Source organism: Pseudomonas sp. TREG-RG-20F-10-E-6-01 (assembly GCF_022662455.1).
Taxonomy (GTDB): domain Bacteria; phylum Pseudomonadota; class Gammaproteobacteria; order Pseudomonadales; family Pseudomonadaceae; genus Aquipseudomonas.
The window spans coordinates 1,200,314-1,256,602 of the sequence record NZ_JAKNQP010000001.1; the positions used below are offsets into that span (position 1 = coordinate 1,200,314).

The 56,289-nt window shown below is 60.5% G+C and carries 60 protein-coding genes and 1 tRNA gene (2 of these 61 only partly in view); 36 read left to right on the forward strand and 25 right to left on the reverse strand.

Going from position 1 to position 56,289, the window contains the following annotated elements; all coding sequences use genetic code 11:
• The 3 genes from ileS to murJ all read right to left on the reverse strand — a co-directional run.
• Positions 1–1,678 carry the 5' portion of an isoleucine--tRNA ligase gene (ileS, locus tag L8K08_RS05680; protein WP_242194809.1) on the reverse strand. It extends 1,154 nt beyond the left edge of the window, so 1,678 of the gene's 2,832 nt are visible here — the first part of the coding sequence; the start codon lies at positions 1,676–1,678; its stop codon lies beyond the left edge, outside the window.
• A gap of 14 nt (positions 1,679–1,692) precedes the next feature.
• The gene (gene ribF, locus L8K08_RS05685) at positions 1,693–2,631 is read right to left on the reverse strand and encodes a bifunctional riboflavin kinase/FAD synthetase (protein ID WP_064450635.1); all 939 of its coding nucleotides are present in this window, start codon (positions 2,629–2,631) and stop codon (positions 1,693–1,695) included.
• Positions 2,632–2,750: 119 nt separating this feature from the next.
• Positions 2,751–4,289, reverse strand: coding sequence for a murein biosynthesis integral membrane protein MurJ (gene murJ, locus L8K08_RS05690; protein WP_242194813.1), 1,539 nt, complete (start codon positions 4,287–4,289; stop codon positions 2,751–2,753).
• 253 nt (positions 4,290–4,542) lie between these two features.
• Between murJ and rpsT the strand changes: the two genes are divergently transcribed.
• Positions 4,543–4,821, forward strand: coding sequence for a 30S ribosomal protein S20 (rpsT, locus tag L8K08_RS05695; protein ID WP_003171647.1), 279 nt, complete (start codon positions 4,543–4,545; stop codon positions 4,819–4,821).
• A 281-nt stretch (positions 4,822–5,102) separates the two neighbouring features.
• Here rpsT and L8K08_RS05700 read toward each other — a convergent pair whose 3' ends face one another.
• Complete coding sequence (locus tag L8K08_RS05700; protein WP_003188398.1) at positions 5,103–5,588, reverse strand: peptidylprolyl isomerase; 486 nt, start codon at positions 5,586–5,588, stop codon at positions 5,103–5,105.
• Between L8K08_RS05700 and L8K08_RS05705 the strand changes: the two genes are divergently transcribed.
• The 3 genes from L8K08_RS05705 to L8K08_RS05715 all read left to right on the forward strand — a co-directional run bounded on the left by L8K08_RS05705 (position 5,587) and on the right by L8K08_RS05715 (position 8,956).
• On the forward strand, positions 5,587–5,877 hold the full coding sequence (locus tag L8K08_RS05705; RefSeq protein WP_242195076.1) for a DUF3565 domain-containing protein: 291 nt from the start codon (positions 5,587–5,589) through the stop codon (positions 5,875–5,877). The two genes, L8K08_RS05700 and L8K08_RS05705, sit on opposite strands and share 2 nt — an antisense overlap.
• A gap of 79 nt (positions 5,878–5,956) precedes the next feature.
• Positions 5,957–8,056, forward strand: coding sequence for a phosphate acetyltransferase (gene pta / locus L8K08_RS05710; protein ID WP_106578583.1), 2,100 nt, complete (start codon positions 5,957–5,959; stop codon positions 8,054–8,056).
• On the forward strand, positions 8,057–8,956 hold the full coding sequence (locus L8K08_RS05715) for an acyltransferase (RefSeq protein WP_145165591.1): 900 nt from the start codon (positions 8,057–8,059) through the stop codon (positions 8,954–8,956). It abuts the gene before it with no gap.
• 114 nt (positions 8,957–9,070) lie between these two features.
• On the opposite strand, the gene cysN is transcribed toward L8K08_RS05715, so the two are convergent.
• From cysN to L8K08_RS05730, 3 genes are all read right to left on the reverse strand, one after another.
• Complete coding sequence (gene cysN / locus L8K08_RS05720) at positions 9,071–10,969, reverse strand: sulfate adenylyltransferase subunit CysN (protein WP_242194817.1); 1,899 nt, start codon at positions 10,967–10,969, stop codon at positions 9,071–9,073.
• A gap of 13 nt (positions 10,970–10,982) precedes the next feature.
• Positions 10,983–11,900, reverse strand: a complete 918-nt coding sequence (cysD, locus tag L8K08_RS05725; protein WP_017137614.1) for a sulfate adenylyltransferase subunit CysD — start codon at positions 11,898–11,900, stop codon at positions 10,983–10,985.
• A gap of 256 nt (positions 11,901–12,156) precedes the next feature.
• On the reverse strand, positions 12,157–12,915 hold the full coding sequence (locus tag L8K08_RS05730) for a Nif3-like dinuclear metal center hexameric protein (RefSeq protein WP_242194820.1): 759 nt from the start codon (positions 12,913–12,915) through the stop codon (positions 12,157–12,159).
• A gap of 102 nt (positions 12,916–13,017) precedes the next feature.
• On the opposite strand from L8K08_RS05730, the gene algW reads away from it, so the two are divergent.
• From algW to L8K08_RS05745, 3 genes are all read left to right on the forward strand, one after another.
• Positions 13,018–14,172, forward strand: a complete 1,155-nt coding sequence (gene algW / locus L8K08_RS05735) for a Do family serine endopeptidase AlgW (RefSeq protein ID WP_106578579.1) — start codon at positions 13,018–13,020, stop codon at positions 14,170–14,172.
• A 107-nt stretch (positions 14,173–14,279) separates the two neighbouring features.
• The gene (locus L8K08_RS05740) at positions 14,280–16,391 is read left to right on the forward strand and encodes a TonB-dependent receptor (protein WP_242194823.1); all 2,112 of its coding nucleotides are present in this window, start codon (positions 14,280–14,282) and stop codon (positions 16,389–16,391) included.
• A gap of 12 nt (positions 16,392–16,403) precedes the next feature.
• Positions 16,404–17,123: a DUF4198 domain-containing protein gene (locus tag L8K08_RS05745; RefSeq protein WP_145165587.1), complete on the forward strand. Its 720-nt coding sequence runs from the start codon at positions 16,404–16,406 to the stop codon at positions 17,121–17,123.
• Between the two features lie 132 nt (positions 17,124–17,255).
• Here the strand turns inward: L8K08_RS05745 and hemH are convergent, their stop codons facing one another.
• Positions 17,256–18,281, reverse strand: a complete 1,026-nt coding sequence (gene hemH, locus L8K08_RS05750; protein ID WP_106578576.1) for a ferrochelatase — start codon at positions 18,279–18,281, stop codon at positions 17,256–17,258.
• Between the two features lie 14 nt (positions 18,282–18,295).
• Complete coding sequence (locus L8K08_RS05755; RefSeq protein WP_242194826.1) at positions 18,296–19,195, reverse strand: TIGR01777 family oxidoreductase; 900 nt, start codon at positions 19,193–19,195, stop codon at positions 18,296–18,298.
• A gap of 211 nt (positions 19,196–19,406) precedes the next feature.
• On the opposite strand from L8K08_RS05755, the gene L8K08_RS05760 reads away from it, so the two are divergent.
• From L8K08_RS05760 to L8K08_RS05815, 12 genes are all read left to right on the forward strand, one after another.
• On the forward strand, positions 19,407–20,393 hold the full coding sequence (locus tag L8K08_RS05760; RefSeq protein WP_106578574.1) for an NAD(P)/FAD-dependent oxidoreductase: 987 nt from the start codon (positions 19,407–19,409) through the stop codon (positions 20,391–20,393).
• A complete protein-coding gene (locus L8K08_RS05765) occupies positions 20,390–20,605 on the forward strand; it encodes a TIGR02450 family Trp-rich protein (RefSeq protein WP_094948912.1) in 216 nt (71 codons plus the stop codon). Before L8K08_RS05760 ends, L8K08_RS05765 begins: the two co-directional genes overlap by 4 nt.
• Positions 20,606–20,717: 112 nt before the next feature.
• Positions 20,718–21,677, forward strand: a complete 960-nt coding sequence (locus L8K08_RS05770; protein WP_242194828.1) for a DUF523 and DUF1722 domain-containing protein — start codon at positions 20,718–20,720, stop codon at positions 21,675–21,677.
• A gap of 17 nt (positions 21,678–21,694) precedes the next feature.
• Positions 21,695–22,624, forward strand: a complete 930-nt coding sequence (locus L8K08_RS05775) for a MerR family transcriptional regulator (protein ID WP_242194830.1) — start codon at positions 21,695–21,697, stop codon at positions 22,622–22,624.
• A complete protein-coding gene (phrB, locus tag L8K08_RS05780; RefSeq protein ID WP_242194832.1) occupies positions 22,625–24,067 on the forward strand; it encodes a deoxyribodipyrimidine photo-lyase in 1,443 nt (480 codons plus the stop codon).
• Positions 24,060–24,482, forward strand: coding sequence for a nuclear transport factor 2 family protein (locus L8K08_RS05785; RefSeq protein ID WP_145165582.1), 423 nt, complete (start codon positions 24,060–24,062; stop codon positions 24,480–24,482). Before phrB ends, L8K08_RS05785 begins: the two co-directional genes overlap by 8 nt.
• Positions 24,479–25,261 carry an SDR family NAD(P)-dependent oxidoreductase gene (locus L8K08_RS05790; protein WP_242194835.1) on the forward strand — a complete coding sequence of 261 codons (783 nt, stop codon included), beginning with the start codon at positions 24,479–24,481 and terminating at the stop codon, positions 25,259–25,261. The genes L8K08_RS05785 and L8K08_RS05790 overlap by 4 nt, the downstream gene beginning before the upstream one ends.
• Entirely contained in the window at positions 25,258–26,505 is a 1,248-nt protein-coding gene (locus L8K08_RS05795; protein WP_242194837.1) for an FAD-dependent oxidoreductase, read from the forward strand. Before L8K08_RS05790 ends, L8K08_RS05795 begins: the two co-directional genes overlap by 4 nt.
• Positions 26,502–27,311, forward strand: a complete 810-nt coding sequence (locus tag L8K08_RS05800; RefSeq protein WP_124416390.1) for a DUF1365 domain-containing protein — start codon at positions 26,502–26,504, stop codon at positions 27,309–27,311. Before L8K08_RS05795 ends, L8K08_RS05800 begins: the two co-directional genes overlap by 4 nt.
• Positions 27,298–28,569, forward strand: coding sequence for a cyclopropane-fatty-acyl-phospholipid synthase family protein (locus L8K08_RS05805; protein ID WP_145165579.1), 1,272 nt, complete (start codon positions 27,298–27,300; stop codon positions 28,567–28,569). Before L8K08_RS05800 ends, L8K08_RS05805 begins: the two co-directional genes overlap by 14 nt.
• Entirely contained in the window at positions 28,562–29,053 is a 492-nt protein-coding gene (locus L8K08_RS05810) for a DUF2878 domain-containing protein (RefSeq protein WP_242194840.1), read from the forward strand. The genes L8K08_RS05805 and L8K08_RS05810 overlap by 8 nt, the downstream gene beginning before the upstream one ends.
• A 54-nt stretch (positions 29,054–29,107) precedes the next feature.
• Positions 29,108–29,413 carry a YkgJ family cysteine cluster protein gene (locus tag L8K08_RS05815; RefSeq protein WP_016977069.1) on the forward strand — a complete coding sequence of 102 codons (306 nt, stop codon included), beginning with the start codon at positions 29,108–29,110 and terminating at the stop codon, positions 29,411–29,413.
• A gap of 134 nt (positions 29,414–29,547) precedes the next feature.
• On the opposite strand, the gene L8K08_RS05820 is transcribed toward L8K08_RS05815, so the two are convergent.
• The 6 genes from L8K08_RS05820 to hemA form a co-directional block, all read right to left on the reverse strand.
• The gene (locus L8K08_RS05820; RefSeq protein ID WP_145165577.1) at positions 29,548–30,066 is read right to left on the reverse strand and encodes an acyloxyacyl hydrolase; all 519 of its coding nucleotides are present in this window, start codon (positions 30,064–30,066) and stop codon (positions 29,548–29,550) included.
• A 111-nt stretch (positions 30,067–30,177) separates the two neighbouring features.
• Positions 30,178–30,972 carry a glutamate racemase gene (gene murI / locus L8K08_RS05825; protein WP_242194843.1) on the reverse strand — a complete coding sequence of 265 codons (795 nt, stop codon included), beginning with the start codon at positions 30,970–30,972 and terminating at the stop codon, positions 30,178–30,180.
• Positions 30,965–31,720 carry a molybdopterin-synthase adenylyltransferase MoeB gene (locus L8K08_RS05830; RefSeq protein ID WP_242194845.1) on the reverse strand — a complete coding sequence of 252 codons (756 nt, stop codon included), beginning with the start codon at positions 31,718–31,720 and terminating at the stop codon, positions 30,965–30,967. Before L8K08_RS05830 ends, murI begins: the two co-directional genes overlap by 8 nt.
• On the reverse strand, positions 31,714–32,544 hold the full coding sequence (gene prmC / locus L8K08_RS05835) for a peptide chain release factor N(5)-glutamine methyltransferase (protein ID WP_242194847.1): 831 nt from the start codon (positions 32,542–32,544) through the stop codon (positions 31,714–31,716). The genes L8K08_RS05830 and prmC overlap by 7 nt, the downstream gene beginning before the upstream one ends.
• Positions 32,545–33,627, reverse strand: a complete 1,083-nt coding sequence (gene prfA, locus L8K08_RS05840) for a peptide chain release factor 1 (protein ID WP_242194849.1) — start codon at positions 33,625–33,627, stop codon at positions 32,545–32,547.
• Positions 33,624–34,913: a glutamyl-tRNA reductase gene (gene hemA, locus L8K08_RS05845; RefSeq protein ID WP_106578558.1), complete on the reverse strand. Its 1,290-nt coding sequence runs from the start codon at positions 34,911–34,913 to the stop codon at positions 33,624–33,626. Before hemA ends, prfA begins: the two co-directional genes overlap by 4 nt.
• 182 nt (positions 34,914–35,095) lie before the next feature.
• Between hemA and L8K08_RS05850 the strand changes: the two genes are divergently transcribed.
• The 17 genes from L8K08_RS05850 (at position 35,096) to hrpT (ending at position 48,972) form a co-directional block, all read left to right on the forward strand.
• Positions 35,096–36,820, forward strand: a complete 1,725-nt coding sequence (locus tag L8K08_RS05850; protein ID WP_242194851.1) for a tetratricopeptide repeat protein — start codon at positions 35,096–35,098, stop codon at positions 36,818–36,820.
• Between the two features lie 4 nt (positions 36,821–36,824).
• Positions 36,825–37,442: a lipoprotein insertase outer membrane protein LolB gene (gene lolB / locus L8K08_RS05855; RefSeq protein ID WP_242194853.1), complete on the forward strand. Its 618-nt coding sequence runs from the start codon at positions 36,825–36,827 to the stop codon at positions 37,440–37,442.
• A 50-nt stretch (positions 37,443–37,492) separates the two neighbouring features.
• Positions 37,493–38,296, forward strand: coding sequence for a 4-(cytidine 5'-diphospho)-2-C-methyl-D-erythritol kinase (gene ispE / locus L8K08_RS05860; protein WP_242195080.1), 804 nt, complete (start codon positions 37,493–37,495; stop codon positions 38,294–38,296).
• 36 nt (positions 38,297–38,332) lie between these two features.
• Positions 38,333–38,407 (forward strand) — tRNA-Gln (locus L8K08_RS05865).
• Positions 38,408–38,453: 46 nt separating this feature from the next.
• Positions 38,454–39,395, forward strand: coding sequence for a ribose-phosphate pyrophosphokinase (locus L8K08_RS05870; RefSeq protein WP_003208392.1), 942 nt, complete (start codon positions 38,454–38,456; stop codon positions 39,393–39,395).
• 138 nt (positions 39,396–39,533) lie between these two features.
• On the forward strand, positions 39,534–40,136 hold the full coding sequence (locus tag L8K08_RS05875) for a 50S ribosomal protein L25/general stress protein Ctc (protein ID WP_106578554.1): 603 nt from the start codon (positions 39,534–39,536) through the stop codon (positions 40,134–40,136).
• 168 nt (positions 40,137–40,304) lie between these two features.
• Complete coding sequence (gene pth, locus L8K08_RS05880; RefSeq protein WP_010213318.1) at positions 40,305–40,889, forward strand: aminoacyl-tRNA hydrolase; 585 nt, start codon at positions 40,305–40,307, stop codon at positions 40,887–40,889.
• Positions 40,890–40,910: 21 nt separating this feature from the next.
• Positions 40,911–42,011: a redox-regulated ATPase YchF gene (ychF, locus tag L8K08_RS05885; RefSeq protein WP_101266309.1), complete on the forward strand. Its 1,101-nt coding sequence runs from the start codon at positions 40,911–40,913 to the stop codon at positions 42,009–42,011.
• A 304-nt stretch (positions 42,012–42,315) separates the two neighbouring features.
• Complete coding sequence (locus L8K08_RS05890; RefSeq protein ID WP_242194855.1) at positions 42,316–43,230, forward strand: sigma 54-interacting transcriptional regulator; 915 nt, start codon at positions 42,316–42,318, stop codon at positions 43,228–43,230.
• Positions 43,231–43,485: 255 nt separating this feature from the next.
• On the forward strand, positions 43,486–43,653 hold the full coding sequence (locus L8K08_RS05895) for a hypothetical protein (RefSeq protein WP_157986803.1): 168 nt from the start codon (positions 43,486–43,488) through the stop codon (positions 43,651–43,653).
• Positions 43,654–43,739: 86 nt separating this feature from the next.
• Positions 43,740–44,105 carry a hypothetical protein gene (locus tag L8K08_RS05900; RefSeq protein ID WP_242194858.1) on the forward strand — a complete coding sequence of 122 codons (366 nt, stop codon included), beginning with the start codon at positions 43,740–43,742 and terminating at the stop codon, positions 44,103–44,105.
• A 4-nt stretch (positions 44,106–44,109) separates the two neighbouring features.
• Positions 44,110–44,895 carry a type III secretion inner membrane ring lipoprotein SctJ gene (sctJ, locus tag L8K08_RS05905; protein ID WP_242194860.1) on the forward strand — a complete coding sequence of 262 codons (786 nt, stop codon included), beginning with the start codon at positions 44,110–44,112 and terminating at the stop codon, positions 44,893–44,895.
• Positions 44,888–45,469, forward strand: coding sequence for a type III secretion protein (locus L8K08_RS05910; protein WP_242194890.1), 582 nt, complete (start codon positions 44,888–44,890; stop codon positions 45,467–45,469). The genes sctJ and L8K08_RS05910 overlap by 8 nt, the downstream gene beginning before the upstream one ends.
• Positions 45,447–46,052, forward strand: a complete 606-nt coding sequence (gene sctL / locus L8K08_RS05915) for a type III secretion system stator protein SctL (protein ID WP_145165554.1) — start codon at positions 45,447–45,449, stop codon at positions 46,050–46,052. Before L8K08_RS05910 ends, sctL begins: the two co-directional genes overlap by 23 nt.
• Positions 46,053–46,142: 90 nt before the next feature.
• A complete protein-coding gene (locus L8K08_RS05920) occupies positions 46,143–46,376 on the forward strand; it encodes a hypothetical protein (protein WP_145165552.1) in 234 nt (77 codons plus the stop codon).
• 263 nt (positions 46,377–46,639) lie between these two features.
• Positions 46,640–48,772 (forward strand): type III secretion system outer membrane ring subunit SctC, encoded by a 2,133-nt coding sequence (gene sctC, locus L8K08_RS05925; RefSeq protein ID WP_242194893.1) that lies wholly within the window; start codon positions 46,640–46,642, stop codon positions 48,770–48,772.
• The gene (gene hrpT / locus L8K08_RS05930) at positions 48,769–48,972 is read left to right on the forward strand and encodes an HrpT family type III secretion system protein (protein ID WP_119736448.1); all 204 of its coding nucleotides are present in this window, start codon (positions 48,769–48,771) and stop codon (positions 48,970–48,972) included. The genes sctC and hrpT overlap by 4 nt, the downstream gene beginning before the upstream one ends.
• 92 nt (positions 48,973–49,064) lie before the next feature.
• On the opposite strand, the gene sctU is transcribed toward hrpT, so the two are convergent.
• The 10 genes in view from sctU to sctV are tightly spaced (at most 37 nt apart) and all read right to left on the reverse strand, a layout consistent with a single transcriptional unit that may run on beyond the window.
• Positions 49,065–50,162: a type III secretion system export apparatus subunit SctU gene (gene sctU / locus L8K08_RS05935; RefSeq protein ID WP_242194896.1), complete on the reverse strand. Its 1,098-nt coding sequence runs from the start codon at positions 50,160–50,162 to the stop codon at positions 49,065–49,067.
• Positions 50,159–50,947 (reverse strand): type III secretion system export apparatus subunit SctT, encoded by a 789-nt coding sequence (gene sctT, locus L8K08_RS05940; protein WP_145165604.1) that lies wholly within the window; start codon positions 50,945–50,947, stop codon positions 50,159–50,161. Before sctT ends, sctU begins: the two co-directional genes overlap by 4 nt.
• A gap of 10 nt (positions 50,948–50,957) precedes the next feature.
• Complete coding sequence (gene sctS, locus L8K08_RS05945) at positions 50,958–51,221, reverse strand: type III secretion system export apparatus subunit SctS (protein ID WP_058411467.1); 264 nt, start codon at positions 51,219–51,221, stop codon at positions 50,958–50,960.
• A 7-nt stretch (positions 51,222–51,228) separates the two neighbouring features.
• Positions 51,229–51,882, reverse strand: a complete 654-nt coding sequence (sctR, locus tag L8K08_RS05950; RefSeq protein ID WP_145165544.1) for a type III secretion system export apparatus subunit SctR — start codon at positions 51,880–51,882, stop codon at positions 51,229–51,231.
• On the reverse strand, positions 51,879–52,892 hold the full coding sequence (locus L8K08_RS05955; protein ID WP_242194899.1) for a FliM/FliN family flagellar motor switch protein: 1,014 nt from the start codon (positions 52,890–52,892) through the stop codon (positions 51,879–51,881). Before L8K08_RS05955 ends, sctR begins: the two co-directional genes overlap by 4 nt.
• A complete protein-coding gene (locus L8K08_RS05960) occupies positions 52,889–53,347 on the reverse strand; it encodes a type III secretion system HrpP C-terminal domain-containing protein (RefSeq protein ID WP_242194902.1) in 459 nt (152 codons plus the stop codon). Before L8K08_RS05960 ends, L8K08_RS05955 begins: the two co-directional genes overlap by 4 nt.
• Positions 53,319–53,756 carry a YscO family type III secretion system apparatus protein gene (locus L8K08_RS05965; RefSeq protein ID WP_106578541.1) on the reverse strand — a complete coding sequence of 146 codons (438 nt, stop codon included), beginning with the start codon at positions 53,754–53,756 and terminating at the stop codon, positions 53,319–53,321. Before L8K08_RS05965 ends, L8K08_RS05960 begins: the two co-directional genes overlap by 29 nt.
• Positions 53,743–55,101 (reverse strand): FliI/YscN family ATPase, encoded by a 1,359-nt coding sequence (locus tag L8K08_RS05970; RefSeq protein ID WP_315975618.1) that lies wholly within the window; start codon positions 55,099–55,101, stop codon positions 53,743–53,745. Before L8K08_RS05970 ends, L8K08_RS05965 begins: the two co-directional genes overlap by 14 nt.
• Positions 55,098–55,985, reverse strand: a complete 888-nt coding sequence (locus L8K08_RS05975; RefSeq protein ID WP_242194906.1) for an FHA domain-containing protein — start codon at positions 55,983–55,985, stop codon at positions 55,098–55,100. The genes L8K08_RS05970 and L8K08_RS05975 overlap by 4 nt, the downstream gene beginning before the upstream one ends.
• A gap of 37 nt (positions 55,986–56,022) precedes the next feature.
• On the reverse strand, positions 56,023–56,289 hold the final stretch of the coding sequence (gene sctV / locus L8K08_RS05980) for a type III secretion system export apparatus subunit SctV (RefSeq protein ID WP_242194909.1). 1,827 nt of this gene lie beyond the right edge of the window; 267 of the gene's 2,094 nt are visible here — the last part of the coding sequence; its start codon lies off the right edge, out of view — the gene reads right to left on this strand; the stop codon is at positions 56,023–56,025.

The window sequence follows — 56,289 nt, forward strand, 5'->3', positions numbered from 1 at the left end:
GGCCGGTCTCGTGGCCCATCGGGTGCGAACCGCGCAGCACGTGCCAGTGAGTGGTGCCGGAGTCGAACCACACGTCGAGGGTGTCGCTGATCTTGTCGTACAGCGGCGCTTCGTCGCCCAGCAGCTCGGCGGCGTCCAGCTTGAACCAGGCTTCGATGCCTTCCTGCTCAACACGCAGGGCGACTTCTTCCATCAGTTCGACGGTACGTGGGTGCAGCTCGCCGCTTTCCTTGTTGAGGAAGAACGGGATTGGCACGCCCCAGTTACGCTGACGGGAGATGCACCAATCCGGGCGGTTGGCGATCATCGAGTGCAGGCGCGCCTGGCCCCAGGCCGGGACGAACTTGGTGTCTTCGATGGCTTTGAGCGAGCGCACTCGCAGGGTGTCGCCGCTGGTCGGCTCTTTGTCCATGCCGATAAACCACTGCGCGGTGGCGCGGTAGATCAACGGGGTCTTGTGGCGCCAGCAGTGCATGTAGCTGTGCTTGATGGTTTCGGTGTGCAGCAGCGAACCGACTTCACGCAGCTTATCGATGATTGGCTCGTTAGCCTTGAAGATGAACTGGCCGCCGAAGAACTCCAGCGACGGCGCGTACACGCCATTGCTCTGCACCGGGTTGAGGATGTCGTCGTTGACCATGCCGTAAGCTTTGCAGGTCACAAAGTCGTCAACGCCGTAGGCCGGTGCGGAGTGAACCACACCCGTGCCCGAACCCAGCTCAACGTAGTCAGCCAGGTACACCGGCGACAGGCGGTCATAGAACGGGTGACGGAAGTTGATCAGTTCCAGCGCGGTACCGGTCGTCGTGGCGATCACCGAACCTTGCAGCTCGTAACGCGTCAGGCAGGCTTCGACCATTTCTTCAGCGAGCACCAGCAGGCGATCACCGACGTCCACTAGGGCGTAGGTGAATTCCGGGTGCACGTTGAGCGCCTGGTTGGCCGGGATGGTCCACGGGGTGGTGGTCCAGATCACGATGGCAGCCGGTTTGCTCAGGCTTGCCAGGCCAAAGGCCTCAGCCAGCTTGGCGTCGTCGGCGATCGGGAAGGCCACGTCGATGGTCGAGGACTTCTTGTCTTCGTACTCGACTTCCGCCTCGGCCAGGGCCGAACCGCAGTCGAAGCACCAGTTCACGGGCTTGAGGCCCTTGAACACGAAACCGCCCTTGACGATTTCAGCCAAGGCACGGATTTCCCCGGCCTCGTTCTTGAAGTTCATGGTTTTGTACGGGTTGTCCCACTCGCCCAACACGCCCAGGCGGATGAATTCGGACTTCTGCCCTTCGATCTGTTCGGTGGCGTAGGCACGGCACAGTTCGCGGGTTTTATCCGCGCCCAGGTTCTTGCCGTAAGTCACTTCGACTTTGTGCTCGATTGGCAGGCCATGGCAGTCCCAGCCCGGAACATAAGGTGCGTCGAAACCCGACAGGGTTTTAGAGCGCAGGATCATGTCCTTGAGAATTTTGTTCAGCGCATGACCGATGTGAATCGTGCCGTTGGCATAAGGAGGGCCGTCGTGCAGGACGAATTTCGGACGATCCTTGCCAATTTCGCGCAACTTTCCGTACAGGCCAATACTGTCCCAGCGCTGCAGAATCTGCGGTTCGCGCTGTGGCAGGCCGGCCTTCATTGGGAAGGCGGTGTCCGGAAGGTTTAGCGTGGCTTTATAGTCGGTCATTTAAGGCTCTTCGGTTAGCGATGGGCGCTAGGTGCGGCTAGTGCACGGGCGGCGGCGACATCCGCATTGATCGCCGTTTTCAACGCCTCAAGCGAGGCGAAACGCTGCTCTTCACGCAGCTTCTGGTGGAAAACCACCGTCAAACGCCGGTCATACAAATCACCGGCAAAATCCAAAAGGTGAACTTCCAGGTGGGCCTTGCCATCACCTGCAACCGTGGGCCTGACGCCTATGTTGGCGACTCCCGGCCACGATTGGCCGTCGATGTCGACGCTCACCAGGTAAACCCCGGTGAGTGGCACACGACGGCGCTTGAGTTGCACATTGGCGGTTGGCGTGCCCAGTTGGCGCGCCAGCTTCTGGCCGTGCAGTACCCGCCCGGCAATGCGGAACGGGCGACCGAGCAAACGCTCGGCCAAGGCGAAGTCGGCAGCGGCCAGGGCGTTACGCACCTGGGTACTGCTCACACGCAGGCCGTCCAGTTCGACGGTTTGCGCGGCTTCGACGGTAAAACCTTGATTCACACCGGCGTGTTGCAGGAAGTCGAAATCCCCGACGCGGTCGCAACCGAAACGGAAGTCGTCGCCGACCTCCAGGTGCTGTACGCCCAGGCCATCTACCAGAATACGGTCGACGAACTCCGCGGCGCTGAGGCTTTGCAGACGCTGGTTGAAGGCCAGGCAAAGAACACGGTCCACGCCCTCTTCGGCCAGCAGCTGCAGCTTGTCGCGCAAACGAGCCAACCGTGCCGGCGCCGTTTCCGGGGTAAAGAATTCCCGTGGCTGCGGCTCAAAAATCACCACGCAGCTGGGCACGCCCAACTCGACCGCGCGTTCACGCAGCCGGCCCAGGATAGCCTGGTGGCCACGGTGAACACCGTCAAAGTTGCCAATAGTGGCGACGCAGCCCCGATGCTCGGGGCGCAGGTTGTGGAGACCTCGAACCAGCTGCATAACGCGCTTCTTGCTCATAAAGTGGTCGATTATAACCACACCCGGCCCCGGACGACAGGCAACAGCGCAGGCCAAATGGATCGAATCGATAAAACCATCGTTTTATCGCGGCAAACTCTCTATCCCAGGGACTTGCGATTGAAATCACGCAGGCGAAAGCCTTGCACCAGCAACATCCCGAAGTACACCACCACGCCGGCAACCACCAAAATGCCCAGGCGCATGAAGCGCTCCAGCATATGGCCTTGGTCCCAGGCGGGCATAAAGTGCATCAGGCCCAGCAACACGGCCGACATGGTCGCCACCGCCACGAGCAGCTTGAGGGCGAATATGCCCCAGCCCGGCTGCGGCTGATACATCTGTTGTTTACGCAGTTGGTAAAACAACAGGCCGGCATTGATGCAGGCACCAGCGCTGATGGCCAGGGCCAGGCCGGCGTGAGCCAGCGGACCGATGAACACCAGGTTAAGCAGTTGAGTGACGATCAGAGTGAAGATTGCGATCTTGACCGGTGTGCGGATGTTTTGCTGGGCGTAGAACCCCGGCGCCAGCACCTTGATCACAATAATGCCGAGCAGCCCGACGGAGTAGGCGACCAGCGCACGCTGGGTCATAGAGGCGTCAAACGCGCTGAATTGGCCGTATTGAAACAGCGACACGGTCAGCGGTTCGGCCAGGATGCCCAAGGCCAGAGAACACGGCAGTACCAACATAAAGCACAGGCGCAGGCCCCAATCGAGGATCCGCGAATACTCCTGGCGGTCCTTGCTCGCATAAGTGCGCGACAAGGTTGGCAGCAAAATGGTGCCCAGGGCCACCCCGAGCACGCCGGATGGCAGCTCCATCAGACGGTCGGCGTAGTACATCCAGGACACTGAGCCTGAAACCAGCAGCGAGGCGAACGCGGTGTTGATGATCAGCGATATCTGACTGACGGAGACCCCGAGGATCGCCGGCAACATATTGCGCATCACGCGCCAGACGCCGGTGTCCTTGAGGTTCAGGCGCGGCAGCACGAGCATGCCGATCTTTTTCAGGTGCGGCAGCTGGTACAGCAATTGCGCCAGGCCACCCGCCAGCACCGCCCAACCCAGGGCCATCACCGGCGGATCGAAGTACGGCGTGAGGAACAGCGCAAAAATAATCATGCTGACGTTCAGCAGCGTAGGCACGAAAGCCGGCACCGAGAAGCGGTTCCAGGTGTTGAGGATCGCCCCAGCCAGGGACGACAGGGAAATCAGCAATATATAAGGAAAGGTCACGCGCAGCAGATCAGTGGTCAGCGCGAATTTTTCCGGGGTATTGGCAAAACCCGGCGCCGTGGCCCAGATCACCCAGGGCGCGGCGAGCATGCCGGCGATGGTGACTAGCATCAGCACCAGCGTCAGCAGGCCCGAAACGTACGCGATAAAAGTGCGGGTGGCTTCTTCGCCCTGCTGGTTTTTGTACTCGGCCAGAATTGGCACGAACGCCTGGGAAAATGCCCCCTCGGCAAAGATGCGTCGCAGCAGGTTGGGCAGTTTAAAGGCAATAAAGAACGCATCCGTGGCCATGCTGGCGCCAAAAATGCGCGCCAGCAGGGTGTCACGCACGAACCCCAAAACCCGGGAGATCATCGTGATAGAGCTGACGGCAGCCAACGATTTGAGCAGATTCATTGAAAGAGTTTGCGCCTATAGATAAAGAGCAGGCGAACAAAGCGCCCACTTATGCGATACTGCGCGCCTGCAACAGCACAGAGCCAAAGCTCGCGAGTTTACAGGTCAAGCGCCGGAAATAAATCACCCGCCTCTTCAGATCGACCACTCAGCAGTTCGCATCAGCCGCCCTTGACAACCCATCAAGTCATCGGCATGATTCGCGGCCTATTTTGTTTGCTATTTCCTAAAAAGTCTTTCGAGGAGCTCGACGGTGGCCAACACACCTTCCGCCAAAAAACGTGCAAAACAGGCTGAGAAGCGTCGCAGCCACAACGCCAGCCTGCGTTCCATGGTTCGTACCTACATCAAGAATGTAGTTAAAGCCATCGACACCAAAGACGCTGAAAAAGCCCAAGCTGCTTACGTTCTGGCCGTGCCAGTTATCGACCGTATGGCCGATAAAGGCATCATCCACAAGAACAAGGCCGCTCGTCATAAGAGCCGCCTGAATGGCCACATCAAGGCTCTGAACGTCGCTGCAGCAGCCTAAGTGGTAAAAACTGCCACGTAGCCCAGGCCGCGTAACAGTTAAGAAATGCCCCGCACCGAAAGGTGCGGGGCATTTTTGTTTGCTCGCAGAATCACCACAGTTCTCCTTGTGGGAGCGGGCTTGCTCGCGAAGGCGGTGTATCAGTTAATGCATGTGCTGACTGACCCACCGCCTTCGCGAGCAAGCCCGCTCCCACATTTGGACTGGGGTACATTTTCAATGCACAAAAAAACGCCCCGAACCAGTCGGGGCGTTTTTGCTACCTATTGATCAAACCACAATCAATGGTGATGACCGCCTTCACCGTGAACGTGGCCGTGGGCCACTTCTTCCTGGGAAGCGTCGCGGATGGCAACGATCTTCACTTGGAAGTTCAGGCGCTGGCCAGCCAGAGGGTGGTTACCGTCAACGGTCACGTCATCGCCGTCCAGATCGCGGATGGTGACGATCTGCATTTGGCCGTCCGGCGCGGAAGCGTGGAACTGCATGCCCACTTCCAGCTCGTCAACGCCTTCGAACATGCTGCGGCTCAAGGTGCTGACCAGTTCGGCGGAGTATTCGCCGTAAGCGTCTTCAGGTTCTACGGCGACGGTCAGTTCGTCACCGACGTTCTTGCCTTCCAGAGCCTTTTCCAGGCCCGGGATGATGTTACCTGCGCCTTGCAGGTAGACCAGCGGCGCGCCGCCGGCGGAGCTGTCGATGACCTCACCAGCGTCGTTGGTCAGGGTATAGTCGATGGAGACAGCCTTGTTAGCGGCGATCGTCATGGGGCGAGACCTTTTGCATAAGAATGAAGAACGGACAAGTCTAAACAAGGATTTGCCCGAAAGCGAACACAACCCGGACAGACGGGACCGATCAACGGCATCCTTCATCCTCGGATTCCACCAGGATGACGACCGGCACTGGGTCGCCGAGCTGTCCTGCGGCCACACCCAGCACCTGCGCCACCAACCGCCATGGCAGTCGCGCGCCTGGGTACTGGACCCCGCGCAACGCCTTGAAAAAATAGGCCAACCCTTTGCGTGTGGCTGGTGTGCGCAAGCGCTCGAATAACGATAACCTTGGCGCCTGATTCCCGGTAGGCGCTCAACCATAGAGCGCCACCGAAGCCATGCACCTCCAGAGAATTCGCATGCAGACTTTTTTTATCGCGCCCACCGATTTTGGTGTGGGTCTGACCTCCATCAGCCTTGGGCTGGTGCGTACCCTCGAACGGGCCGGGCTGAAAGTCGGTTTCTTCAAACCCATTGCCCAGCCGCACCCGGGCGACACCGGCCCCGAGCGCTCCACCGAGCTGGTGGCCCGCACCCACGGCCTGAAACCGCCCCAGCCTTTGGGCCTGGCCCATGTAGAGCGCATGCTCGGCGACGGCCAGCTGGACGAGCTGCTGGAAGAAATCATCACCCTTTACCAGCAAGCCGCCGTGGGCAAGGACGTGCTGATCGTCGAAGGCATGGTGCCAACCCGCAGCGCCAGCTATGCGGCGCGGGTCAATCTGCACCTGGCCAAGAGCCTGGATGCGGAAGTGATCCTGGTCTCGGCGCCGGAAAACGAAGTGCTCACCGAGCTCTCTGGCCGCGTGGAACTGCAGGCGCAACTGTTCGGCGGCCCCAAAGACCCGAAAGTGCTGGGCGTGATTCTCAACAAAGTGCGCACCGACGAAAGCATGGAAGCGTTCTCGGCGCGCCTCAAAGAGCATTCGCCACTGTTGCGCAGCGGTGACTTCCGCCTGCTTGGCTGCATCCCGTACCAGCCCGAACTCAACGCGCCGCGCACCCGCGACGTGGCCGACCTGATGGGCGCGCAGATCCTCAATGCCGGCGACTACGAAACCCGGCGCATGACCAAAATCATCATCTGCGCGCGCACCATGCGTAACACCGTGGAGCTGCTCAAGCCCGGCGTGCTGGTGGTTACCCCTGGCGATCGCGACGACATCATCCTCGCCGTCAGCCTGGCCGCGATCAACGGCGTGCCGCTGGCCGGCCTGCTGCTGACCAGCGACACCCTGCCCGACCCGCGCATCATGGATCTGTGCCGGGGCGCGTTCCAGGCCGGGCTGCCGGTGTTGTCGGTGAGCACCGGTTCCTACGACACCGCCAACCAACTCAACAGTCTCAACAAAGAAATTCCGATTGATGACCGCGAGCGCGCAGAAATCATCACCGATTTCGTCGCCAGCCACCTCGACGCACGCTGGCTGCACCAACGCTGCGGCACGCCACGGGAGATGCGCCTGTCGCCGGCCGTGTTCCGCTACCAGTTGATCCAGCGCGCCCAGGCCGCCAACAAACGCATCGTGTTGCCCGAAGGCAGCGAGCCGTTGACCGTGCAAGCTGCCGCCATCTGCCAGGCGCGCGGCATTGCCCGTTGCGTGTTGCTGGCCAAACCGGCGGATGTGGAAGCGGTGGCCCGCGCCCACGGCATCGAGCTGCCCGAAGGCCTGGAGATTCTCGACCCGGACCTGATTCGCCAGCGTTATGTCGAACCGATGGTCGCGCTGCGCAAGAGCAAGAGCCTCAACGCACCGATGGCCGAGCAGCAACTGGAAGACACCGTGGTGATCGCCACCATGATGCTCGCGCTGGATGAAGTGGATGGCCTGGTCTCCGGCGTCATCCACTCCACCGCCAACACCATCCGCCCTGCCCTGCAGCTGATTAAAACGGCGCCGGGCTGCACCCTGGTGTCGTCAGTGTTCTTCATGCTGTTCCCGGAGCAGGTGCTGGTCTACGGCGACTGTGTGATGAACCCGCACCCGAGCGCGGCGGAACTGGCGGAAATCGCCCTGCAAAGCGCCGACTCGGCCGCCGCGTTCGGCATCACCCCGCGCGTGGCGATGATCAGCTATTCCAGCGGCGATTCGGCCAGTGGCGAGGAAGTGGAAAAAGTCCGCGAAGCCACCCTGCTCGCCCACGAACAGCAAAGCTCGCTGCTGATCGACGGGCCGTTGCAATACGACGCCGCCGCCAACGAAACCGTGGCCCGGCAACTGGCGCCCAACAGCCTGGTTGCCGGCAAAGCCACGGTGTTTGTGTTCCCGGACCTCAATACCGGCAACACCACGCACAAGGCCGTGCAACGCAGCGCCGATTGCGTAAGCCTGGGGCCGATGCTGCAAGGCCTGCGCAAACCGGTGAACGACCTGCCGCGCGGCGCTCAGGTCGACGACATCGTGTACACCATCGCCCTGACTGCGATTCAAGCCGCCAACCGACCTATGGATATTTAAATGCTGGATTTTCTACCTGCCGCCGTGCGCGGGGTGATCGCGTCCCTGTTGTTGGCGCTGAACACGATTCTGTTGTGCTCGTTTCTGTTTATCGTCGCGCTGTTCAAGGCGCTGCCATTTGCCAAGCGCTTCAGCGAATGGCTGATGAACCACACCCACGAAGCCTGGGTCACCAATAACAAGGGCTGGATGAACCTGGTACGGCGCACGCGCTGGCACCTGACCGGCCTTGAAGGGCTGGACTACGAGCACTCGTACCTGGTGACCAGTAACCACCAGAGCTGGGTGGACATCATGGTGTTGCAGTACGTGCTCAATCGACGGATTCGCCCGCTGAAGTTCTTCCTCAAGCAGGAGCTGATCTGGGTGCCGGTGATTGGCCTGGCGTGGTGGGCGCTGGGTTTCCCATTCATGAAGCGCTACACAAAGGCTTACCTCGAGAAACACCCGGAAAAGAAAGGCAAAGACCTGGAAACCACCCGCAAGACCTGTGCGAAGTTTCGTGACAACCCGGTGGGCATTTTCAACTTTGCCGAAGGCACACGCTTTACGCCGGGCAAGCATGCGCAGCAGAAATCCCCATTTCGCTACTTGCTCAAGCCTAAAGCCGGCGGCATTGCGTTTGTGCTGGACGCCATGGGTGAGCAGTTGAAGTCCCTGGTCAACGTGACTATTCACTACCCTGCCGGGCGCCCTGGGTACTGGGACTTGCTGTGTGGGAATGTGAAGGATGTGGTGGTGCACTTTGAAGAAGTGCAGATTCCGGCCGGGTTTATCGGCAAGAATTATGAGCAGGATGGGGAGTACCGGTTGGCGTTTCAGGGCTGGATCAACCAGCTGTGGGAAGACAAGGATGCGTTGCTGGACAAGCTGCACACCGATTTCCCAGGCAAACAATAATCAACTGTGGGAGGGGGTTTGCCCCCTCCCACAGTTGGCCGAGTTGTCTTCAAGACTCCATGAAAAAGCCCGCCACCGAGTCATCGGTGGCGGGCTTTTTTGTGGCGGCGAGGTTTAGATCGCGCCGCGCTGACGCAACAGCTCCAGCACTTGCTTGACGCTGTCTTCCAGCGACGTGGCCTGGGTGTCGATCACCAAGTCGGCATTCAACGGCACGTCGTACGGGAAGGACTCGCCAGGGATGTTATCCCCACCCGCCGCGTACAGGCCTTGCGGATCACGCTCGGCGCACACCAGCGGCGACGCTTGCACATAGACGGTGAGCAGGCGGTCGGCGCCAATCAGCGCCTTGGCCTGTTCGCGGCCCTCGGCATCCGGCGCAACGAACGCGGCCAGGGTCAGCAGGCCGGCTTCGTTGAACTGGCGCGCCACGTGAGCAGCGCGACGCCAGTTTTCAGTACGGCCGCTTCGATCCTGCGGCAACCCTTTGTTCAGGTCGTGGCGCAGGTTCTGGCCATCCAGTACGAACACCGCACGGCCCATGTCGAACAACTTGCGCTCAACCGCATAGGCCAAGGTGCTCTTGCCCGCGCCCGACAGGCCGCTGAACAACACGGTGGCCGGCTGCTGGCCGAAGCGCAGAGCGCGCTCTTCAGTGGCGACATGAGCAAGGCTGCCGTGTTGCGCTGAACCGCCATGGTTGACCGGCGGCGCGATGATCATGCCCGCGGCCACCGTGCCGTTGGTCAAACGGTCGATGACGATAAACGCACCGGTGGTGCGGTTGCTGTCGTAACCGTCCAGCGCGATGGCGGCGTCGAGGCTGACCTTGACCCGGCCGATCTCGTTCAACTGCAGCGAACTCGCCGGGCCTTCGGCCAGGGTGTTCACGTCCACGCGGTGCACGATGCTGGTGATGGAACCCGGCACGTAGCTGGTCGCGCGTTTGATGTCGTATTTCTTGCCCGGCAGCATCGGCTCTTCGGCCATCCACACCAGCATGGCGTCGAAGGCGTCGGTCACTTGCGGCACGTTGTCGGCATGCACCAACAGGTCGCCACGGGAGATGTCGATCTCGTCTTCCATGGTCAGGGTCACGGCCTGGCCAGGGCCTGCGTGCTCCAGCTCACCTTCGAAGGTGACGATGGACTTGACCCGGCTGCTCTTGCCCGACGGCAGCACCACGACTTCGTCGCCCTTGTGCACAATGCCGCTGGCCAGGGTGCCGGCGAAACCACGGAAGTTCAGGTTCGGACGGTTGACGTACTGCACCGGGAAACGCAGGTCGGTGTAGTTGCGGTCGTTGGCGATCTCGACGGTTTCGAGAATTTCCATCAGCGACTGGCCGGTGTACCAGGGCGAACGCTCGCTCTTGTTCACCACGTTGTCGCCCTTGAGCGCCGACATCGGCACGAAGGCCAGGGTGCTTGGCTTGAACGCGATACCGTCAGCAAACTTCAGGTAATCGGCCTTGATCTGCTCGAATACGCTTTGGTCGAAGCCGTTGATGTCCATCTTGTTGATGGCCACCACGATATGTTTGATGCCCAGCAACGAGGCGATAAAGCTGTGGCGACGGGTCTGAGTCTGCACGCCATAACGCGCGTCGATCAGAATGATCGCCAGGTCACAGGTGGAGGCGCCGGTGGCCATGTTGCGGGTGTACTGCTCATGGCCGGGGGTGTCGGCAATGATGAATTTGCGCTTGGCGGTGGAGAAGTAGCGGTAGGCCACATCGATGGTGATGCCCTGCTCGCGCTCGGCCTGCAGGCCGTCGACGAGCAAGGCCAGGTCGATGTCATCGCCGGTGGTGCCGGATTTCTTCGAATCGCGGGTGATGGCTTCCAGGTGATCTTCGTAGATCATCTTGGAGTCGTGCAGCAGGCGCCCGATCAGGGTGCTCTTGCCGTCGTCGACGTTGCCGCAGGTCAGGAAGCGCAACATTTCCTTGCGCTCGTGCTGGCCCAGGTAGGCGAGGATGTCCTCGCTGATCAAATCAGATTGATGCGACATTGGTGACAGCCCCTTAGAAATAACCCTGACGTTTTTTATCTTCCATCGAGCCTGCGCCATCGTGGTCGATGACACGGCCCTGGCGCTCGGAAGTTCGCGTCAGGAGCATTTCCTGAATGATGTCCGTCAGCGTCTCGGCTTCGGACTCCACCGCGCCCGTCAACGGGTAGCAGCCCAGGGTACGGAAACGTACTTTCTTTTTGACGATTCGGGCTTTGTCTTCGTCGGACAAGTGCTCGAGGATGCGGTCGTCGTCGATCATGATCAACGTGCCGTTCTTCTCGATCACGTCGCGTTCGGCGGCGAAGTACAGCGGCACAATCGGAATGCCTTCCAGGTAGATGTACTGCCAGATGTCCAGCTCGGTCCAGTTGGACAGCGGGAACACACGGATCGACTCGCCCTTGTTGACGTTGCCGTTGTAGACGTTCCACAGCTCCGGGCGCTGGTTTTTCGGGTCCCAACGGTGCTTGCTGTCGCGGAACGAGTACACGCGCTCTTTGGCGCGGGATTTCTCTTCATCGCGACGGGCACCGCCGAAGGCTGCGTCGAAACCATGCTTGTCCAGGGCCTGCTTGAGGCCTTCGGTTTTCATGATGTCGGTGTGCTTGGCGCTGCCGTGGGTGAACGGGTTGATGCCCTGCGCCACGCCGTCCGGGTTGACGTGGGTGATCAGGTCCAGGCCAAGCTCTTCGACCATTTTGTCGCGAAACTTGTACATCTCCTGGAATTTCCAGCGGGTGTCGACGTGCATCACCGGGAACGGCAGCTTGCCCGGAAAGAACGCCTTGCGCGCCAGGTGAAGCATCACGGCGGAGTCTTTACCGATCGAGTAGAGCATCACCGGGTTGTCGAACTCGGCGGCGACCTCGCGGATGATGTGGATGCTTTCCGCCTCCAGCTGTTTCAGATGCGTCAGTTTGTCGACCATGGCTACTCACGGAAAAACGATCTTATGGACGGCCAGCGGGCCGTGTTCGAGCGGGGCATGCTAGCACAGCACCTTCTTCTATTCAGGGAGCTGGCTAGATCGAAACGGTATATGAATATGCCACTGGGTTTGGCTCAACTCGGTCGAATGTGGGAGCGGGCTTGCTCGCGAAAGCAGAGTGTCAGTCGAAATATGTATCAACTGGCACACCGCATTCGCGAGCAAGCCCGCTCCCACATTTGATCCCAGGTGGTAGTTAGACCGGGTTGGGGCAATCGATGAACAGATGCTCCAGCGCGAAACGCCGCGCCAGGTACTCGCCCAACGCCTGCACGCCATAACGCTCGGTGGCGTGGTGGCCGGCGGCGATAAAGCTGATGTCGTTTTCCCGCGCGCTGTGAAAGGTTTGCTCGGAAGCTTCGCCGCTCAGGTACAGGTCGACGCCTGCCGCAATCGCGTCGTCGATGTAACCCTGACCGCCGCCCGTGCACCAACCAACGCGGCGGATCATTTCGCTGCCTTCGATCAGCAGCGGTTCACGGCCCATCACGTCCTGCACACGGCGGGCAAAGTCGCGGGGCGACAGGGGCTCGGCGAGGGAACCGACCAGGCCGACGATTTTGGGGTTGCTCGGGTCCAGCGGACCTTCGACGGTAATGTCCAGCTGGCGGGCGAGTTGCACGTTATTGCCCACGTCCGCGTGCAGGTCCAGCGGCAGGTGGTAGGCGAGCAGGCTGATGTCGTGCTTGAGCAGGGTTTTCAGGCGGCGCTGTTTCATGCCGGTGATGCACGGGTTTTCGCCCTTCCAGAAATAACCGTGGTGCACCAGCACCAGGTCGGCCTGGGCTTCGACCGCGGCATCCAGCAGAGCCTGGCTTGCGGTCACGCCGCTGACGATGCGCATCACCTGCGGACGGCCCTCGACCTGCAGGCCATTGGGGCAATAATCGGCAATTTTTGCGCTGCCAAGGTAGCGGTCCGCTTCCTCGACGAGGGTGGTAAGGGGGACGGCCATAAAAGACTCCTAAATATCCCGTTCCGAGGCGCTCGCAGCCTCGTATAATGCGCGACATTATGGGCGCTCTCCCGCCCCCTGCAACCTGTCAGGACTTACTTGATGCTTAAGGCACTGCGTTTTTTTGGATGGCCATTGTTGGCTGGCGTGCTGATCGCGATGCTGATTATTCAGCGTTATCCCCAGTGGGTGGGCTTACCCAGCCTTGATGTGAACCTGCAACAGGCTCCGCAAACCAGTTCGGTGGTGCAAGGTCCGGTGACTTATGCGGACGCCGTGGTCATCGCCGCACCCGCCGTGGTCAACCTGTACACCACCAAGGTCATCAACAAACCGGCGCATCCGCTGTTTGAAGACCCGCAATTTCGCCGCTATTTCGGCGACAACGGCCCCAAGCAGCGCCGCATGGAATCCAGCCTGGGTTCCGGCGTGATCATGAGCCCCGAAGGCTACATCCTCACCAACAACCACGTGACCACGGGTGCCGACCAGATCGTCGTGGCCCTGCGCGACGGCCGTGAAACCCTGGCCCGCGTGGTTGGCAGCGACCCGGAAACCGACCTCGCGGTGTTGAAGATCGATTTGAAAAGCCTGCCCTCGATCACCATCGGGCGCTCCGAAGGGCTGCGCGTCGGTGACGTGGCACTGGCGATCGGCAACCCGTTTGGCGTCGGCCAGACGGTGACCATGGGCATCATCAGCGCCACCGGGCGTAATCAGTTGGGGCTCAACAGCTACGAAGACTTTATCCAGACCGACGCGGCGATCAACCCGGGCAACTCCGGCGGCGCGTTGGTGGATGCCAATGGCAACCTGACCGGCATCAATACCGCGATTTTCTCCAAATCCGGCGGTTCTCAGGGCATCGGTTTTGCGATCCCGGTGAAGCTGGCCATGGAAGTGATGAAGTCGATCATCGAGCACGGCCAGGTAATTCGCGGCTGGCTGGGCATCGAAGTACAGCCGCTGACCAAGGAATTGGCTGAGTCGTTCGGTTTGACCGGACGCCCGGGCATCGTGGTCGCCGGGATCTTCCGCGACGGCCCGGCGCAGAAAGCCGGCCTGCAACTGGGCGATGTGATCCTCAGCATCGATGGCGAACCGGCCGGTGATGGCCGTAAGTCGATGAACCAGGTCGCGCGGATCAAGCCGACCGACAAGGTGGCGATCCAGGTAATGCGCAACGGCAAAGAGATCAAATTGCTGGCAGAAATCGGCCTGCGCCCACCACCGGCGCCGGTGAAAGAAGAGGAATAACGGGTTGGGAGCCCGTTCGCGGGCTCCTGTAACCTAATATTTCAAAAGAAATCCATTCTCATTAGGCATGTTATATTGTTTCAATATAGACATTGGAACGCTCTATCATGCCGCCTCGTAGATTTACCCCACTGGCTGGTCTGGCCTTGGGATTGCTGCTCGACCCCGCCTACGCCGAAGACAGCTACGCCAAAGACAACACTGTCGAACTGGACACCATCAGCGTCACCGGCGACGCCTATGAATCTGCCATGGGCCCAGTCAAAGGCTATCGCGCCACCCGCTCTGCCAGCGCGACCAAAACTGACACGGCCCTGCGTGACATCCCACAATCAATCAGCGTGATTCCCGCCACGGTGCTCAACGACTTGGGCAGCACCAATGTCGAGCGCGCCCTGGAATTCGCCGGTGGCGTGTCCAAGCAAAACAACTTCGGCGGCCTGACGCTTTACGAGTACAGCGTGCGCGGCTTCACCACTTCGCAGTTCTACCAGGATGGATTCAGCGCCAACCGTGGCTACCCGAGCACGCCAGACGCGGCCAATATAGAGCGCATTGAAGTGCTCAAAGGCCCCGCCGCCAGCCTCTACGGGCGTGGCGATCCCGGCGGCACCGTCAATATCGTCAGCAAAAAACCCCAGCCGCAAGCCTTCACCACCGTGCAAACCAGTGCCGGCAGCTGGGACCGCTACCGCACAGCCCTTGATGTGAACACGCCACTGGACAGCGACGGCCGCATGCTGTCGCGCGTGAACCTGGCGGTGGAAGACAATCACAGCTTTCGCGATCACGTTGACGCCAAGCGCGTATTCGTCGCGCCATCTTTCAGCTGGCAATTGGACCCGGACACTCGCCTGCTTGTAGAAAGCGAGTTCGTGCGCCACAGCTCAACCTTCGACCGTGGCATCGTCGCGCCGCATGGCATGTCCCGCTCCACCTTCCTCGGCGAGCCCAACGACGGCAACATCCGCAACCACAACAACCGCCTCCAGGCCGCCGTGGAACACCACCTCAACGACACCTGGCAAGTGCGCCTCGCCAGCCACTATAAACAGGGCAGCCTGTGGGGCGACGCCTCGGAAAGCCGCGCGCTGAATGCCGACGGCCACACCGTCAACCGCCGCTACCGCCAACGCTCTACCGGTTGGCATGACAGCATTACCCAGCTCGAGCTGCGCGGCCTGTTCGATATCGGCAGTTGGCAGCATGAACTGCTGATCGGCAGCGAGTACGAGGATTACCGCAAAAAAGAACGCGTGATGGCGATTGCCGGCAGCCTCTACCCCATCGACATCTATAAACCGATCTATGGCCAGACCAAACCCAACGGCGCGCGCTCCGGCACCGACGTTTTCGAACAGGTGAAGAGCCAGGCACTGAACCTGCAGGACCAGATCGTTTTCACCGACCGCCTGCGCGGCATGCTCGGTGCGCGCTTCGAACACGTCGAACAAAGCACCGATGACTTCACCCGCAACCACGCCAAGGGCCGGCAAACCCATGATGCACTAACCCAACGCGCCGGTTTGCTCTACCAGCTCACGCCGCAGGTCGGCGTGTTCGCCAACGCATCAACGTCGTTCAAACCGAACAGCGGCCTGGATGCCGGCGGTAAATCCTTCGAGCCAGAAGAAGGCGTCGGTTATGAAATAGGGCTCAAGAGCGAGCTGTTCGACGATCGCCTGAGCACCACCCTCGCCGCCTTCCACATCGAAAAGAAAAATGTCCTCGCCCTCGATCCCGCCACCGACACCCAGCGCGCCATGGGCAAGGCGCGCAGCCAGGGTGTCGATCTGCAACTGAGCGGGCAAGTGACCGACGCCGTACGCGTCATCGGCGCCTTCGCCTACATCGACGCCGAGGTGACCAAGGGCGACAAAGCCATCCCCACCGGCAGCCGAATTCTCGGCGTGGCCAAGCGCAGCGCCAGCCTGTTGGGCGTGTATGAATTCCAGAATGGCGTGTTGCGCGGCTCGGACCTGGGCGCAGCGTTCACCTACGTCGGTGACCGCTCCGGCGAGGCCGGCAGTCGTTTCGAACTGTCCGCCTACCACACCGTCGACCTGCTGGCGCATTACAAAGCCAGCGACAACGTCACCGTGGGCCTGAACCTCAATAACCTATTCGACGAAAAGTACTACGAGCGCTCCTACAGCAACTACTGGGTCACGCCCGGTGAGCCGCGCAACGTCACCGTCAGCCTGACCCTCAACCTGTAAAAGGACGCTCCCATGCAAGCCTTGAAATCCCTGGCCGTGCTCGGCCTGCTGTTTGCCAGCCAAGTTTCTGCCCACGGCCTGTGGACCGAACAGCGACGCGGCAATATCGAAGTGATCTACGGCCACGGCGCCGAGGACAACGCCTTCAAGGCCGAGAAAATCAGCGGCGCCTGGGCGTATGACGCCAGCGCCAGGATGATCCCGGTCAGCGTAGAACGCCTTGCCGACCACGCACGCCTCAAGCCGCTCAAATCGCCCGCCGTTTTAGCGGTCGCCCTGGATAACGGCATGTGGTCGCAGACGCCGGACAAGAAGTGGATCAACCAGGGCCGCCGCCATGTGCCGGGGGCGATTGCATCGACCCAGACCTTCAAGTACAGCCTGGCGATTTATCAGCCGGGGGCGAAGTTGCCGAAGCTGGATCAGATCAAGCTGCTGATCCTGCCTGAAGTGGATCCGCTGACCGTAGGACCTGGCCGATCACTGCCGGTGCGTGTGCTATTGGATGGCAAGCCTGCGGCGGGGATCAAGCTGGTGGGCGACTATCGCAATGCACCAAACACCTTGAGCACCGAGACCGACAAAGACGGTCGCGCCCAGGTGCTGGTGCGTAACGAAGGGTTGAATGTGATCGCGGCGCAGGTGGAGATCCCGCTCAAGGACAATGCCGATGTGGCGACGCGCGGGCTGTTCAGTTCGCTGACGTTCCTGGGTGAACCGCATCACGAATAAACCCTAAAAAACACTGTGGGAGCGGGCTTGCTCGCGAAGGCGCTGCATCAGTCAATACATTCGTTGACTGACACCTCGCATTCGCGGGCAAGCCCGCTCCCACAGTTGATCTCTATCGTTTCGACAATCTGATCACAGCGCCAAGGGCGCCCGCTCACACAACGTGTTCAGCGCCGCAGCCCACTGCGGGTCATCATTGAGGCACGGCACCAACACCAACTCCTCGCCCCCTGCTTCGCGGAACTGCTCCAACCCACGATCACCAATCTCTTCCAGCGTCTCAATGCAATCGGCAACAAACGCCGGGCACATCACCAGCAGCTTTTTCACGCCTTGCTGGGCCAGGGCTTCCAGGCGGGCTTCGGTGTAGGGTTCGATCCATTTCGCCCGGCCCAGGCGCGACTGGAATGCCACCGACCACTTGCCATCCGGCAGGCCCATGCGCGCGGCAAATTCCCGTGCAACGCTGAAGCACTGCGCGCGATAGCAGGTGGCAAGCACCTCGGGCGACGCGTTCTGGCAGCAGTTCGCATCCTTGAAACAATGCCCGCCGGTGGGGTCGAGCTTTTTCAGATGACGCTCGGGCAGGCCGTGAAAACTCAGGAGCAAATGATCGTAGTCCTGCTCGACATACGGCCGGGCGCTCGCAACCAGTGCCTCGAGGTATTCCGGCTGATCGTAAAAGGGCTGCAGGATCGAAAACTGCACGTTGAGCTTTTTGTCACGCACCACACGCTTGGCTTCTTCAATCACGGTGGTCACGGTGCTGTCGGCAAACTGCGGGTACAACGGCGCCAGGGTGACTTTCTTAATCCCCTGGGCGGCCAGGCGCGTCAGCGTCGTTTCAAGCGACGGTTCGCCATAACGCATCGCCAGCTCCACCGGGCCCTGCGTCCACTGCGCGGTCATTTGCTGCTGCAAACGACGACTCAAGACTACAAGCGGTGAACCCTCGTCCCACCAGATCGACGCGTAGGCATGCGCCGACTGCTCGGGGCGCTTGATCAGGATCAGCGACACCAGCAACCGCCGCACCGGCCACGGCAGGTCGATCACGTAAGGGTCCATCAGGAACTGATTGAGGTAGCTGCGCACATCGGCCACCGAAGTGGAGGCCGGTGAACCCAGGTTGACCAGTAACAACGCGTGATCCGTCATGCAACATCCTATGGCTAGAGGCGGCTGGACAAGTCTTCCAGGGCCGCGTGCAACTCAGTGAACTGAAAAGTGAAACCGGCCGCCAACAGCCGCTCGGGCACGGCTTTTTGCCCGCCGAGCAACAACCCGGACAACTCACCCAGCCCGACCTTCAATGCAAACGCCGGCATCGGCATGAACGCGGGACGGTGCAGCACCTGGCCCAGGATCCTGGCGAATTCGCGGTTGCGCACCGGGTGTGGCGCGCAGGCATTATAAGGACCGCTGGCGTCCGCCTTGTGCAGAAGAAAATCAATCAGGGCGATTTGATCTTTGATATGAACCCACGGCACCCACTGCCGACCATCGCCGATCGGCCCGCCCAGCGCCAGCTTGAACGGGAGCAACAGCCGCGACAAAAAGCCGCCCTTCGCCGCCAGCACAAGGCCGGTGCGCACCAACACCACACGGATGCCCATGGCTTCGGCGCGCAGGGCCGTTTCTTCCCAGGCGATACACAGCTGGCTCGGGAAGTCGTCCTGCACCGGGCCGCTGGCCTCGGTCAATTCGCGCTCGCCGCCATCGCCGTACCAGCCGACCGCCGAACCGGAAATCAGCACCTGCGGTTTTTGCGCCTGGCCTTCCATCCACGCCAACAGCGTTTCGGTGAGGCTGATGCGGCTGCTCCACAACAAGGCCTTGCGCTTTTTGGTCCAGGGCCGATCAGCAATAGGCGCGCCGGCCAGATTGACCACCGCATCCACGCTGCCGATCACGTCTTGCAAGCGGCCAACGCCCAACACTTGCGCACCGCACCACTTGGCAACGGTGTCCGGTTCACGGCTCCAGACGGTCAAGCGATGCCCTTGGGCAAGCCAGTGTTGGCAAAGCTGGCGACCGATCAAGCCGGTACCGCCGGTCAGCAAAATATGCATGGGACACTCCTCATGTAACGTTCGCCGCCGATCACTGGTCTATTTTATAAGCAGGGATCAATTGCAATCGGGCGCGGCTGTTGGTTAAGCCTCAGCTTTAACCATAGGCCACGCCGTAAGAACAGGCACGCCAAAACTTATACCAAAAAACAATATTGTACAGCTATTGGTGTCGGCGTAGTCTGTACCCAACGGTAAAACGAGGCCTCCCATGACTGTTCCCATCGCGATCATCGGCACCGGCATCGCCGGTCTCTCCGCCGCCCGAGCGTTACGAGACGCGGGGCACGCTGTACAACTCTTCGATAAAAGCCGCGGCAGCGGCGGCCGCATGTCCAGCAAGCGCAGCGACGCCGGCGCGTTGGACATGGGCGCGCAATACTTCACCGCTCGCGACCGGCGCTTCGTCAACGAGGTGCAACGCTGGCAAAGCAACGGCTGGGCCGAGCAGTGGAAACCCCAGCTGTACAACTTCAAGTCCGGTCAGCTCACGCCCTCTCCCGACGAGCAAATTCGCTGGGTCGGTACGCCGCGCATGAGTGCTATCACCCGTGCGCTGCTGGACGATTTGCCGGTGGAATTCGGTTGCCGCATCACCGAAGTGTTCCAGGGCAAACAGCATTGGAACCTGCTGGACGCCGACGGCGGCAATCACGGCCCGTTCAGCCACGTCGTGATTGCCACGCCGGCGCCCCAGGCCACCGCGCTGCTCGCCGCCGCGCCGAAGCTGGCGGGTGCCGCTGCTGGGGTGAAAATGGACCCGACCTGGGCCATCGCCCTGGCTTTCGACAAACCTCTGGACACGCCGATGGAAGGCTGTTTCGTTCAGGACAGCCCTCTCGACTGGCTCGCGCGCAACCGCAGCAAACCCGGGCGCGATACCACCCTCGACACGTGGGTGCTGCACGCCACCAGCGCGTGGAGCAAGGCGCACCTGGACTTGCCCAAAGAAGCTGTGATCGAACACCTGCACGGCGCCTTCGCAGAACTGCTGCACAGCGCCATGCCAGCGCCTTCTTTCAGCCTGGCGCATCGCTGGCTGTACGCGCGACCCTCCAGCGCGCATGAATTCGGGGTACTGGCCGATGCTGACCTGGGCTTGTATGTGTGCGGCGACTGGTGCCTGTCCGGTCGGGTCGAAGGCGCATGGCTCAGCGGCCAGGAAGCGGCGCGACGCTTGATCGAGCACCTGCAATGAACCGCATCAATCCCGCCAAACTGCTGCTGTCGAAGTGGACAGCAGCTCGTCCTCGCAACAAGGAGAAACACTTCTTGGTCACCGAATTGTTTCGTGACGAGGAAGGCACTGTGCTGGAAATCGAGCTGCAAGCCGTCATGACTCGCCGTGCTGAACGCCTGACCTGGCAAACCCTGCAGAACGCCGAAGATTGGCGAATCGGCTGGAAGTAGCTCGCCCGAAAATACTTGTACAAAATATTTGACTTGTACAGCATCAAACCTATGATGAGATTTAGTTGTACAGACTTAAGAGTTTGTACAGGAATCTCGGAGAGGTTTGAACATGTCCAGCACTGGAAAACCGAAGATCGCCATCAGCGCCTGCCTGTTAGGCGAGAACGTGCGCTTCAATGGCGGACACAAACAATCCCTGCTGTGCAGCCAGACACTCGCTGACTACTTCGACTTCGTGCCGTTGTGCCCCGAAGTTGCCATCGGCCTGGGCATCCCCCGCGAACCGATCCGCCTGGTGGGCGACCCTGCCCAGCCGCAGGCCGTCGGCACGGTGCGCCGTGATCTCAACGTTACGCAGCCACTGGACGAATACGGCCAGCAGATGGCCCTGGAACACACCGACCTGTGCGGCTACATCTTCATGCAGAAGTCGCCGTCGTGTGGCCTGGAACGGGTCAAGGTCTACCGTGAGAACGGCACACCTGTAGACGGCGGCGGGCGCGGCATCTACGCGCAGGCGTTCTGCGCGCGCCACCCCAACCTGCCGGTGGAAGAAGACGGCCGGCTGAATGACCCGGTGTTGCGGGAAAACTTCCTGACCCGCGTCTTTGTGTACGCCAGCTGGCAGCAACTGCTGGCCGAGGGCCTGACCCGCCATCGCCTGCTGGCATTTCACTCACGCTACAAATACCTGCTGATGGCCCACAGCCCGGTGCATTACAAAAGCCTCGGCCACCTGCTGGGCAGCATGAGCAAGGACACCTCTCTCGACGCACTGGCCGCCGGCTATTTCAGCGAGCTGATGACCGGCCTGAAAAAATGCGCCACCCGCGGCACTCACACCAATGTGCTGCAACACATCAGCGGCTACCTCAAGCAGGCCATCAGCGCCGACGACAAGCAGGAAATGCAAACCGTCATCGGCCAGTACCGCACCGGCATCGTGCCGCTGGTGGTGCCGCTGACCCTGCTCAAACACCACTTCCGCCAACACCCGGACCGTTACATCGCGCAGCAGGCTTACCTGCAACCGCACCCGGAAAACCTCAGCCTGCGTAATGCGATCTGACCCATGAAAAGTACATTATGAAAGCTGCCCTGCAAGACGAACCCGGCGAAGACATCGCCCAAGCCCTCCAAGACGGCTGGCTGCCGATTCGCGAAGTGGCGCGCCAGACCGGCGTCAACGCCGTGACCCTGCGCGCCTGGGAACGCCGCTACGGCCTGATCGTGCCCCAGCGCACGCCCAAGGGCCACCGGCTGTTCAGCGCCGAACACGTGCAACGCATCCACACCATCCTGACCTGGCTCAACCGCGGTGTGCCGGTCAGTCAGGTCAAAGGCTTGATCGACTCCGCCCAAGTCAGCCCCGACACCGTCGAAAACGAATGGCACGCCCTGCGCCAGAACCTGGTGGGCGCCATCAGCGCGTTGGCCGAGCGCCGGGTCGACGATGCGTTCAACCAAGCCATGGCGTTGTACCCGCCACGTACCCTGTGCGAACAGTTGCTGCTGCCGCTGCTCCAGGAACTCGAACAACGCTGGCAAGGCCAGTTCGGCGCGCAGATGGAGCGGGTATTTTTCCTGTCCTGGCTGCGCAGCAAGTTCGGTGCACGCATCTATCACAACAATCGCCAGCTGCAAGGCGCCCCGCTGCTGCTGGTCAACCACTCGGACCTGCCGCTGGAGCCGCATCTGTGGCTCAGCGCCTGGCTGGCCAGCAGCGCCGATTGCCCGGTGGAAGTCTTCGATTGGCCGTTGCCGGTCGGTGAGCTGGCGTTAGCGGTGGAGCACCTGCAACCGCGGGCCGTGCTGCTGTATTCGAGCAAGGCCCTGCAGGTGTCGGCACTCACCAAGCTGCTGGGCGGCGTCGGTTGCCCGACGCTGATTGCCGGACCAACGGTATGCATCCACCAGGCCGAGTTGGCCGTATTAACCCGTGAAACCCCTGAATTGTTCGTGGCCGAAGACCCGTTGTCGGCCCACTTGATTCTGATCCAGCGTGGACTTCTTTAAATGCATTTGATCTGGCTGCGCACCGACCTGCGCCTACACGACAACACCGCCCTGGCCGCCGCCTGCCAGCGAGGCCCGGTTGCGGCCGTGTACCTGATCACTCCCCAACAGTGGCTGGCCCACGATGACGCACCGTGCAAAGTCGACTTCTGGCTGCGCAACCTGCAGCACTTGAGCCAGGCGCTCGGCGAGCTGAACATTCCCCTGCTGATCCGCACCACCGCGACCTGGGACCAGGCGCCCGCCGTGCTCGGCACGCTGTGTCGGGAGCTGTCGGTCGAGTCGGTCCACGTCAACGAGGAATACGGCATCCACGAAACCCGCCGCGATGCCGCCGTGGCTCAGGCTCTGGAAGCCCAGGGCGTGACGTTCCACAGCTACCTGGACCAATTGTTCTTCCAGCCCGGCAGCGTGCTGACCAAAACCGGCACGTACTTCCAGGTCTTCAGCCAGTTCCGCAAGGTCTGCTACAGCCGCCTGCACAGCGCCCTTCCCCGTTTGGTGGCAACACCCAAAGCCCAGGCGCCGATCAAGCTCAAAAGCGATCCGATACCTGCACAGGTCGAAGGGTTCGAGCCGCCCAGCGAAGCCTTGCGCGCGCTCTGGCCGGCCGGTGAAGACGAAGCACGCCGCCGTCTCGACGCCTTCGCCGATCAACAAATCAGCTACTACAAAGATGAGCGCGACTTCCCGGCCAAACCCGGCACCAGCCAACTGTCCGCCTACCTTGCCGCCGGCGTAGTTTCGCCACGCCAGTGCCTGCATGCCGCCTTGCAAACCAACCAAGGCGAGTTTGAAAGCGGCGACATCGGCGCGATCACGTGGATCAACGAGCTGCTCTGGCGCGAGTTCTACAAGCACATTCTGGTCGGCTATCCACGGGTGTCGCGCCACCGTGCGTTCCGTCCCGAGACCGAAGCGGTGGCCTGGCGCGATGCGCCCAAGGACCTCGCCGCCTGGCAGCAAGCGCGCACCGGCCTGCCGATCATCGACGCCGCCATGCGCCAGTTGCTCGAAACCGGCTGGATGCACAATCGCCTGCGCATGGTGGTCGCGATGTTCCTGACCAAGAACCTGCTGATCGACTGGCGCGAAGGCGAGCGCTTTTTCATGCGCCACCTGATCGACGGCGACCTGGCCGCCAACAACGGCGGCTGGCAGTGGAGCTCCTCCACCGGTACCGATTCGGCGCCGTATTTCCGGATTTTCAGCCCGCTGAGCCAGTCCGAAAAATTCGACAGCGAAGGCGTGTTCATCAAGCACTGGCTGCCGGAACTGGCGGCGCTGAACAAGAAGGAAGTGCACAACCCCGAGGCGGCCGGCGGCCTGTTTGGCGTGGCCGATTACCCACGCGCTATCGTCGACCTGAAAAAGTCCCGCGAACGCGCCCTGGCCGCCTTCCGCAGCCTGCCCTCGCGCCAGGGGGTTGCCGAACATGAGTGACTTCCTGCACCGGTTCGCCCAGGCCTTTGCGACGCTGGACAAGCACAACCTGCACCTGCTCGACAGCCTGTACAGCAAGGACATCGCCTTCACCGACCCGCTGCATGAAGTGCACGGGCTGACGGCGCTGCACCGCTATTTCACCGAGCTGTATGGCAATGTGAGCCAGCTGCGTTTTGACTTTCACGGCTTCGACCAAGTGGCCGAAGGCGAAGGCTACCTGCGCTGGAAGATGAGTTTTTGCCACCCGCGCCTGAACAGCGGCAAGGTGATCCGGGTTGAAGGCTGCTCACACCTGATGTGGCGCGACAAGGTGTACCGGCACCGGGATTATTTCGATGCAGGCGCTCTGCTCTACGAACACCTGCCAGTAGTCGGTCGGGTCATCAGTTGGCTGAAAAGGAGAATGGGATGAGCCTTACACCGCCCCGCCGATATTGGCTGACCGGCGCCAGCAGTGGCATTGGCGCGTCGCTGGCCGTGGAGCTGCTCAACAGCGGCGCCCACGTGGCACTCAGCTCACGCACGAAAGGCCCGCTGGAAGCCCTCGCCCAACGTTATCCAGGCCAAGTGCTGGTGGTGGCCGGCGACCTGACCAACAGCCAGACCGTGCGTGAGATCGGCGAGCATATCGGCGTGGTCTGGGGCTGCGTCGATACGGTCATTCTCAACGCCGGCACCTGTGAATATGTCGATGCCAAGCAATTTGATGCATCGATTGTCGAGTACGTGGTGCGCACCAACTTGCTGGCCAGCAGCTATTGCATCGAAGCCGCGCTGCCGCTGTTGCGCGCCGGGCATTCGCCGCACCTGGTCGGCGTAGCCAGCGCCGTCACCTACCTGCCCATGCCCCGCGCCGAAGCCTATGGTGCGTCCAAGGCCGGGCTGCGCTACCTGTTCGAATCCCTGCGCATCAGCCTGTCGCCCGAAAATATTGACGTCACCGTGATCAGCCCGGGCTTTGTCGACACCCCGCTGACCGAACGCAACGACTTCCCGATGCCCCTGAGCTGGTCCGCCGACAAGGCCGCGCGGCATATCTTCGCCAAGCTGGCAAAACGTCCGCTGGAAATCGCCTTTCCCGCCATGTTTATCGCCACCTTGTGGCCGCTGTCGAAGCTGCCCAACCGTGCGCAACTGATCATCGGCAAACGCATGTTGCGCAGCCCGCCACCGAAGAAGGACGACCTGTGAAGATCGCCATTATCGGCAGCGGCATCGCCGGGCTGACCAGCGCTTACCTGCTCAGCCGTCGCCACGACATCACTGTGTTCGAAGCGGGCGAGCGCATTGGCGGGCATACCCACACGGTCGACGTCACGGTTGAGGGCAAAAGCTACGCGGTGGACACCGGGTTTATCGTGTTCAACGACTGGACCTACCCCAACTTCATTCGCTTGCTGGGGCAGATTGGCGTCAGCTTCAAACCCACCGAAATGAGTTTTTCGGTGTGCGATCAAAGCGCCGGATTCGAGTACAACGGCAACAACCTCAACAGCCTGTTTGCCCAACGCCGCAATATCCTGTCGCCAGGGTTCTGGGGCATGTTGCGCGACATTCTGCGCTTCAATCGCCAGGCGCCGCTGGACCTGCAGGAACAACGCATCAGCGCCGGGATGACCCTGGGCGATTACCTCGAAGCCGGCGGCTACGGCCCACGCTTTATCCGGCATTACATCGTGCCGATGGGCGCGGCGATCTGGTCGATGTCCCTGGCCGACATGCTCGGCTTTCCCTTGCAGTTCTTTGTGCGCTTTTTCAAGAACCACGGTTTGCTCTCGGTGAACAACCGGCCGCAGTGGTGCGTGATCGAGGGCGGGTCGAGCAGCTACATCGAGCCGCTGACGCGCAGCTTTCGCGAACAGGTGCGCCTCAATTGCCCGGTGCATAACGTCGAGCGCACCGACGAGGGCGTTGTGATCCACAGCGCCGCCGGCAGCGAGACGTTTGACCGGGTCGTGTTGGCCTGCCACAGCGACCAGGCCCTGGCCTTGCTGGCCGACCCCAGCACGGCGGAACAGGAAATCCTCGGCGCGCTGCCTTACGCCGACAACGATGTGGTGCTGCACACCGACACGCGCCTGCTGCCGGACCGCAAGCTCGCCTGGGCCAGTTGGAATTATCGGCTGACCGGCGATACCCAAACCCAGGCCGCCGTCACTTACGACATGAACATTCTGCAAGGCATCGACAGCGCCACCACCTTTTGCGTCAGCCTCAACCAGACGCCGATGATCAACCCGCTGAAGATCCTCGCGCGCTACACCTACGCGCACCCGCAATACAGCCTCGCGGCGGTCGCTGCCCAAGCGCGCTGGGAAGAATTGGCAGGCACGCGCAACACCTTTTTTTGCGGCGCCTACTGGGCCAATGGTTTCCACGAAGACGGCGTGGTCAGCGCTTTGCGCGTGGCTCAAGCCTTTGGAGAAACCCTGTGAACAGCGCCCTGTACAGCGGCTGGATCGCCCATCGCCGGTTTGCGCCCAAGGCTCACGCCTTTCGCTACCGCATCGGCCTGCTGTACCTGGATTTGAGCGAACAAGACGAAGTGCTCGGGCTGTCGCCCCTGGCCGGCGCTGGTCGCCTGGCGCCCTTTGGCTTTCGCCAGCAGGATTACCTGCGTGAATTCACGCGCCACGGCATGAGCTTGAGCGATGCCGTGCGCCAGGAAGTTGGCAAGGCGCTGGGGCGCGAGCCCCAGGGCGTTATCTGCCTGCTGACCCAGGCTCGCAGTTGGGGCCTGGCTTTTAACCCGGTGAGTTTCTTCTACTGCTTCGAGGCCGATGGGCAACTGGCCGCGATCCTGTGTGAAGTGACCAACACCCCATGGCGCGAGCGTTATCACTACGTGCTGCCGGCCCAGGCGCTCGGCGCCGATGAGCATCAGCACTTCGCCGTGGCCAAGGCCTTCCATGTGTCGCCGTTTTTGCCACGCGACCTGGAATACCGCATGAGTTTCAGCCCGCCCGCCGCCAAGCTCGGCGTGCACATGGCCGACTGGCAAGGTGAGCTGAAGGTTTTCGACGCCACGCTGAGCCTGCACAAGGAAGCGTTGAACCGCGCCAGCCTGCATCGCTACCTGTGGCGCTTCCCGTGGATGACCGCCAAGACGTGCCTGGCCATTTACTGGCAGGCCATGCGCCTGTTGCTCAAACGCACACCGATTTTTTCCCATCAGGCCGCCGATGGCGCCTCTCGCACCGCAGTCGGGTATACCAAGGATCGCCGCCATGAAATCCCCTAGCTTATCGGTCAAGACCAATCGCCTGAACGTCAACGGCATGACCAGCGCATTGCTGCGCAAGGCCGTGCTGCGCCAACTCAGCCAACTGCGCCACGGCCAGCTGGTGGTGATCGAGGACGGCGAACGCCAAGTGTTCGGTGCCCGCGAAGCGCACCTGCTGGGGGAAATCCAGATCCTCGACTCGGCGGTGTGGGGCCTGGTGGCGGCCAACGGATCGATCGGCGCCGGCGAGGCGTTTATCCACGGTTACTGGACCAGCCCGGACTTGACCGCCGTGGTGCGCGTGATGGTCAGCAACCTGGAGGTGCTCGACGCCATGGAAGGTGGCCTGGCGCGCCTGGCACGCCCCTTCACTCAAGGCCTGCACTGGCTCAACCGCAATACGCGCAAGGGCTCGCAGAAAAACATCGCTGCCCACTATGACCTGGGCAACGACCTGTTCGAAGAATTCCTCGACCCGACCATGATGTACTCGGCGGCGCAATTTCTGACGCCCGATGACACCCTGGAACAGGCGCAATTGAACAAGCTGGAACGCATCTGCCAAAAGCTCGCACTCAAGCCCACCGACCATCTGCTCGAAATCGGCACCGGCTGGGGCAGCATGGCGCTGTACGCAGCGCAGCATTACGGCTGCAAAGTCACCACCACGACCTTGTCCAAAGAGCAGTTTGCCTACACCCAAAAGCGCATCGATGCCCTGGGACTGCAGGGCCAGGTGACCCTGTTGTTGCAGGACTACCGCGACCTGACCGGTCAATACGACAAGCTGGTGTCCATTGAGATGATCGAGGCGGTAGGCCATCGCTTCCTGCCGACCTACTTCAAGCAGTGCGCGCATTTGCTCAAGAGCGACGGCCTGATGCTGCTGCAAGCCATCACGATTCGCGAGCAGCGTTTTGAGCAGGCCAAGAACAGCGTCGATTTCATCCAGCGCTATATTTTCCCCGGCGGCGCCCTACCCTGCGTGCAGAACATGCTGCACATCGTCAGCCGCGACACCGACATGAACCTGCTGCACATGGAAGACTTCGGCCTGCACTACGCAAAAACCCTGCGCCTGTGGCATGAGAACTTCCGCCGCGCCCATGGCCGCCTTGCCGAGTTGGGCTACGACGAATACTTCCTGCGCTTGTGGGAATTCTATTTGTGCTACTGCGAAGGTGGGTTCATGGAACGAACGATAGGCACCGCGCAGTTGCTGCTGGCCAAACCTGCGGCAATCAACCCACCCTTGCTTGGGCGCTTCAGTGCTTAAATCGCTGGCGAACGCCGTACTGTTCCAGTGCGGCTGGTTTGCCTGTGTGCTGGGGGGCGACAGCGAATGGTTGCTGGTGGTCGGTGCAGTGCTGGCCATCCACCTGCTGTGGATAAGTTCATGGTCGCGGGAAGGCCAGGTGATCCTAGCCGTCACGTTGTTTGGCACTGTGGTGGATACCGCATTGCGCACCTTTGGCGTCTTTCATTTCAGTTTTCCGGGGCCACTGATCCCGTTTTGGCTGGTGTTGCTGTGGGCGTTGCTCGCCAGCACGCTACGCCATTGCCTGGCCTGGAGTGCCCAGCCCTGGTGGCGCGCCAGCGTGTTGGGCGCGGTCGGCGGGCCGCTGTCTTATTACGCGGGCAGCCAATTGGCCGGCGTGAGTTTCGGTTACGGCACGGCGCCAACCCTGATTGGCCTGGCGCTGCTTTGGGCGCTGGTGTTCCCGGTGCTGCACTGGATCGCCCGACAACTGGGACACTGACGTCCGTCAGAGCTTTCACACCTACCTGACACGCTTGCCTTACACTGCGCGCCTATGACCAACATTCCCCACACTCAAATCACCGAACCCGCCGTCACTTGCTCGACGTGCGCGGCCTGCTGTTGCCAATTGGAAGTGATGCTGATCACCGACACCGGCGTACCGGAGCGCTATATCGATACGGACGATTGGGGCGGCGAAGTAATGCTGCGTCTGGATGATGGCTGGTGTGCGGCGCTGGACCGGGACACGATGATGTGCACGATTTACGAGCGACGGCCGCTGATCTGCCGGGAGTTCGAGATGGGTGCGCCGGAATGCCTGACCGAGCGTGAAGGGATTGCGACGGCGTATCGCTGATCCTGAGGTAGATGAAAATCAAAATGTGGGAGCTGGCTTGCCTGCGATAACATCACTTCGGTGTAACTGATAGACCGAGGTGTCTGCATCGCAGGCAAGCCAGCTCCTACATTAGTCAGCGGGTGCCTGATGATTTACAACGGCAAGGTGTAGTGCAACGAGTAGCTTTCTACGCCGTCGTTATTGCTGCTGATGCCCGCGTTGGAATAGTGCGTGGCACGAATGCCCACCTCATGCCCACCGGTAAAACGCAAACCAAAGCCCAGGCGGTCCTCAAACTGGAAGGACTGGCCGATGTTGTTGTCTTCCAGGCGTGTGCGCGAGAACGCGGCCACGCCGATGCCGGCCTCGATGTAAGGTTTTACCGATGCCCCGGCAAACTCATACACAAATACCGGCGAGAACGACAGGCTGCTGGCGCCCGCACGTTTGTCGCCTTCCCAGTAGGTGTACGCGCCGCTCCAGTAGCCGGTCAGCCGGCCGGTATCGCTCTGCCACCAGCTTTTATCCCAATCCGATGTCAGCCCCAACCGATAGGTCATGGTCGAATCGCTGGTGCTCCCCACACCAAATTCCAGGCCAGCGGCCTGGGCCGAAACAGAGTGTCCTACCACGGCGGCCGCAATCGCAGCCAAACAGAACAAGCGCTTCATAAGAAACAGTCCTTGAGAACGAAGTTGTATGGTTTGGTACAAGCTAACTCGCTATAGAAGCGCGCGCATAGCCAGAAGTTCAGCGTCTAACCCCGGTATTTCACGAATTTTTCACGCGTCGAAGCTTCGCACAACTCCGGAATGTTTCCATAGTGTAGGTAGGATATTTCTTAAATGATCGACATTACCGCTCGTCCAGAACCGGGCCGGCTCAGGGTTGCCGCTGGCCAGCAGGTCACGCTCGCCCAGCAAACGCTTGAGCTGGCGCGCCACGGCAGCGCCGGTATCGATCAGGATGATGCTCGGGGCAAGCATCTGCGCCAGAAGCGGCTTGAGAAAGGGATAGTGGGTGCAGCCGAGAATAATCGTGTCGCAGCCAGCGCTGAGCAGCGGTTCGACATAGCCGCGCAACATCTGGCGCAGCTCGGGGCTGTCGAGGTCGCCGCTTTCAATCAACTCCACCAGGCCCGGGCACGGCTGGGTGATCACACGCACGTCGGTGGCGAAGCGATCGAGCAAAGCGGCGAACTTGGCGCTTTGCAGGGTGCCAGTGGTGGCGAGTACACCCACCACGCCGCTGCGAGTGGCGGCGGCGGCGGGTTTGACGGCGGGCTCCATGCCTACCAGGGGCCAGTCGGGGTAGTCCTGGCGCAAATCGGCAACGGCGGCGACGGTCGCCGTGTTGCAGGCAATCACAAACGCCTTGGCGCCTTGCTCGCGGAAAAATTCGGCGACACGCCGGGAGCGCTCAAGAATGAATGCCGGGGTTTTCTCGCCGTAGGGGATATGCCCGCAATCAGCCACGTACAGCAGCGACTCATGGGGCAATAACTGCTGAATTTCGTCCAGCACGGTCAAGCCGCCGATGCCGGAATCGAACACACCGATGGGCGCGCTCTTAACCATGCTGCGTCCCACAGACACTGCAACCGGGGTCGCGCTTGACGCGCAGTTCGCGAAAACGTGTGGTCAACGCATCAATCAGCAACAAGCGGCCTACCAGCGGCTCACCGAAACCGGCCAGCAATTTCAGGGCTTCCAGTGCTTGCAGGCTGCCGACCATGCCAACCAACGGACCGACGACGCCGGCTTCGCTGCAGGTCAGTTCGGTGTCGCTGCCGTGCCCATATAAACAGTGGTAACACGGGCTGTCGGCGCGACGCGGGTCGAACACCGACAATTGCCCTTCCAGGCGAATCGCTGCGCCGCTGATCAATGGCTTGGCGGCGGCAACACAGGCCGCGTTCACCGCTTCACGGGTGGAGAAGTTGTCGCTGCAATCGAGCACCACGTCCACCGCCGCTACCGCCGCGGCCAGTGAATCGGCATCCAGCGCTGTGCGGTGAGCAAGCAGTTTGACTTCAGGGTTGATCGCCGCGAGACGACGCAGGGCCGAATCGACCTTGGTCTGCCCGATACTCTCGGTGTCGTGGATGATCTGGCGTTGCAGGTTGGTCAGGTCGACGGTGTCAAAGTCCGCCAGGTGCAGCTCGCCTACACCGGCTGCCGCCAGGTACAGCGCCACCGGCGCGCCCAGCCCGCCCAGCCCGACGATCAACGCGCGGGCGTTTTTCAGGCGCAATTGGCCGTCGATGTCGACATGTTGCAACAGAATCTGTCGGCTATAGCGCAACAGCTCCTGGTCGGTCAGCACGGCCGGCGCCCCAGGGTAATGCGTTCGTGGCCACCGAGGTCAAGGCGGCTGTGCACCTCTTCGAAGCCTGCGCCAAGCAGCAGGTCACGCACGGCCGCCGCCTGATCGTAGCCATGTTCGAGTAACAGCCAGCCAGCCGCATTCAAGTGGGCGGGAGATTCGGCGATGATCAACCGCAAGTCATCCAGGCCATCATGCCCCGCCACCAGCGCGCTGGCCGGTTCAAAACGCACGTCGCCGGCCACCAGGTGGGGATCGTTATCGGCAATGTACGGCGGGTTGCTGATGATCAGGTCGAAGGTTTGATCTTGCAGGGCGCTGAACCAATGACTGTTCAACACTGTGGCGTTTTTCAGGTGCAGGCGCTGGCGATTGCGTTCAGCCAGGGCCACGGCTTCGAGCACGCGGTCAACCGCCGTGACCTGCCAGGCCGGACGTTCGCTGGCCAGGGCCAGGGCGATGGCGCCGCTGCCGGTGCCCAGGTCCAGAACCTTGGCAGGCGTGGCGGGCAACAGTTCCAGCGCGGCTTCCACCAATAGCTCGGTTTCCGGACGTGGGATCAGCGTGTGAGGCGCGACCTCCAGGTCCAGCTTCCAGAAGCCTTGCTGGCCGAGGATATACGCCACCGGCTCACCGCCACGACGACGTTGCAAATAGTCGGCAAAGGTCAGCGCATGTTCGCTGCTGACGATTTTTTCCGGCCAGGTGTGCAGGTAGCTGCGCGATTTACCCAAGGCCGCGGCCAGCAACAACTCCACATCCAGACGCGCAGTGGGCGAGTCGGGCAGGTCTGCGGCGCGCAGCAGGCTGGCAATGATGGTCATTTATTCACCTATCGCCGCCAATTGGTCGGCCTGGTATTCGGCGAGCAACGGTTCGATCACTGCATCCACACCGCCGGCGAGAATCTCGTCGAGGGAGTAAAGCGTGAGGTTGACCCGGTGGTCGGTGACCCGGCCCTGGGCAAAGTTGTAGGTACGGATGCGCTCGGAGCGGTCGCCCGAACCCACCAGCAACTTGCGCTCGCTGGCAATCGCGTTAGCGGCGGCGCTGGTCTGCTGGTCGTTGAGCTTGGCCGACAGCCAGGACATGGCCCGCGCACGGTTCTTGTGCTGGGAACGTTCTTCCTGGCACTCCACCACGATGCCCGACGGCAAGTGCGTGATGCGGATCGCCGAGTCGGTCTTGTTGACGTGCTGACCACCGGCGCCCGATGAGCGGTAGGTGTCGACACGCAAGTCCGCCGGATTGATCTCGATGGCTTCCTGCTCGTCGGGCTCTGGCAACACGGCCACGGTGCACGCCGAGGTGTGGATACGGCCTTGGGATTCTGTCGCCGGCACCCGCTGCACGCGGTGTGCGCCGGATTCGAATTTCAGTTTGCCGTAGACGTTATCGCCTTCAACCCGGGCGATGACTTCTTTATAGCCGCCGTATTCGCCTTCGTTCTCGGACAGAATCTCGACGCGCCAGCCACGACGCTCGGCGTAGCGCGAGTACATGCGGAACAGGTCGCCAGAGAAGATCGCCGCCTCGTCGCCACCGGTGCCGGCACGGATTTCGAGGAACACGTTGCGCCCGTCGTTGGGGTCTTTGGGCAGCAGCATGCGCTGCAGGTCGCCTTCCAGCTCGGCCAGTTTTTCCTTGGCCTCGCGAACTTCTTCCACGGCCATTTCGCGCATGTCCGGGTCGCTGTCCTTGAGCAGCGCCTGGGCGCCTTCGAGGTCGGCCTGCACTTTCATCAGGTGTTTGTAGGTGGCCACAATTGGCTCAACTTCGGCGTATTCCTTGGAATAGGCACGGAACTTGGTCTGATCGGAGATGACCTCGCCATCGCCAAGCAAGGCGGTCAGTTCTTCGAAACGGTCCTGGAGCACGTCCAGTTTATTGAGCAGTGACGCTTTCATTGCGGTTTTTTATCCGAAGAGCTATCTGACGCGCCCTCACCGAGGGCAAAGAGTTCCTGGGCCATGGCCAGCGCATCAAGGCGGCCTTCGGCGGTAAGCTTTTTCAACTGAACGCTGGGGGCGTGAAGCAACTTGTTGGTCAGGCCACGCGCCAGTTGCATCAGCACCTCTTCGGCGCTGCTGCCGTTGGCCAGCAGACGCTGGGCCTTGATCAATTCCTCGTCACGCAGGCGTTCGCCCTGCTGACGATACGCCTTGAGCACGTCGACCGCCGCCAGTTCGCGCAGGCGCACCATGAAGTCTTCGGCGCCGGTGCTGACCATTTCCTCGGCGGCCTGGGCAGCGCCCTGGCGACTCTTGAGGTTTTCGGCAACCACTTCGTGCAGATCGTCGACGCTGTAGAGGTAAACGTCGTCCAACTCGCCGACTTCCGGCTCGATGTCGCGAGGAACGGCGATATCCACCATGAAGATCGGTTTGTGCTTGCGCAGCTTCAGCGCGCTCTCGACCGCGCCTTTGCCAAGAATCGGCAACTGGCTGGCGGTGGAGCTGATGACGATATCGCTGCGCACCAGTTCAGCCGGGATATCCGACAGCAGCACGGCGTGGGCGCCAAACTGCTCGGCAAGAATGCTCGCGCGTTCCAGGGTTCGGTTGGCGACCACAATGCGCTTCACACCCAGGTCGTGCAGATGGCGCGCCACCAGGGTGATGGTTTCACCGGCGCCGATCAGCAAGGCCTGGCTGCGCTGCAAGTCGCTGAAAATCTGTTTGGCCAGGCTGACGGCGGCAAACGCTACGGACACCGGGTTTTCACCGATGGCAGTGTCGGTGCGCACCTGCTTGGCCGAGTTGAAAGTGGCCTGGAACAGCCGCCCCAGCAGTGGCCCCACGGTGCCGGCCTCGCGGGCCACGGCATAGGCGGATTTCATCTGGCCAAGGATCTGCGGTTCGCCCAACACCAGCGAGTCGAGCCCTGAGGCGACGCGCATCATGTGACGAACTGCCGCATCCTCTTCGTGCACATACGCACTGGCGCGCAGGTCATCGAGGCTCAAATGGTGATAATCGGCCAGCCAGCGCAGCACCCCATCCGCTGAAAGATGTTCCTGCTCTATATAAAGCTCACTGCGATTGCAGGTCGAAAGGATCGCAGCTTCGCGGCTGTCGGTGAGCCGGCAGAGCTGCTGCAAGGCCTCAACCAACTGCTCGGGCGTAAACGCCACGCGCTCGCGCACGTCTACGGAAGCAGTCTTGTGGTTAATACCGAGTGCGAGGAAGGCCATTCAATATCGCTGATGATGTCGGGAAGCCGACAATTGTCCTACTTCGAAAGATCCAGAACAACCACCGTCGTCTATTGTCCTAGTAGCTTATGCCTATAAAGGCGCCAACTGAGACTCGGTTATGTTTGGCCGAAGGCTTGTGTCATGATGATCCGACCGCAGGTTAGTCGTCCTCTTCCTATATGAATAGATCTTCCGCGTTGCTCCTTGCTTTTGTCTTCCTCAGCGGCTGCCAGACCTTGGCACCCGTGTCGCCGGACGGTACGCCGCCGGTTGAAGACAGCACCCCCGCCCCTGAAAAGCCCAAGGTTTATTCCTCGTTCAATGAAGAAACGATCTACAGCCTGCTGACCGCGGAACTCGCCGGCCAGCGCAATCGTTTCGATATTGCCCTGGATAACTACGTGACCCAGGCCATCAACACCCAGGATCCGGGCATTTCGGAGCGCGCGTTTCGCATCGCCGAATACCTGGGCGCTGACCAGGCTGCGCTGGACACCTCGCTGATCTGGGCGAGAAACGCACCGGACGACCTGGAAGCGCAGCGGGCCGCGGCCATTCAACTGGCGCGCGCGGGGCGCTATGACGACTCCATGGTCTATATGGAGAAAGTCCTGCTGGGCAAGGGCGACACGCATTTCGACTTCCTCGCGCTGTCGGCTGCCGACACCGACCAGGACACGCGCAATGGCCTGATGAAGAGTTTCGACCGCCTGCTGCAAAAACACCCAAAGAACAGCCAGCTGATTTTCGGCAAGGCGTTGCTGCTGCAACAGGATGATGAAGCCGACGCCGCACTCAAGCTGCTGGAGCAGAACCCGCCGGAAGACGGCGAGATCGCACCGATTTTGCTGCGTGCGCGCTTGCTGCAGAACCTCAATCGCGGCAAGGAAGCGATTCCTCTGCTGGAAAAGAGCATCAAGAAGTATCCGGACGACAAGCGCTTGCGCCTGACCTATGCGCGCACGCTGGTTGAGCAGGACCGCATGGAAGACGCCAAGGTGCAGTTCGCCAATCTGGTCCAGCAATACCCGGACGACGATGAATTGCGCTACTCCCTGGCCCTGGTATGCCTGGAAGCCAAGGCCTGGGACGAGGCCAAGGGCTATCTGGAAGAGCTGATCCAACGCGAAAGCCATGTGGACTCGGCGCACCTGAACCTCGGCCGTATCGCTGAAGAGCGCAACGACCCGCAGGCGGCCCTGCTTGAGTACGCTCAGGTCGGCCCTGGCAACGACTACCTGCCGGCCCAATTGCGCCAGGCTGACATCCTGATGAGCAACGGCCGCACCGACGAGGCGGAAAAACGCCTGGCCGCAGCGCGCGATGCCGAACCGGACTACGCGATCCAGCTGTACCTGATCCAGGCCGAAACCTTGTCGGCCAACAAGCAGGGCGAACGCGCCTGGAAATTGCTGCAACAAGCCTTGTTGCAATACCCCGACGATTTGAATCTGCTGTACACCCGCGCCATGCAGGCGGAAAAACGCAATGACCTGGCGCAGATGGAAAAAGACCTGCGCCTGATCATCAAGCGTGACCCGGACAACGCCATGGCGCTGAACGCCCTGGGTTACACCTTGTCCGACCGTACGACGCGCTACGCCGAAGCCAAGGTGCTGATCGAGCAAGCCCACAAGCTCAACCCGGAAGACCCGGCCGTGCTCGACAGCCTGGGCTGGGTCAATTACCGCCTGGGCAACCTGGACGAAGCCGAACGTTTGCTGCGCCAGGCACTGGAACGCTTCCCTGACCAGGAAGTGGCCGCCCACCTTGGCGAAGTGCTGTGGGCCAATGGCAAGCAGCGCGAAGCGCGACAAATCTGGGAAAAATTCCTCAAGGAACAACCCGAAAGCCCTATCCTGCGCGGCACCATCAAGCGCCTGACCGGATCCGAGACCCTTTAAGCTTATGTTCTTGCGCCACGTCATTGTTTTCAGCTTCATCGCCCTGCTCGCCGGTTGCGCGGGTTTCGGCGCCCGCGAATCCGTTGAAGGCCAGGGCAACCCGGCGCAATGGAAACAACACAAGGATCAGCTCAGCAGCATTGATGGCTGGCAGATCGAAGGCAAGGTCGGGGTTCGCGCGCCAAAAGATTCCGGCAGCGGCACGTTGTTCTGGCTGCAGCGCCAGGACTATTACGACATTCGCCTGTCCGGCCCACTGGGCCGCGGCGCAGCTCGCCTGACGGGACGCCCGGGGCAAGTCAGCCTGGAAGTGGCCAACCAGGGACGCTACGAAGCGGCGTCGCCGGAAGAATTGCTGGAGCAGCAAATGGGCTGGAAGCTGCCCGTTTCGCACCTGGTGTGGTGGATTCGCGGTTTGCCCGCGCCGGACAGCAAAAGTCGCCTGAGCCTCAATGGCGACAGTCGGCTGGCCACGCTGGAACAGGATGGCTGGCAGGTGGAGTACCTCAGCTACGTGCAACAAAGCGGTTACTGGCTGCCCGAGCGCATCAAGCTGCATGGCACCGACCTTGATGTCACGCTGGTGATCAAGGACTGGCAACCGCGCAAGCTGGGGCAATAAACGTGACTGTTACAACGCTGACGCTGCCCTCCCCCGCCAAACTCAATTTGATGCTGCACATTCTGGGTCGCCGTGAAGACGGCTACCACGAGCTGCAGACGCTGTTTCAATTTCTGGACTACGGCGACGAACTGACCTTCGCCGTGCGCGATGATGGCGTGATTCAGTTGCACACCGAATTCGAAGGCGTGCCCCACGACAGCAACCTGATTGTGAAGGCCGCAAAAAAACTTCAGGAACAATCCGGTTGCCCCCAGGGCATCGACATCTGGATCGATAAAATTTTGCCTATGGGTGGCGGCATTGGTGGTGGCAGCTCAAATGCCGCGACGACGTTGCTCGGCCTCAATCACTTGTGGCAACTGGGTTGGGACCACGATCGCCTGGCTACGCTGGGCCTGACGCTGGGCGCTGACGTCCCGGTTTTCGTGCGTGGGCACGCCGCTTTTGCCGAGGGCGTGGGTGAGAAACTCACCCCGGAATACCCCGAAGAGCCGTGGTATGTCGTGCTTGTTCCGCAAGTATCTGTAAGTACAGCAGAAATTTTTTCAGATCCACTGTTGACACGTAACTCTCCTCCCATTAAAGTGCGCCCCGTTCCCAAGGGAAACAGTCGAAATGACTGCTTACCGGTTGTAGCAAGGCGTTATCCAGAGGTACGTAACGCTTTGAATTTGTTAGGTAAATTTACCGAAGCAAAATTAACCGGAACTGGAAGTTGTGTGTTTGGGGGCTTCCCAAGCAAAGCTGAAGCTGATAAAGTCTCGGCCCTTCTTACAGAGACCCTTACAGGGTTTGTAGCAAAGGGAAGCAACGTTTCGATGTTGCATCGCAAGCTGCAAAGTCTGCTCTAAAGGAACCGAGTACTGGGTACTCGTTGCAACAGATACAGGGGCGTCGCCAAGCGGTAAGGCAGCAGGTTTTGATCCTGCCATGCGTTGGTTCGAATCCAGCCGCCCCTGCCATTTTCTAATACTCATCCAGGTTACCCTCAGCCTCTAGGTACTGCGCGTGTCCAAGATGATGGTCTTTACGGGGAATGCCAACCCCGATCTGGCTCGACGTGTCGTACGTCAGCTGCATATCCCTCTCGGTGACATCTCTGTCGGTAAGTTCTCCGACGGCGAAATTACAGCCGAGATCAATGAAAACGTCCGCGGTAAAGATGTCTTCATTATTCAGCCGACCTGCGCTCCGACCAACGATAACCTGATGGAACTCGTCGTGATGGCTGATGCCTTCCGCCGCTCCTCAGCGACTCGAATCACAGCTGTAATCCCTTACTTTGGTTATGCCCGTCAGGATCGCCGTCCGCGTTCCGCACGTGTGGCTATCAGCGCGAAAGTCGTTGCTGACATGCTGACCGTGGTAGGCATCGACCGTGTTCTCACGGTTGACCTGCACGCTGACCAAATTCAGGGGTTCTTCGATATCCCGGTAGATAACATCTACGGCTCCCCAGTATTGGTGGATGACATCGAAGACCAGCGCTTTGAAAACCTGATGATCGTGTCCCCGGACATTGGTGGCGTCGTGCGTGCACGGGCCGTTGCCAAATCCCTGGGCGTTGACCTCGGGATCATCGACAAACGCCGTGAAAAAGCCAATCACTCTGAAGTGATGCATATCATCGGTGATGTCGAAGGGCGTACCTGTATTCTGGTTGATGACATGGTCGACACCGCCGGCACACTGTGCCACGCGGCGAAAGCCCTGAAAGAGCACGGTGCCGCAAAAGTCTTCGCCTACTGCACACACCCTGTGCTGTCGGGCCGAGCGATCGAGAACATCGAGAACTCCATGCTGGACGAACTGGTGGTGACTAACACCATCCCGTTGTCCGCAGCAGCTCAAGCCTGTTCGCGTATCCGTCAACTGGATATCGCACCGGTAGTTGCCGAGGCGGTTCGCCGCATCAGCAACGAAGAATCGATCAGCGCGATGTTCCGTTAAGGTTCACACCTTAGCGACATCAACCTGACGAAAAGCGCCCCGCCCCAGCAGACTGTTGGGGCGGGGCTTTTTTGCCCATATCGCCTTTAGCGCTGGTCGCAAACGCTGGGGCGAATGTGGTTATTTTGGAGATACAACATGAACGATTTTACTTTGAATGCTGAACTGCGTTCCGACCTGGGGAAAGGTGCGAGCCGCCGCCTGCGTCGTCTCGCAAGCCTGGTTCCAGCTGTAGTTTACGGTGGCGAAAAAGCCCCTGAATCCATCAGCATGCTGGCTAAAGAAATCGCCAAACTGCTCGAAAACGATGCTGCTTACAGCCACGTTATCGAACTGAACGTTGGCGGCACCAAGCAAAACGTGATCATCAAAGCTCTGCAACGTCACCCGGCCAAAGGCCACGTGCTGCACGCTGACTTTGTACGCGTTGTAGCCGGTCAGAAACTGACCGCTATCGTTCCAGTGCACTTCGTTGGCGAAGAAGCTCCGGTCAAGAAAGGCGGCGAGATCTCGCACGTCCTGAACGAAATCGAAGTGACCTGCCTGCCGAAAGACCTGCCTGAGTTCATCGAAGTCGACCTGTCGGCTCTGGAAATCGGCGCCATCGTTCACCTGTCCGACCTCAAGGCCCCTAAAGGCGTTGAATTTGTCGCACTGGCTCACGGTGATGACAAAGCTGTTGCCAACGTTCACGCTCCACGCGTTGCTCCAGAAGCTGAAGAAGAAGGCGCTGCAGAGTAATTCACTCTGTATTGCCGGAGCTTGAGGAAACATCGCGGACCGAAACGTAGCGAGAAAGCGGGCGATAACGCGGCGTTTACTCTTGAGTAAATGATCTCTTGTCGTCCACTTTCGCCGCACGCAGGTTGCGGCGATGTTATCCACAACTCCAAAGGAAGGGCCCCTGTCGTGACTGCCATTAAACTGATCGTTGGCCTGGGAAATCCAGGCGCCGAATACGAACAGACCCGGCATAACGCGGGGGCCCTTTTTGTTGAGCGTATCGCCCACGCCCAAGGCGTAAACCTTGTGGCCGATCGCAAATATTTTGGCCTGACCGGACGCTTTTCGCATCAAGGTCAGGATGTTCGTCTGCTGATTCCCACCACCTACATGAACCGCAGCGGCCAAGCCGTCGCGGCGCTTGCGGGCTTCTTCCGGATCAAACCCGAAGAAATCCTGGTGGCCCATGACGAACTGGACCTGCCACCCGGCGTTGCCAAACTCAAGTTGGGCGGCGGGCATGGCGGGCACAATGGCCTGCGCGACATCATCGCGCAGCTGGGCAATCAGAATAATTTTTACCGTCTGCGGCTCGGCATTGGCCACCCAGGCGTTGCCAGTATGGTTTCAAATTTCGTCCTGGGTCGTGCGCCACGCGCCGAACAGGAAAAACTCGATGCCAGCATCGACTTTGCCCTCGGCGTGCTGCCGGATATCTTCGCCGGTGAATGGAACCGTGCGATGAAAAACCTGCACAGCCAGAAGGCCTGACTCTTACCGAGGGGAAACACCATGGGATTCAATTGCGGCATCGTCGGCCTGCCCAACGTCGGCAAATCCACCCTGTTCAACGCCTTGACCAAGTCCGGTATTGCGGCGGAGAACTTCCCCTTCTGCACCATCGAACCCAACAGCGGTATCGTGGCCATGCCGGACCCGCGCTTGCAGGAGCTGGCGGCTATCGTCAATCCAAAGCGCATCCTGCCGACCACCATGGAATTCGTCGACATCGCAGGCCTGGTGGCCGGCGCGTCGAAAGGTGAAGGCCTGGGCAACAAGTTCCTGGCCAACATCCGTGAAACCGATGCCATCGCCCACGTGGTCCGCTGCTTTGAAGACGAGAACGTGATTCACGTCTCCAACAGCGTCGACCCGAAACGCGACATCGAGATCATCGACCTGGAACTGATCTTCGCCGACCTCGACAGCTGCGAGAAACAACTGCAGAAAGTCGCGCGTAACGCCAAGGGCGGCGACAAGGATGCCGTGGTCCAGAAAGGCCTGCTGGAGCAATTGATCGCTCACTTCACCCTGGGCAAGCCAGCGCGCAGCCTGATGAAGAGCATGAATGCCGATGAAAAAGCAGTGATCAAAGGCTTCCACCTGCTGACCACCAAGCCGGTGATGTACATCGCCAACGTCGCTGAAGACGGCTTTGAGAACAACCCATTGCTCGACGTGGTCAAGGCCATCGCCGAGGAAGAAGGCGCGATCGTGGTGCCGGTGTGCAACAAGATCGAAGCCGAAATCGCCGAGCTGGATGACGGCGAAGAAAAAGACATGTTCCTCGAGGCGCTGGGCCTGGAAGAGCCTGGCTTGAACCGTGTGATCCGCGCCGGCTACGAAATGCTGCACCTGCAGACTTACTTCACCGCCGGTGTCGAAGAAGTCCGCGCCTGGACCGTCAAAGTCGGCGCCACCGCGCCACAGGCTGCCGGCGTGATCCACACCGACTTCGAAAAAGGCTTCATCCGCGCCGAAGTCATCGCCTACAACGACTTCATCCAGTACAAGGGTGAAGCCGGCACCAAGGAAGCCGGTAAGTGGCGCCTTGAAGGCAAGGAATACATCGTCAAAGATGGCGACGTCATGCACTTCCGTTTCAACGTATAAGTAAACCTTGCGGTCATTGCCGCAAACAAAAGGCCGATGCACTGCATCGGCTTTTTTGTGGGCGACTACTTATGGACGTTCATCCGAACACTCCGAAACTTAAGATTCCTCCTATTAACCCTCAATATTTTACTGACTACGCCCCCAAGCAAAATAACCCCCAAACCCATCTCATTTCTCCTACGCCTTGCGCGTAAGTTCCTACTTCAGAACAACAATAAAAAAACTATAATTTGCGACCTGCTGGCCTTTGCCTGTCGACCGTTGCCTGAATGATGCACAGTGATAATGGAGCACTTACTTGATGTCGGATGCCTACCATAGGGAAGTTGAAACAGACATCTCAATCAGTGACACCTCAGGTATTGAAAACACCCTTAACAGCACAGCGTCACTCAATATCGACATTCTGCTATTAGGGGAAACCGGCACAGGGAAAGACACCTTGGCCCAACGGGTCCATCGCTTGTCGGGGCGGCGCGGTAACTTCATTGCCGTGAACTGCGCCGCTATCCCGGAAAGCCTCGCGGAGAGCCAATTGTTCGGGGTCAACAGTGGCGCCTTTACCGGGGCCATGCAATCGCGGGCCGGCTTTGTCGAGGCGGCTCACCTGGGCACCTTGTACCTCGATGAGGTCGACAGCATGCCATTGAGCCTGCAGGCCAAACTGCTGCGGGTGCTGGAGTCGCGGGGCGTGGAGCGGCTGGGTTCAACCCGCTTCATCCCGGTGGACATGCGCGTCATTGCCTCGGCCCAGCAGTCACTGCACCACATGGTCGAATCAGGCACCTTCAGGCGTGACCTGTACTTTCGCCTGAATGTCGTCAGCCTCGAGCTTCCGGCCTTGCGGCACCAGCGGGAACGCATCATTCCGCTGTTCATGAAGATGGTCCGGGAAGAAGCCGAGCACTTCAAATGCCCCGCTCCGACGGTTCCCGGCCAGCTGTTGCAACAACTGCTGTGCCACGCCTGGCTGGGCAATATTCGCGAATTACGTTCGTCCGCCAAGCGGTTCGTGCTGGGCCTGCCACCGCTCCCCACGCCCATGAGCAACCCGCACGATGGCGAACTGAGCCTGAAGGAACGCCTGCAACAAATCGAAAAAGCACTGATTGAAGAGTCGTTGCGCCGCAATGATCATTGCGTGGATATCACCGCAATTGAATTAGGCGTCGCCAAACGCACGCTCTACCACCGAATTAAACAACTCGACTTATAACCGAGCAGTGTAACTGGCACATTGCGGCAGAACTTAGCCATTCGCACCTGCCTGAGCACTTTAGCGCATGTGCACAATTAAGCATCACAACAATGACTTCACAAAAAATCGCACTAGAAATAATTTTAAACATATAAATACTGGAACGCTTTATTTCCCTCCACCACTTATAAGTGGGTGACTTCACAGCCACTCAACACGTGACGGTAGCTAACACTCGCTATCAGACTTCATTTGAAATCAAGAAGGTGATCTATGTCCTCAATCTCAGGTATTGGTGGTTCCAGCGCGGGTAACCAGGCGCAACTGGACGCAATCAACGCAGATAAAGAAAGGAAAGTCGTCGAAGAGGCCAAGAAGACTGCTGAACAAGAACTGACTACCGCGAAAGCGGGTCGCATTAAGTCTTTGCGATTCGCGTAAGTCAGACTGACCTCCTCTGCCCCGGTCGAGGAGGTTTTTCATCGTCACGAGGCACGTAACACTCGATACGTTCGATGGAGGTTCACATGTACATCACCACCCCAGGGCAACCGGAAAACAGCAGCATCCTCTCTCAAGCCGAGGCGCCTGGCGCGATCAACCGGGCGTCTGACATCAACTTTTTCAACGCCCAACTCAGCCAGACCGAGTCGCCCGTGAAAGGCATCGCGCCTGCGGTGGCGTCCCCCGCTCAGGCGTGGAGCGCGACAGCGTCGGACACTTTATCCAGACGCGTATCCAAAGGCTTTCGTGACGCGAGCCTGAACAAAAAGACCAAGGACGCGAACGAGTTCCCCCAGTCGCTCGCCGAAGCGCATATCGACGTGATGTCACGCGTCAAGGTCATCGGCGCCGTCGCGAAAGGCGTCGACAAAATTTCAAGCATGGGATAGCTGCATGTACCGCCGCCTAACCGCCCCATTCTTGTTTTCATTAGCGTTGATGCTGTCCGGTTGTGGTGACAGCGTAGAGCTTCATCGCAATATTTCTGAGCAGGAAGCCAACGAAGTCATCGCGGAGCTGGCAGACAAGCAAATCCGGGCCCAGAAGGTGCCAGGCAAAGACGGTGTCGCTGTTCGGGTCAAGGCCAGTGACATCAGCCGAGCTGTGCGTACCCTGGACGCGGCGGGGCTGCCCAAAACGGCACGGTCGACGCTGGGGGATATCTTTCGCAAGGAAGGCGTCATCTCCACCCCGCTGGAAGAGCGCGCACGCTACATCTACGCGCTGTCCCAGGAGCTGGAATCGACCTTGTCCAACATAGACGGTGTGATCGTCGCGCGTGTGCATGTGGTACTGCCTGAGCGCGTCGCGCCAGGCGAGCCGGTACAGCCGGCCTCCGCCTCGGTCTTCATCAAGCACGACCCGCGACTGGACCCGGACAATATCAATCCACGCGTGCGCAGACTGGTGGCCAGCAGCATCCCCGGCATGGCCTCGGCCATAGACAACACGACAAAACTGACCGTCATTTTTGTACCGGCCACCGCCTACACCGAGCAGCAACAGCTGACCTACCTCGGCCCTTTTCTGGTGCCCGAGCAAGACCTTGGTTTCTGGCGCGCCAGCCTGATTGCGCCGCTGATCATCGCTCTGTCAGGAGGCATCGCCTGGCTGTTCTGGCGCCGCAGGAAAGTCTTCACACCCACCTCGGAAACCGCGCCGGCACACGCCCATGAGTGACGACCTCAACTGGGTAAAATGGTGGGCGTTCCCATGGAAAAACGCCCACATTGACTGGCTCACGCAAACGGGGTTTGTGGAAACCGCAGCGCTTTCACGCGCCTATCATCGCCGCGTGAGCAGCCTGTTCGGCATCGCGCCCGAGCTCGCGCCTCCCGCGTCTCCAGCCCTCCTCCAATGGGTGTTGAGCAGCGCACAACAACGCGACCTCGCACTGACACTGGTGAATGAGGTGTACAACGCGCCCCACGACAACCGGTTGAATCAAGAGCAGCTGCTGTGGTGCCAGCGCCTGGCCAAGGCACTGCCCACGGGCTCAGCACCGGTGAACGTCGACGACCCATTGCACTACCTGCGCGCGTGGGTCGCTCCCAATGTCTGGCAGCGGCTACGCCTGAATTTTGCCCGCCCAAGGGTGCTGGCGTTGGAGCAGCATCCTCGCCTGGCGGACACGCACGGCCGGCTGGATACCCTGTGGAAAGCCACGATCTGGCGCGCAACCTCCACCGCTGTCGATGACGCGCCGCCCGCCCCTCGCGAGAAACCCGACTATGTTTTGCGCCCACACGATTGAGCTGAACACCCCCGCCCACGCACTGCCCACGGCCCTGATCCCCAGGGAAATGCTGTCTGACTACACCCAGGCCCGTCAGCTGTTGGAACACGCAGAAACTCAAGCGCAGACGCGCATCAGCCAGGCCCAGGCCCAATGCGAAAAGATACTCGAACGTGCCAGCGATGAGTTCTGGCAACGCGCCAATGCCCAGCTGCACCGCTGGGAGTCAGAGCGCCAGGCAATGCTGGCGAGTTTGGAGCAGGTCGCCAGCTCAGTCATCAACGCGGCCATTCAAACCCTGCTGGAGGAGACTGTGCCCGTTCAACGCCTCACGACACTGCTCAACAAACTGCTGGAGGCGCAACTGCCCACCGTTGAGGCGCACCTGGTGTGCAACCCGCAGGACCGTGAACACGTCGAGCTATGGCTCAACCTTCACAGCAGTGTGCCCTGGACGCTTCGGGTCGAAGACGGGATCGCCGCCCAGTCGCTGCTGCTTGAGACAGAAGATGGCGGGTTTCATATCAACTGGGCGCATGCCCTGGACAACCTGGTGGCGATTCCACCCTTGGCCAAATCAAGTGACACCTTTGCTGGGTAAACGCTGTTCTTTTTAACCACAAGGCCTGTTGTTGGAACTGGTGAGCAATCTGCCGCCACACAGGGATACACACCCACTGGAGATAACGCCATGAATACTGACTCACGCGTACTCAGCAGTCTCTACAGGCAGCAATCCCAAGCCGAAAAAAACCTCGACCAGATCAGCGCCGACATTCCGTACAGCGAAGCAAGCGAAGACAGCGCGCGGCTCTTCGAACAACTCATTGAGGAAAAGTCCGCCCTGGTTAACAACTTTGCCGTGAGTTCGACCTACCTCAGCTACAAACACGAGACGGTTAAGTCGGCCATCAATGTCGTTTAGTGGCTGGCAGCAAACGCTGACTGACGGCTTGGGCGGTCGTGAACAGAATAGGCGGCGGCTTGAACCGCAAGTCAGCACTTGCCCAGGTTCACGCCACGCGCCCTCTCTGGTGGGTGCAATGCCTGCCACTTGATTGCAAACCCTTGAAGTCCCTCTCAACCAACGTGACACCTGGCGCGGCGCAACCGCGCGCCTGACAACGGCTGGGCGCAAATCCGGCCCACTTCATTACGACGCTTTCGCACTGAAACAGAGAACCTGTCATGTATAGCAAGATCAACAAGCACACCGGCTTGCGTTTAAACTCGCCCGCGGCTCTGGCAAAACGCGCCCACTGGCGTTGTTTGCTTGCGCTGCCCTTGTTGTTGGCGCCGCTGCACAGCCCCCTCGCCGCCATTCCCTCCGAATGGAAAAACACCGCCTACGCCTATGAAGCCGAGCATAAGCCCCTGCGGGATGTGCTGGAGGACTTTGCTCAAACGTTTGGCACGCAACTGCAAGTCGACGGTCTGCTGGAGGGCATCGTAAATGGCAAGATACGCGCCAATACCCCGCAGTCGTTACTCGACAGGCTGGGCGTTGAACACCGTTTTCAATGGTACTTGTACAACAACACCCTCTATATCAGCACCCTGGAACTGCAAGAGTCCGCGCGCCTGGAGGTTTCTTCCGAGACCGTCGCCGACCTCAAACGGGCCTTGACCGATATCGGCTTGCTCGACAGTCGTTTCGGCTGGGGCGAATTGCCCGATGACGGCGTGGTGCTGGTCTCTGGCCCCAAGCGCTACATCGAACAGATCAAGCAATTCAGCAGCCAGCGTAAGTCACCCGACGAAAAACAAAGCGTGCTCAGCTACCCGCTGAAATTCGCCAACGCGGGAGATCGCCAGATCGATTACCGCGGCGAAAAAATAGTCGTCCCTGGCGTTGCCAGCATGCTGCGGGGCTTATTGGAGCCTCGGGCGACGTCATCCCTGTCGACGCTTTCCCCGCGCCCCTCCTCACAGCCCTCGCCCATCACGCCGAACGTTCCGCGGTTGAGCAATCCCATGCTCGGGCAAATGTTCGGCCAGACAGCGGACTCAGGCCAGTTGGCCTCTGGCGCCACGCTCACCCCGCGCGCTCCGGTGTCGGCAGGCAAAATCCGCGTAGAGGCCGACGTGCGCAACAACGCCGTGCTGATCTACGACCTCCCGGAACGGCAGGCCATGTACCGAGAGCTGATTACCCAGCTCGATGTGGCACGCAAAATGGTGGAAATCGACGCAATCATCCTCGACATAGAGCGCTCCCAACTGCGCGAATTCGGGGTCAACTGGGGCAACAGCCATTTCAGCAGCGACATGAGAATGGCGCCTGGGAGTTCATCGCAGCTGTCGATCGAAAACCGTGACCGCTTCTTTGCCAAGATACGCGCCCTGGAGCAGCGCGGCCTGGCAACCATGGTGTCCAACCCCTCGGTGCTTACCCTGGAAAACCAGCCCTCGGTGATTGACTTCAACCGCACCCAGTACCTGACCGCAGGCACGGAGGTGGCGACGATCCTGCCGATTACCGTCGGTACCAGCCTGCAAGTGATCCCCAGGGTGATTACCACCCGTGGCACTCATCAGGTGCACCTCATGGTGGATATCGAGGACGGCAACTTCGATGAATCCAACCCGGATCGCATCGGCCCCGACGTGCGCCGGGGCAATGTCAGCACCCAGGCGGTGATGGCGGAAAAACGCTCGCTGGTGGTCGGTGGTTTTCATGTCACCGAAAGCACCGACAAGCGCAACAAGGTTCCCTTGCTGGGCGACATACCGCTGCTGGGCAAGGCGCTGTTTTCCTCCAGCGAACGCCAGAACAATCGCCGCGAACGCTTGTTCATCCTGACGCCACGCGTCATCGGCGATCAGGCGGACCCTTCACGGTATTTGCCGCAGGAAGATCAAGTGGAGTTGCAGGCCGCGCTCAAGCCCCTGGCCAGGCGTTACGCCGAACACCCGCCGGTCATCAAGCGCAGTGACATCACCAGCACTCTGGCCAATCTGGTGACCGGGCAAGTGCCCCTGGCCTTCAAGGCAGCACCGATGCCATTGGGCCTGGACACCCTGTGCAACACCCGCGATCTACTGGCCATGAACACCGAGCGCAGCCAGTGGTATGCCGGCCCGCAGTTCAATGTGGCGGTGGTGGTGGTGCGCAATCAGATCAAGCGCAACGTGCGCATCGACGAAAAGGAGTGCAGCAATTCGCAGACCCTGGCCGTCACGGTCTGGCCACGTGCCTGGCTCAAACCGGGTGAAGAAGCCGAGGTCTTTATCGCCATGCGCCCGGTGGTGAAGGATGAACACATCGGCGTGCCCCGCCCTTCCTTGATCACGCCCACTCAGAAGAAGGTCGCCCCATGAAACGCCACCTGTTGTGCATCACCCTGATCGGCACCGTACTGCTCATCGCCGGCTGCGCTCCCACGTGCAAAGGCGACTCCTGCTCACGCCCGCAATCGACCAAAGACACCTTGGTAATCTGGTGGCCACCGCAGATGCGCGTCGAGCCCGGCCCTTCCGGAGAGCGCGCGGATTACCAGACAATTTCGCTGGAACGCTGAGTGTTCAGCGATCAACGCCGGCAGTTGCCAGGGCCAGGTGAGCAGCGCGGCGGCTCACCTGGCCCTGGCTTCGCGTAGGTTCGGTGTGCTGATCAGCGCACCTCCAGCGCCGGCAACTCCAGGGTTTCGCGCTTGGCCTCATCATCCAGCTCACGCAACGTGCGATAGATCAGCGCCACGGCCTGCAGGGTGTCGCGGGGGATGCTCGCGCCCAGTTTGTTCGTGTAGAGCGTGCGCGCCAGCCACACGCACTGAATCACCGGTACCTCAGCGGCCTTGGCCTGTTGGATCAAGTCGCGCGCCGCATCGTCCGTGCCTTTGCACACCAGCATGGGCAGCGGCGTCTCACCCGGGCGGTAATACAGCGCCACGGCAAAATGCGTCGGGTTGACCACCAGCATATCGGCCTCTTCCAGCTTGGGCAGCTTGACCTTCGGTTCCTCCTGGGCCAGCTGCTGGGCCAGCGAACGGCGCTGCCCCTTCACATGCGGGTCACCCTCCATGTCTTTGTACTCTTTGACGACCTCGACCTGGGTCATGCGCATGCGCTTGGCGAAGAAGTGTTTTTGCAACGCCAGGTCGATCAGCGCCAGCACCAGCAAAAGCCCCAGGCAGGCATGCAACAAGTGACGGAACAGAACGATCAACGCCAGGATGTACGTTTGCAGGTCACTGCTGGCCAGGCTAATCAGCGCGCCCAAAGACGGCTTGATCACCACGTACAAAATCACGCCCAGTAGCACCGCCTTGGTGATGCTCATCAACAGATTCATGACCGATTGCGCAGAAAACATCTGTTTGAGCTGCTTGAGGGGGTTGAGCCGATTGAAATCGAGCTTCAAGGTCTCGGGAGCAAACAGGAACCCGAACTGCATCCAACTGCTGATCAGCTTCGCGGCAATGGCCAATCCGGCCATCAACAGGGCGAACGCGAAAAACATCATCGCGCCTTCAAACAGCACCGTCTCCAGCGCCCGCGTGAACGGCTGAGCCATACTCGACATTGGCAACACCATCAGTTGCTGAAAGCGCTGCAAACTGGTTTCGGCGGTGAACAGCGCAACCTCGCTGATGGCCGTCAACGCCAGCAGCTTGCTGACATCCTGGCTTTGGGAAACCTGACCTTTCTTGCGTTGATCGCGCAGTTTCTTGGCTGAGGCCGGGTGCTTCTTTTCACCGGAGTCACTCATGGCGTCGAGACCTGGAACATCAGCCCGAGTGAGTGTTTGAGATCGCCGAGCACATTCAAGCGCCCGACGATCAGGTCCTGCAGCAACGCAAAGTACAGCAACAGAATCCCGATACCCGCCAGGCATTTGACCGGCGGCGCCAGCGTGCTCACCTGCAACTGCTGGCTGTAGACCCCCAACAGCGCGATGCCGAACTCCAGAAACATCAACACCGCAATGAAAGGCGCGGCGTAGAGCATCATGTGGGTAAAGGTATCGCCGACCAGGCCCAGGAAAATACTGAAACCATTGACTGCCGGCAGCGGCACCCAAGCGGTGGCCGGCCATAGCAGGTAACTGTCCCAGATCACTTGGGTAAGCACGCTCAAGCCCAGGACGGCGATCAGCAAGTAAATCACCAGCTGTTTGAACAGATGCCCCACGGGCGTTGCATCCGGCCCCAATGACGGGTTGAGCTGGCCACCCGCCAGGGCGCCACGCTGGTTATCCAGCAGCGCGCCAACCGACTCGAACATCCAGAAAGGCATGGCCAGCAAAACCCCGAGCAAAATGCCCAAGGTGACCTCCTTGAGCATCAGCCCGATGATCATCAGCGCCGAATAGTCCTGGCCCGCCAGTACCGCATGGATGCCGGGAGCCGGAATGAACGCCATGACCATCACGATCACATGCCGGGGCATGCCGCGCAGATGCTGGAAACAGAACGCCGGCACCAGGATCGCGCAGGGATAGATACGCGCCATGGCTACCAGCAGGCTGGGTAGATATTCAAGATAAAGCAGCACGTGCATGCCCTCAGTTCAGTGCCGAGCGAGCGATCATGTCGAACATCAGGTTGATCAGTTGAATCAGCTCCACGCCAATCCAGCGCCCCGTCAATATCAGCGTGATGCCCACCGCAACCAGCTTGATGCCAAAGGGCAGGGTCTGATCCTGTATCTGCATCAGCGCTTGCACCAACGACGTCAGCACGCCGACGATCACCGCCACAATCAGCGGCGGTGCCGACAACACCACCACCAGCAGCATGCCCTGCTTGAACAGTACGATCGGTTCCATGGGGCACTCAAAGGTAGGAAAGGAAAAGGCTGTCGAGCAATCGCGACCATCCGGAGACCATGACGAACAACAGCAGTTTGAGCGGCAGGGAAATGGTCATGGGCGAGACCATCTGCATCCCCAGCGCCAACAGCAGGTTGGACACAATCAAATCGATGACGATGAACGGAATGTAGATGAGGAAGCCGATTTCGAACCCGGCCTGCAACTGCGACAGCACAAAAGAGGGGACCAACAGGATCAGGTCATCGCGCTGGGTGCTTTGCGCCATTTCAGGCGGCCACATGCGCGCAGTGTTTTCGTGCATGTGGGTCAACACGTCCGGATCGGTGTTGCGTTTCATAAACGCGCGCAGCGGCTGTATGGCCACAAGCCCCGTCTGTTGAAGGGTCTGCACGGTGCTCATGTCCAGGGGCGCGCCCTTGAGGTTTTCGGCGACCTGGTAACCCACCGGGGCCATGATAAACAGCGTAGCGGCCAACGCGATTCCATTGATCGCCATGCTCGGGGGCACCTGCTGCACGCCGATAGCGTTGCGGGTAATCATCAGCACAATGACGATCTTCAAGAACGCGGTGCAGATGATCAGCAGCATCGGCAGCAACGACAACGCCCCGAAAAACAGCGCCAGGACAACCGGGTCGACGCCCTGGAATATCATCGCGAAAACACCACGCGAGACACTTGCAAGCCAAGTCGCCCATCCACTTCCACCAATTGCCCCTGGCCAATGGGCCGCTCACCGTAATACAGGCCGGCCATGCCCGGGGCGTACCCGGTAATGCCCAGCACCGCTCCGGGAGCAAGATTGCGCAGTTCGCCCAGGGTCAGGCTCAGGACACCACAGCGCACCGTCAGCGCCATACTCAATTCATCAAAGGGCTCACGGCCAAAGATATCCTCCACCGGCTGATCCTGTTCAGGCCCCGGGTATTCTTCTATTACAAAGTTCTCGTCCATGGACGCTTCCTCAATCGCAATAAGGTTCAGGCACAAGGGCCCGGATTCATCGTCAATACGCCCTTGCAGACGGCGACGCCCGATAGGCAAGTGGCCACGGCCCTGCACATCAAAAAAGGCGTGTTCAACCATCAGCACGTCACCCGCACGCACGCTGCGCAACTGCCCGACAGGCAAGCTCAAACGGCCCACGGTCACGGCGATTGCCAAGGGAAACGATGCGGGTAATGAGCTGGCCGTCGACCGCCAAGCGCCCGCCGCACACATCGCCAGCAAGCTCTGCGGGGCCAGCCACAGGTAACCATCGACCTTGGAGGCCCCCAACAGCACGGTGAAGCGGCAACCAAAGCCAGGCGTTTTGGGTGACGGCAGCAAGCGCAGATAACCGAACAACGCCACCACTTGGGGGCTGAGGTGATGCTGGAACAATTCCCAGAACCACGAAGTCGAGTCATTGCCGGCTTCTGCCAGCGTGACCGGGCATTCGCCCATCAGGCTGAACATCGCCTCGGGTTCCGAGAACCCCAGCACACCGACGGCACTCTCGAAACACACCGGGCTTCGCCCTTCAGGCGCGCGGCCGGGCTCGAGCACAAACGCGCCCTGCTGATCACCAACCTGAAACGGCATGCTTAATCCGCGCCCCAGCCGCTGCAACGCCGCAACCCTTGCCGCCTCAACCAGGGGCGGTGCCACCGCCAACATGATCATGCGGACCCCGTGCTGTTGATGTGGATATCGACAGGCTGGCCCAACGCCTCGGTCAGCCTGTTCTGATAGCGTTTTTGCACCGTGGCGAGCCAATGCGCCGTGCGCGGTTCTTCGGCGTCCAACTCGATGTTCCACGCGCCCGACTGCCGCTGCACACTGGCGTTGATTCGCCCCAGCCGTGGCAGGTAAAGCACCGCCAGCAACGGCCATTGCGTGGCGCCTTGAACGCGAAGCGCCAACTGCCCCGCCAATGCCTCAATCATCAATTTATCCGTCGCCACACGTTGCGCAGGCAGGCTGGAAACGTAACCGCCCTGGCCGTCGTCCTTGGCAAACAGTTGCGCGAATACCTGCACATGGACCCACGGCACCACGGCCTCAACGCCTCTTTCACGGTCTTCCCTGGGCTCGCGAATGCGCGGCCGCTCAGACCTGCTCACAGGCAATCGTTTCATGACGCTCCTGCACCAGTAACTGGGATAATTCCGAGAGTTTTTCGACCTCGCGCAAATACTGGCTGGCCTGCTTTTGCATGCTGTCGATATGCACCACTTGCTGTTCCTGCTGCCCCTGTAACGCCTGTAACTGCGCCTCTTCACGCTGCGTGCTGGCGGACAATGAGCGCTCCTGGGTATTCCAAGACTTGAGCTCCTGAAACGAGAGCACGTGCCCTTGATGCTTGCTCAATAGCTGCGCCGCTTCCTCGGCCTCCTGCAGGCGAGTGTCCTCAAGGCGCTGCTGCGCCTGCTCAACGTGCAACTGCAGTGCGCGCTGATGCCTTTTAGCCTCACCCAATGCGCGCTCGGCCCGGTCCGCGCGGTGTTTGCGCAGACGCCTCAGGGTTTCCAATTCAGAAAGGAACATAGGCGGTCAGCTCCGTCAGCTGATCCAGGGTCGCCGCCATCGGTGAAGGCTCACGCAAGTCCTGGCGCAAAAAGCCATCCACCGCCGCACGGCTGTCCACCGCCAGGTCGGTCAGGGCATCATTGCCGGCCTGGTATTCACCCAGCTTGAGCATCAGCTCGATCTGCTGATACGCCGACAACAAACGGCGCAGCCCGGTCCCCGCCTGGATGTGCTCAGGCGTGGCGACATTGCTCAGAATTCGCGACAGGCTGGCCAGCACATCGACCGCCGGGTAGTGACCGCGCTCGGCCAGCTTGCGCGACAGCACAATATGGCCGTCCAGCAGCGAGCGAACCTCGTCGGCCACGGGGTCACTCATGGAGTCCTGTTCGATCAGCACGGTGTAGATTGCGGTGATGACGCCGTCGCGGGTCAACCCGGCGCGTTCCACCAAACGCGGCAGCAAGCTGTACACCGAAGGCGGCAAGCCCCCGCGCCCCAAGGGCTCACCGGCGGCCAGGCCGATTTCTCGCTGCGCGCGGGCGAAACGCGTCAAGGAGTCGATCAGCAGCAACACCCGTTTGCCTTGGCGTCGATAGCCCTCAGCCAGCGCCGTTGCGGTGAACGCTGCGCGGGCGCGCTCCATGCTTGAGCGGTCGGATGTCGCGCACACCAGCACGGCCTTGGCGCGCAACTGATCATCCAGTTCATGGTCGAGAAATTCGCGCAGTTCCCGGCCGCGCTCACCGATCAGGCCGAACACAATCACATCGCACTCGACATTACGGGCAATCTCCGCCAGCAACGTGGTCTTGCCACAGCCAGCACCGGCAAACAGGCCCACGCGCTGGCCTTCGCCAAGCGTCAACAGACCATCGATCGAGCGCACCCCGGTCGCCAGGGCCCGGTGGATCCTCGGCCGTTCGGTCGGCAACGGCGCCTCACACAGCACCATGCTCGCATCCGGGCTGTCGGTCTCGGCGAAGGCGTTGGGGCCAACGCCCGTAATCGGCCGGCCGAACCCATCCAGCACCTGGCCGAGCAACGCATCACTGACGCGCACTCGATGCGAGACACCCAGACGCTGCACACTGGCGCCCACGCGCACCCCTTCAAGGTTGCCCAAGGCACTGAGCACGGCATCCTGCTGATCGAAGCCGATGATTTCCGCCAGCATATAGTCGTCGGCAGATTTCTCGACCTGGCACAAGTCGCCAATACGCGCGCTCGGCAACCGGCATTGCAACAACATGCCGTTGACGCGCTGAACCCGACCGCGCAGGGTCACCGGCATCAGGTTGGCCAGCGCCTGGGCCTGGCGCTGCTGCCAGGCATCCAGACGTGCGTTCAGTTCTTCGTTCACCAGCGCACCTCATAACGCCGCGCGCCATCGAACACCACTTTGCTGTTGTCGATCAGCACCAGGCGCAGGCCGTCCACTTCATCGCCGACAAACACCCGGCTGCCCTCTTCCAGGACGACATGGCCATTGGGGCCGCCGACGATCTGCACGATCTTGAACGGCAGCGCGCCGTCGCTGACACGCACACGGCTGATCACTGGCACCGCGCTGTCGAACAGCTCGACAAAACGGCTGAGCATGCGCGACACCAACTCCACATCGTCCTGCGACACGTCGCCGTTGAGCGCGACCTGGCCATTGATCACTTGCAGGCTGACCCGTTGGCTCAATTCGCGTTCATTGAGCATCTTGAGCAACTGCTGGCGCACCTCAAACGGCGTGGCCAACTCGTGCTTGACCACCACAGCAGGCATCAATGAGGCCTGGGCCTCACGCTCACCCGTGGACGCGATGCCCACCACCACGACGATGATCGCAACCACCAGCGCCACGCTGATCAGGCGCTTTTGCTGCGCGTGCGAGATGGACGAAAGTTGCAGCGCCCGCGGCGCTTCAGGGGCCGGGGCCGCTGGGGCGGGTGCCTCGGGCCATGGCTGATCGGCCCAGGTGACACACAGCCGCACAGCCCCGACTGAAAACGGTACGTTCAGCGCCAGGCTCGCAATCTGGGCCAGCACCTGCCCTTCATCACCGTGCAGCAGCCCGGCTTCGGCCTGCACTGACCAGTTTGCGTTGATCAGCCGCAACCGCGCGTGCTGCTCGGCGATGCCTGGATCATTCAGCATCAGGTCAGCGTCAGGGTGAGCGCCGATGCTCCACTGCTCGCCAAAAAGCGGCAACGCGGCGCCCTGGCGCAGCCCATTGAGCACCCGTAACTCAAACATTATCGAGCGCTCCGGCGCGTTGAAGCTGACTGGCGATTCATGCCAGCGCACCGCGCGCCAGCTCATCCTGGGTCAGGTCAAAACGCCCCAGCACTTTCACCTTGGAGGTGCTTCCCAACTCGGCAAAGGACAACACCGGCACATGGTTGAACTCTTCCAGAAGCAGGGTGCGCAAGGGACTGCGCAGGTCTTGTGCCACCAACATCACACTTTTGCTTGTGGCGCGTAAGGTGAAGGCCTGGTTGAGAAGGTTGATCAACGCGGCGCTGCTTTCGTTATCAAGCGCAAAGAAAACCCCGGTCTG

Coding starts and splice junctions, on each gene's coding strand:
- ribF (WP_064450635.1), bottom strand. CDS start 2,631: ATGCAGCTGGTTCGAGGTCTCCACAACCTGCGCCCCGAGCATCGGGGC.
- murJ (WP_242194813.1), bottom strand. CDS start 4,289: ATGAATCTGCTCAAATCGTTGGCTGCCGTCAGCTCTATCACGATGATC.
- L8K08_RS05705 (WP_242195076.1), top strand. CDS start 5,587: ATGGGGCGAGACCTTTTGCATAAGAATGAAGAACGGACAAGTCTAAAC.
- L8K08_RS05700 (WP_003188398.1), bottom strand. CDS start 5,588: ATGACGATCGCCGCTAACAAGGCTGTCTCCATCGACTATACCCTGACC.
- pta (WP_106578583.1), top strand. CDS start 5,957: ATGCAGACTTTTTTTATCGCGCCCACCGATTTTGGTGTGGGTCTGACC.
- L8K08_RS05715 (WP_145165591.1), top strand. CDS start 8,057: ATGCTGGATTTTCTACCTGCCGCCGTGCGCGGGGTGATCGCGTCCCTG.
- cysN (WP_242194817.1), bottom strand. CDS start 10,969: ATGTCGCATCAATCTGATTTGATCAGCGAGGACATCCTCGCCTACCTG.
- cysD (WP_017137614.1), bottom strand. CDS start 11,900: ATGGTCGACAAACTGACGCATCTGAAACAGCTGGAGGCGGAAAGCATC.
- L8K08_RS05730 (WP_242194820.1), bottom strand. CDS start 12,915: ATGGCCGTCCCCCTTACCACCCTCGTCGAGGAAGCGGACCGCTACCTT.
- algW (WP_106578579.1), top strand. CDS start 13,018: ATGCTTAAGGCACTGCGTTTTTTTGGATGGCCATTGTTGGCTGGCGTG.
- L8K08_RS05740 (WP_242194823.1), top strand. CDS start 14,280: ATGCCGCCTCGTAGATTTACCCCACTGGCTGGTCTGGCCTTGGGATTG.
- L8K08_RS05745 (WP_145165587.1), top strand. CDS start 16,404: ATGCAAGCCTTGAAATCCCTGGCCGTGCTCGGCCTGCTGTTTGCCAGC.
- hemH (WP_106578576.1), bottom strand. CDS start 18,281: ATGACGGATCACGCGTTGTTACTGGTCAACCTGGGTTCACCGGCCTCC.
- L8K08_RS05755 (WP_242194826.1), bottom strand. CDS start 19,195: ATGCATATTTTGCTGACCGGCGGTACCGGCTTGATCGGTCGCCAGCTT.
- L8K08_RS05760 (WP_106578574.1), top strand. CDS start 19,407: ATGACTGTTCCCATCGCGATCATCGGCACCGGCATCGCCGGTCTCTCC.
- L8K08_RS05765 (WP_094948912.1), top strand. CDS start 20,390: ATGAACCGCATCAATCCCGCCAAACTGCTGCTGTCGAAGTGGACAGCA.
- L8K08_RS05770 (WP_242194828.1), top strand. CDS start 20,718: ATGTCCAGCACTGGAAAACCGAAGATCGCCATCAGCGCCTGCCTGTTA.
- L8K08_RS05775 (WP_242194830.1), top strand. CDS start 21,695: ATGAAAGCTGCCCTGCAAGACGAACCCGGCGAAGACATCGCCCAAGCC.
- phrB (WP_242194832.1), top strand. CDS start 22,625: ATGCATTTGATCTGGCTGCGCACCGACCTGCGCCTACACGACAACACC.
- L8K08_RS05785 (WP_145165582.1), top strand. CDS start 24,060: ATGAGTGACTTCCTGCACCGGTTCGCCCAGGCCTTTGCGACGCTGGAC.
- L8K08_RS05790 (WP_242194835.1), top strand. CDS start 24,479: ATGAGCCTTACACCGCCCCGCCGATATTGGCTGACCGGCGCCAGCAGT.
- L8K08_RS05805 (WP_145165579.1), top strand. CDS start 27,298: ATGAAATCCCCTAGCTTATCGGTCAAGACCAATCGCCTGAACGTCAAC.
- L8K08_RS05815 (WP_016977069.1), top strand. CDS start 29,108: ATGACCAACATTCCCCACACTCAAATCACCGAACCCGCCGTCACTTGC.
- L8K08_RS05820 (WP_145165577.1), bottom strand. CDS start 30,066: ATGAAGCGCTTGTTCTGTTTGGCTGCGATTGCGGCCGCCGTGGTAGGA.
- murI (WP_242194843.1), bottom strand. CDS start 30,972: ATGGTTAAGAGCGCGCCCATCGGTGTGTTCGATTCCGGCATCGGCGGC.
- prmC (WP_242194847.1), bottom strand. CDS start 32,544: ATGACCATCATTGCCAGCCTGCTGCGCGCCGCAGACCTGCCCGACTCG.
- prfA (WP_242194849.1), bottom strand. CDS start 33,627: ATGAAAGCGTCACTGCTCAATAAACTGGACGTGCTCCAGGACCGTTTC.
- hemA (WP_106578558.1), bottom strand. CDS start 34,913: ATGGCCTTCCTCGCACTCGGTATTAACCACAAGACTGCTTCCGTAGAC.
- L8K08_RS05850 (WP_242194851.1), top strand. CDS start 35,096: ATGAATAGATCTTCCGCGTTGCTCCTTGCTTTTGTCTTCCTCAGCGGC.
- lolB (WP_242194853.1), top strand. CDS start 36,825: ATGTTCTTGCGCCACGTCATTGTTTTCAGCTTCATCGCCCTGCTCGCC.
- ispE (WP_242195080.1), top strand. CDS start 37,493: ATGCTGCACATTCTGGGTCGCCGTGAAGACGGCTACCACGAGCTGCAG.
- L8K08_RS05875 (WP_106578554.1), top strand. CDS start 39,534: ATGAACGATTTTACTTTGAATGCTGAACTGCGTTCCGACCTGGGGAAA.
- ychF (WP_101266309.1), top strand. CDS start 40,911: ATGGGATTCAATTGCGGCATCGTCGGCCTGCCCAACGTCGGCAAATCC.
- L8K08_RS05890 (WP_242194855.1), top strand. CDS start 42,316: ATGTCGGATGCCTACCATAGGGAAGTTGAAACAGACATCTCAATCAGT.
- L8K08_RS05895 (WP_157986803.1), top strand. CDS start 43,486: ATGTCCTCAATCTCAGGTATTGGTGGTTCCAGCGCGGGTAACCAGGCG.
- L8K08_RS05900 (WP_242194858.1), top strand. CDS start 43,740: ATGTACATCACCACCCCAGGGCAACCGGAAAACAGCAGCATCCTCTCT.
- sctJ (WP_242194860.1), top strand. CDS start 44,110: ATGTACCGCCGCCTAACCGCCCCATTCTTGTTTTCATTAGCGTTGATG.
- L8K08_RS05910 (WP_242194890.1), top strand. CDS start 44,888: ATGAGTGACGACCTCAACTGGGTAAAATGGTGGGCGTTCCCATGGAAA.
- sctL (WP_145165554.1), top strand. CDS start 45,447: ATGTTTTGCGCCCACACGATTGAGCTGAACACCCCCGCCCACGCACTG.
- L8K08_RS05920 (WP_145165552.1), top strand. CDS start 46,143: ATGAATACTGACTCACGCGTACTCAGCAGTCTCTACAGGCAGCAATCC.
- sctC (WP_242194893.1), top strand. CDS start 46,640: ATGTATAGCAAGATCAACAAGCACACCGGCTTGCGTTTAAACTCGCCC.
- hrpT (WP_119736448.1), top strand. CDS start 48,769: ATGAAACGCCACCTGTTGTGCATCACCCTGATCGGCACCGTACTGCTC.
- sctU (WP_242194896.1), bottom strand. CDS start 50,162: ATGAGTGACTCCGGTGAAAAGAAGCACCCGGCCTCAGCCAAGAAACTG.
- sctS (WP_058411467.1), bottom strand. CDS start 51,221: ATGGAACCGATCGTACTGTTCAAGCAGGGCATGCTGCTGGTGGTGGTG.
- sctR (WP_145165544.1), bottom strand. CDS start 51,882: ATGATATTCCAGGGCGTCGACCCGGTTGTCCTGGCGCTGTTTTTCGGG.
- L8K08_RS05955 (WP_242194899.1), bottom strand. CDS start 52,892: ATGATCATGTTGGCGGTGGCACCGCCCCTGGTTGAGGCGGCAAGGGTT.
- L8K08_RS05960 (WP_242194902.1), bottom strand. CDS start 53,347: ATGAAACGATTGCCTGTGAGCAGGTCTGAGCGGCCGCGCATTCGCGAG.
- L8K08_RS05965 (WP_106578541.1), bottom strand. CDS start 53,756: ATGTTCCTTTCTGAATTGGAAACCCTGAGGCGTCTGCGCAAACACCGC.
- L8K08_RS05975 (WP_242194906.1), bottom strand. CDS start 55,985: ATGTTTGAGTTACGGGTGCTCAATGGGCTGCGCCAGGGCGCCGCGTTG.